General features: G+C 73.0%; 53 protein-coding genes and 1 tRNA gene (1 of these 54 running past the window's edge). 22 read left to right on the top strand and 32 right to left on the bottom strand.

Annotated elements, in window-relative coordinates; all coding sequences use genetic code 11:
* Positions 1-67 precede the first annotated feature (67 nt).
* Entirely contained in the window at positions 68-526 is a 459-nt protein-coding gene (locus AB0O01_RS09650) for a hypothetical protein (protein ID WP_365311937.1), read from the bottom strand.
* Between the two features lie 276 nt (positions 527-802).
* On the opposite strand from AB0O01_RS09650, the gene AB0O01_RS09645 reads away from it, so the two are divergent.
* Entirely contained in the window at positions 803-1,687 is an 885-nt protein-coding gene (locus tag AB0O01_RS09645) for a GNAT family N-acetyltransferase (RefSeq protein ID WP_365311936.1), read from the top strand.
* A gap of 27 nt (positions 1,688-1,714) precedes the next feature.
* On the opposite strand, the gene AB0O01_RS09640 is transcribed toward AB0O01_RS09645, so the two are convergent.
* Positions 1,715-2,521 carry a M15 family metallopeptidase gene (locus AB0O01_RS09640; protein WP_365311935.1) on the bottom strand — a complete coding sequence of 269 codons (807 nt, stop codon included), beginning with the start codon at positions 2,519-2,521 and terminating at the stop codon, positions 1,715-1,717.
* A gap of 219 nt (positions 2,522-2,740) precedes the next feature.
* Here AB0O01_RS09640 and AB0O01_RS09635 point away from each other — a divergent pair, with 219 nt between their 5' ends.
* Both AB0O01_RS09635 and AB0O01_RS09630 read left to right on the top strand, forming a co-directional pair.
* Positions 2,741-3,139: a BlaI/MecI/CopY family transcriptional regulator gene (locus AB0O01_RS09635; protein ID WP_365311934.1), complete on the top strand. Its 399-nt coding sequence runs from the start codon at positions 2,741-2,743 to the stop codon at positions 3,137-3,139.
* Positions 3,140-3,149: 10 nt separating this feature from the next.
* Entirely contained in the window at positions 3,150-4,154 is a 1,005-nt protein-coding gene (locus AB0O01_RS09630; RefSeq protein ID WP_365311933.1) for a M56 family metallopeptidase, read from the top strand.
* Positions 4,155-4,293: 139 nt separating this feature from the next.
* Here the strand turns inward: AB0O01_RS09630 and AB0O01_RS09625 are convergent, their stop codons facing one another.
* From AB0O01_RS09625 to AB0O01_RS09595, 7 genes are read right to left on the bottom strand one after another with little or no spacing between them, the layout of a single operon-like run.
* Positions 4,294-5,007, bottom strand: a complete 714-nt coding sequence (locus AB0O01_RS09625) for a 3-keto-5-aminohexanoate cleavage protein (RefSeq protein WP_365311932.1) — start codon at positions 5,005-5,007, stop codon at positions 4,294-4,296.
* Positions 5,008-5,039: 32 nt separating this feature from the next.
* The gene (locus AB0O01_RS09620) at positions 5,040-5,714 is read right to left on the bottom strand and encodes an RraA family protein (protein ID WP_365311931.1); all 675 of its coding nucleotides are present in this window, start codon (positions 5,712-5,714) and stop codon (positions 5,040-5,042) included.
* Positions 5,715-5,722: 8 nt separating this feature from the next.
* Positions 5,723-6,523: a carbon-nitrogen hydrolase family protein gene (locus tag AB0O01_RS09615; RefSeq protein WP_365311930.1), complete on the bottom strand. Its 801-nt coding sequence runs from the start codon at positions 6,521-6,523 to the stop codon at positions 5,723-5,725.
* Positions 6,524-6,575: 52 nt separating this feature from the next.
* The gene (locus tag AB0O01_RS09610) at positions 6,576-7,700 is read right to left on the bottom strand and encodes an ABC transporter ATP-binding protein (protein WP_365311929.1); all 1,125 of its coding nucleotides are present in this window, start codon (positions 7,698-7,700) and stop codon (positions 6,576-6,578) included.
* Positions 7,701-7,702: 2 nt separating this feature from the next.
* Entirely contained in the window at positions 7,703-8,782 is a 1,080-nt protein-coding gene (locus AB0O01_RS09605; RefSeq protein WP_365311928.1) for a spermidine/putrescine ABC transporter substrate-binding protein, read from the bottom strand.
* Between the two features lie 55 nt (positions 8,783-8,837).
* Entirely contained in the window at positions 8,838-9,635 is a 798-nt protein-coding gene (locus AB0O01_RS09600; protein ID WP_365311927.1) for an ABC transporter permease, read from the bottom strand.
* A complete protein-coding gene (locus AB0O01_RS09595; RefSeq protein ID WP_365311926.1) occupies positions 9,632-10,579 on the bottom strand; it encodes an ABC transporter permease in 948 nt (315 codons plus the stop codon). The genes AB0O01_RS09600 and AB0O01_RS09595 overlap by 4 nt, the downstream gene beginning before the upstream one ends.
* Positions 10,580-10,956: 377 nt before the next feature.
* Here AB0O01_RS09595 and AB0O01_RS09590 point away from each other — a divergent pair, with 377 nt between their 5' ends.
* Entirely contained in the window at positions 10,957-11,442 is a 486-nt protein-coding gene (locus AB0O01_RS09590; RefSeq protein ID WP_365311925.1) for an Lrp/AsnC family transcriptional regulator, read from the top strand.
* Between the two features lie 167 nt (positions 11,443-11,609).
* Here AB0O01_RS09590 and AB0O01_RS09585 read toward each other — a convergent pair whose 3' ends face one another.
* Positions 11,610-12,080 (bottom strand): Lrp/AsnC family transcriptional regulator, encoded by a 471-nt coding sequence (locus AB0O01_RS09585; protein ID WP_355741431.1) that lies wholly within the window; start codon positions 12,078-12,080, stop codon positions 11,610-11,612.
* A 298-nt stretch (positions 12,081-12,378) separates the two neighbouring features.
* Here AB0O01_RS09585 and AB0O01_RS09580 point away from each other — a divergent pair, with 298 nt between their 5' ends.
* The 5 genes from AB0O01_RS09580 to AB0O01_RS09560 all read left to right on the top strand — a co-directional run bounded on the left by AB0O01_RS09580 (position 12,379) and on the right by AB0O01_RS09560 (position 20,257).
* Positions 12,379-13,296: a lysylphosphatidylglycerol synthase transmembrane domain-containing protein gene (locus AB0O01_RS09580; protein WP_365312430.1), complete on the top strand. Its 918-nt coding sequence runs from the start codon at positions 12,379-12,381 to the stop codon at positions 13,294-13,296.
* A 614-nt stretch (positions 13,297-13,910) separates the two neighbouring features.
* On the top strand, positions 13,911-15,014 hold the full coding sequence (locus AB0O01_RS09575; RefSeq protein ID WP_365311924.1) for a mechanosensitive ion channel family protein: 1,104 nt from the start codon (positions 13,911-13,913) through the stop codon (positions 15,012-15,014).
* Positions 15,015-15,257: 243 nt separating this feature from the next.
* Complete coding sequence (locus tag AB0O01_RS09570; RefSeq protein ID WP_365311923.1) at positions 15,258-17,477, top strand: NADP-dependent isocitrate dehydrogenase; 2,220 nt, start codon at positions 15,258-15,260, stop codon at positions 17,475-17,477.
* Between the two features lie 225 nt (positions 17,478-17,702).
* The gene (locus AB0O01_RS09565; protein ID WP_365311922.1) at positions 17,703-19,070 is read left to right on the top strand and encodes a bifunctional o-acetylhomoserine/o-acetylserine sulfhydrylase; all 1,368 of its coding nucleotides are present in this window, start codon (positions 17,703-17,705) and stop codon (positions 19,068-19,070) included.
* Positions 19,071-19,075: 5 nt separating this feature from the next.
* Positions 19,076-20,257 carry a homoserine O-acetyltransferase gene (locus AB0O01_RS09560; protein ID WP_365311921.1) on the top strand — a complete coding sequence of 394 codons (1,182 nt, stop codon included), beginning with the start codon at positions 19,076-19,078 and terminating at the stop codon, positions 20,255-20,257.
* A 44-nt stretch (positions 20,258-20,301) separates the two neighbouring features.
* On the opposite strand, the gene AB0O01_RS09555 is transcribed toward AB0O01_RS09560, so the two are convergent.
* The gene (locus AB0O01_RS09555) at positions 20,302-20,643 is read right to left on the bottom strand and encodes a DUF5713 family protein (RefSeq protein WP_365311920.1); all 342 of its coding nucleotides are present in this window, start codon (positions 20,641-20,643) and stop codon (positions 20,302-20,304) included.
* Positions 20,644-20,790: 147 nt separating this feature from the next.
* On the opposite strand from AB0O01_RS09555, the gene AB0O01_RS09550 reads away from it, so the two are divergent.
* Complete coding sequence (locus AB0O01_RS09550) at positions 20,791-21,609, top strand: N-formylglutamate amidohydrolase (RefSeq protein WP_365311919.1); 819 nt, start codon at positions 20,791-20,793, stop codon at positions 21,607-21,609.
* A gap of 66 nt (positions 21,610-21,675) precedes the next feature.
* Entirely contained in the window at positions 21,676-22,899 is a 1,224-nt protein-coding gene (locus tag AB0O01_RS09545) for a cytochrome P450 (protein WP_365311918.1), read from the top strand.
* Between the two features lie 170 nt (positions 22,900-23,069).
* Here the strand turns inward: AB0O01_RS09545 and AB0O01_RS09540 are convergent, their stop codons facing one another.
* The 3 genes from AB0O01_RS09540 to AB0O01_RS09530 all read right to left on the bottom strand — a co-directional run bounded on the left by AB0O01_RS09540 (position 23,070) and on the right by AB0O01_RS09530 (position 25,722).
* Positions 23,070-23,492, bottom strand: coding sequence for a hypothetical protein (locus AB0O01_RS09540; protein WP_365312428.1), 423 nt, complete (start codon positions 23,490-23,492; stop codon positions 23,070-23,072).
* Between the two features lie 125 nt (positions 23,493-23,617).
* Positions 23,618-24,286 (bottom strand): sigma-70 family RNA polymerase sigma factor, encoded by a 669-nt coding sequence (locus AB0O01_RS09535; protein ID WP_365311917.1) that lies wholly within the window; start codon positions 24,284-24,286, stop codon positions 23,618-23,620.
* Positions 24,283-25,722, bottom strand: coding sequence for a S8/S53 family peptidase (locus AB0O01_RS09530; protein WP_365311916.1), 1,440 nt, complete (start codon positions 25,720-25,722; stop codon positions 24,283-24,285). The genes AB0O01_RS09535 and AB0O01_RS09530 overlap by 4 nt, the downstream gene beginning before the upstream one ends.
* 149 nt (positions 25,723-25,871) lie before the next feature.
* On the opposite strand from AB0O01_RS09530, the gene AB0O01_RS09525 reads away from it, so the two are divergent.
* A complete protein-coding gene (locus tag AB0O01_RS09525; RefSeq protein ID WP_365312426.1) occupies positions 25,872-28,436 on the top strand; it encodes a CHAT domain-containing protein in 2,565 nt (854 codons plus the stop codon).
* A 7-nt stretch (positions 28,437-28,443) separates the two neighbouring features.
* Here the strand turns inward: AB0O01_RS09525 and AB0O01_RS09520 are convergent, their stop codons facing one another.
* Complete coding sequence (locus AB0O01_RS09520; protein WP_365311915.1) at positions 28,444-30,222, bottom strand: LuxR C-terminal-related transcriptional regulator; 1,779 nt, start codon at positions 30,220-30,222, stop codon at positions 28,444-28,446.
* Positions 30,223-30,317: 95 nt separating this feature from the next.
* Between AB0O01_RS09520 and AB0O01_RS09515 the strand changes: the two genes are divergently transcribed.
* Positions 30,318-31,403: a M12 family metallopeptidase gene (locus AB0O01_RS09515; RefSeq protein WP_365311914.1), complete on the top strand. Its 1,086-nt coding sequence runs from the start codon at positions 30,318-30,320 to the stop codon at positions 31,401-31,403.
* A 567-nt stretch (positions 31,404-31,970) separates the two neighbouring features.
* On the opposite strand, the gene AB0O01_RS09510 is transcribed toward AB0O01_RS09515, so the two are convergent.
* The 12 genes from AB0O01_RS09510 to AB0O01_RS09455 all read right to left on the bottom strand — a co-directional run bounded on the left by AB0O01_RS09510 (position 31,971) and on the right by AB0O01_RS09455 (position 43,628).
* Positions 31,971-32,300: a hypothetical protein gene (locus AB0O01_RS09510; protein WP_365311913.1), complete on the bottom strand. Its 330-nt coding sequence runs from the start codon at positions 32,298-32,300 to the stop codon at positions 31,971-31,973.
* A 93-nt stretch (positions 32,301-32,393) separates the two neighbouring features.
* A complete protein-coding gene (locus AB0O01_RS09505) occupies positions 32,394-33,644 on the bottom strand; it encodes a helix-turn-helix transcriptional regulator (RefSeq protein ID WP_365312425.1) in 1,251 nt (416 codons plus the stop codon).
* Between the two features lie 155 nt (positions 33,645-33,799).
* Positions 33,800-33,961 (bottom strand): hypothetical protein, encoded by a 162-nt coding sequence (locus AB0O01_RS09500; protein WP_365311912.1) that lies wholly within the window; start codon positions 33,959-33,961, stop codon positions 33,800-33,802.
* A 190-nt stretch (positions 33,962-34,151) separates the two neighbouring features.
* Positions 34,152-35,561, bottom strand: a complete 1,410-nt coding sequence (locus AB0O01_RS09495) for an NtaA/DmoA family FMN-dependent monooxygenase (RefSeq protein ID WP_365311911.1) — start codon at positions 35,559-35,561, stop codon at positions 34,152-34,154.
* Between the two features lie 18 nt (positions 35,562-35,579).
* On the bottom strand, positions 35,580-36,836 hold the full coding sequence (locus AB0O01_RS09490; protein ID WP_365311910.1) for an LLM class flavin-dependent oxidoreductase: 1,257 nt from the start codon (positions 36,834-36,836) through the stop codon (positions 35,580-35,582).
* A gap of 105 nt (positions 36,837-36,941) precedes the next feature.
* Positions 36,942-37,964 carry a transporter substrate-binding domain-containing protein gene (locus AB0O01_RS09485; protein WP_365311909.1) on the bottom strand — a complete coding sequence of 341 codons (1,023 nt, stop codon included), beginning with the start codon at positions 37,962-37,964 and terminating at the stop codon, positions 36,942-36,944.
* Between the two features lie 188 nt (positions 37,965-38,152).
* Positions 38,153-38,971 carry an amino acid ABC transporter ATP-binding protein gene (locus AB0O01_RS09480; protein WP_365311908.1) on the bottom strand — a complete coding sequence of 273 codons (819 nt, stop codon included), beginning with the start codon at positions 38,969-38,971 and terminating at the stop codon, positions 38,153-38,155.
* On the bottom strand, positions 38,968-39,999 hold the full coding sequence (locus tag AB0O01_RS09475) for an amino acid ABC transporter permease (RefSeq protein WP_365311907.1): 1,032 nt from the start codon (positions 39,997-39,999) through the stop codon (positions 38,968-38,970). Before AB0O01_RS09475 ends, AB0O01_RS09480 begins: the two co-directional genes overlap by 4 nt.
* 202 nt (positions 40,000-40,201) lie before the next feature.
* Positions 40,202-40,351, bottom strand: coding sequence for a hypothetical protein (locus AB0O01_RS09470; RefSeq protein WP_365311906.1), 150 nt, complete (start codon positions 40,349-40,351; stop codon positions 40,202-40,204).
* Between the two features lie 237 nt (positions 40,352-40,588).
* Positions 40,589-41,488, bottom strand: a complete 900-nt coding sequence (locus tag AB0O01_RS09465; RefSeq protein WP_365311905.1) for a glutathione S-transferase C-terminal domain-containing protein — start codon at positions 41,486-41,488, stop codon at positions 40,589-40,591.
* A gap of 144 nt (positions 41,489-41,632) precedes the next feature.
* On the bottom strand, positions 41,633-41,758 hold the full coding sequence (locus tag AB0O01_RS09460) for a putative leader peptide (RefSeq protein WP_365311904.1): 126 nt from the start codon (positions 41,756-41,758) through the stop codon (positions 41,633-41,635).
* Between the two features lie 376 nt (positions 41,759-42,134).
* On the bottom strand, positions 42,135-43,628 hold the full coding sequence (locus AB0O01_RS09455) for a cellulase family glycosylhydrolase (protein WP_365311903.1): 1,494 nt from the start codon (positions 43,626-43,628) through the stop codon (positions 42,135-42,137).
* 284 nt (positions 43,629-43,912) lie between these two features.
* On the opposite strand from AB0O01_RS09455, the gene AB0O01_RS09450 reads away from it, so the two are divergent.
* Both AB0O01_RS09450 and AB0O01_RS09445 read left to right on the top strand, forming a co-directional pair.
* Positions 43,913-43,986, top strand: a tRNA-Pro gene (locus AB0O01_RS09450).
* A gap of 197 nt (positions 43,987-44,183) precedes the next feature.
* Complete coding sequence (locus tag AB0O01_RS09445) at positions 44,184-44,783, top strand: SMI1/KNR4 family protein (RefSeq protein ID WP_365312423.1); 600 nt, start codon at positions 44,184-44,186, stop codon at positions 44,781-44,783.
* Between the two features lie 94 nt (positions 44,784-44,877).
* Here the strand turns inward: AB0O01_RS09445 and AB0O01_RS09440 are convergent, their stop codons facing one another.
* The 3 genes from AB0O01_RS09440 to AB0O01_RS09430 form a co-directional block, all read right to left on the bottom strand.
* Complete coding sequence (locus tag AB0O01_RS09440) at positions 44,878-45,546, bottom strand: SRPBCC family protein (protein ID WP_365311902.1); 669 nt, start codon at positions 45,544-45,546, stop codon at positions 44,878-44,880.
* The gene (locus AB0O01_RS09435; RefSeq protein ID WP_355741388.1) at positions 45,543-45,902 is read right to left on the bottom strand and encodes a metalloregulator ArsR/SmtB family transcription factor; all 360 of its coding nucleotides are present in this window, start codon (positions 45,900-45,902) and stop codon (positions 45,543-45,545) included. Before AB0O01_RS09435 ends, AB0O01_RS09440 begins: the two co-directional genes overlap by 4 nt.
* 65 nt (positions 45,903-45,967) lie before the next feature.
* The gene (locus AB0O01_RS09430; RefSeq protein ID WP_365312422.1) at positions 45,968-46,831 is read right to left on the bottom strand and encodes a LysR family transcriptional regulator; all 864 of its coding nucleotides are present in this window, start codon (positions 46,829-46,831) and stop codon (positions 45,968-45,970) included.
* A 248-nt stretch (positions 46,832-47,079) separates the two neighbouring features.
* Here AB0O01_RS09430 and AB0O01_RS09425 point away from each other — a divergent pair, with 248 nt between their 5' ends.
* The 3 genes from AB0O01_RS09425 (at position 47,080) to AB0O01_RS09415 (ending at position 49,109) form a co-directional block, all read left to right on the top strand.
* Positions 47,080-48,009 (top strand): EamA family transporter, encoded by a 930-nt coding sequence (locus AB0O01_RS09425; RefSeq protein ID WP_365311901.1) that lies wholly within the window; start codon positions 47,080-47,082, stop codon positions 48,007-48,009.
* Between the two features lie 234 nt (positions 48,010-48,243).
* Positions 48,244-48,579, top strand: coding sequence for a hypothetical protein (locus AB0O01_RS09420; protein WP_365311900.1), 336 nt, complete (start codon positions 48,244-48,246; stop codon positions 48,577-48,579).
* Positions 48,580-48,764: 185 nt separating this feature from the next.
* Positions 48,765-49,109 (top strand): cupin domain-containing protein, encoded by a 345-nt coding sequence (locus AB0O01_RS09415; RefSeq protein WP_365311899.1) that lies wholly within the window; start codon positions 48,765-48,767, stop codon positions 49,107-49,109.
* Positions 49,110-49,159: 50 nt separating this feature from the next.
* Here the strand turns inward: AB0O01_RS09415 and AB0O01_RS09410 are convergent, their stop codons facing one another.
* Positions 49,160-50,242: a LacI family DNA-binding transcriptional regulator gene (locus AB0O01_RS09410; RefSeq protein ID WP_365311898.1), complete on the bottom strand. Its 1,083-nt coding sequence runs from the start codon at positions 50,240-50,242 to the stop codon at positions 49,160-49,162.
* A gap of 156 nt (positions 50,243-50,398) precedes the next feature.
* Here AB0O01_RS09410 and AB0O01_RS09405 point away from each other — a divergent pair, with 156 nt between their 5' ends.
* A complete protein-coding gene (locus AB0O01_RS09405) occupies positions 50,399-51,559 on the top strand; it encodes a Gfo/Idh/MocA family oxidoreductase (RefSeq protein ID WP_365311897.1) in 1,161 nt (386 codons plus the stop codon).
* Positions 51,560-52,192: 633 nt separating this feature from the next.
* On the opposite strand, the gene AB0O01_RS09400 is transcribed toward AB0O01_RS09405, so the two are convergent.
* Complete coding sequence (locus AB0O01_RS09400; RefSeq protein ID WP_365311896.1) at positions 52,193-53,224, bottom strand: LacI family DNA-binding transcriptional regulator; 1,032 nt, start codon at positions 53,222-53,224, stop codon at positions 52,193-52,195.
* A 118-nt stretch (positions 53,225-53,342) separates the two neighbouring features.
* On the opposite strand from AB0O01_RS09400, the gene AB0O01_RS09395 reads away from it, so the two are divergent.
* From AB0O01_RS09395 to AB0O01_RS09385, 3 genes are all read left to right on the top strand, one after another.
* Positions 53,343-54,524, top strand: a complete 1,182-nt coding sequence (locus tag AB0O01_RS09395) for a phytanoyl-CoA dioxygenase family protein (protein ID WP_365311895.1) — start codon at positions 53,343-53,345, stop codon at positions 54,522-54,524.
* Between the two features lie 198 nt (positions 54,525-54,722).
* A complete protein-coding gene (locus AB0O01_RS09390; RefSeq protein ID WP_365311894.1) occupies positions 54,723-55,499 on the top strand; it encodes an SDR family oxidoreductase in 777 nt (258 codons plus the stop codon).
* 72 nt (positions 55,500-55,571) lie between these two features.
* Positions 55,572-56,257 carry the 5' portion of a Gfo/Idh/MocA family oxidoreductase gene (locus AB0O01_RS09385; RefSeq protein WP_365311893.1) on the top strand. It continues 319 nt past the right edge of the window, so only the first 686 of its 1,005 coding nucleotides appear in the window; the start codon lies at positions 55,572-55,574; the stop codon falls past the right edge of the window.

The raw sequence follows: 56,257 nt of genomic DNA, 5'->3' as shown, positions 1-56,257 counted from the left end.
TCGTCGGGTGTGATCGGCCGGGAGCGGGGAGACCGATGGCCGGTGAGGGTGGCGGAAGCCGTGCTTTCTAGGTCCGGCGGACCACGGAGGCCGCTCTCAGCGCTGCGGGTGACGTCCCGTCAGCGGGCGCCCCTGCGGCGGATGCGGGGTCGGCCGAGGGGTCCCCGGCGCCGTGCGCGGCACGGACCGACGCCGCGAAGGAGGGGGCGGCGGAGGCGGAGTTCTGCTGGGGCTGGCCGGACGCGCAGTGGTCGCCGGGGTGGGTCGGTTCGTGACCGCCGTGGCGGTCGCCTGCGTCGGTGGCGTACGGCCGGGCCGGGTCGGCGACGGTGTCCCGGTGCTGCGCGGCCGGGGCCGCGACGGGGGCCGTGGCGCTGGCGGGGAGGTGCCTCTCGGCGCCCTCCATGGACGCGCCGTGCGTCACCAGAACGCCGAACAGGAGCAGCGCCAGCGCCATCACGCGCAGCAGCGGACCCGCACCGCAGCGGGGTCCGCCGACACACCAGGGCGACCGGGCCGTAACCATGCCGTGATCCTAACCGCCCGCCGACGGTGATCGACCGCCGTTCCGGGGGCATCCGGTCAACTCGTCCGGCAGATGGCCGGTTTGCTGCGGCGATGACACGGAAACGGACGCGGGCCGGGGCGTGTCGGGGCGAGGGCGGGCGCCCCGGACCGGCGACCGACATCCCCGCCCCCCAATACCGGAACCTCCCACCCCCGATCCCACTCCCGCCCCCACTCCGCAACTTTCTACCCCCCGTAGTAGATTTATTTCTACAGCCCGTAGTAATTTGAGGACGTGGACGCCGACCTTCGCGCCGCTGCGCTGCCGAGTACTGCCCCCACCCCCTCCGAGCAGGATCACCCCGCCCCCTCCGAGCCGGATCACCCCACCGCCGAACTGCGGGTCACCGCCCTCCGCGACGGCCCCTCGCCGGGTGCCGGGGAACCCGGCGGCGGGCTGGTCACCGTACGGTTCATGGACACCCAGCATCTGGCGTACGTCGTCGGCGAGCATCTGCGGCACTTTCCCGGCGGGTTCTTCGCCCGCCTCGGGCGCGGTTTCCTCACCGCGTACACCCGCACCCACCTCACCAGCCCGCACGCCACCGGGTTCGTCGCCGAGCTGGACGGCGAACCGGTCGGTTATCTGGTCGGCGTCATCGACCCGGCGCTGCACCGCCGTCATCTGCTGCGCGACCACGGGCTCGGGCTGGCCCTGCGCGGCCTGGCCGCGCTCGCCCTGCGCCCCGCCGTCGCCGCCCGCTTCCTCCGCACCCGCCTGCCCCGCTACCTCCGCACACTGCTGCCCGGCCGGCTCCGCGCACTGCTGCCGGCTCCGCCCGCGCCGGAACCGGTGCCGGAGCAGGACCCCGGCGCCGCGCGCACCCGCCCCGCCCGGAGCGGGGTCCTCTCCCATGTCGCCGTCTCCGAGCGGGCCCGCTCGCTCGGTATCGGGAGTGTGCTGATCGAGCGGTTCACCGACTTCGCCGTCCTGGCCGGCTGCGACCGGATCTCCCTGGTCACCGCGGCCGGTCCCGGCGGCGCCGGGCCCTACTACGAGCGGCGCGGCTGGCACCCCGACGGCGAGACCCGCACCCCGGACGGCGTCCGCTTCCTGCTGTACGCCAAGACCCTGCCCGGCCCCGCACTGCCCGCGCCCCGCCGCCCCCCGACGCCCTGACATCGGGGGGCGGGTGCCGGGTGCCGCTCACGGCGCCGGCGCGCCCCCTTCACCCTCGTCCTCCCCCTCCGTCGCCGTCGGCCGCGCGCCAGGGCCCTCGTACGGCTTCGACGGGTACCCGGTGTCGAAGTGCATGTAGTCGGGCACGTCGATGTTCTGCCAGATCCAGCCCTCGTCACGGAACGTCCGCCAGACCGGGCCGCCCTCGAGGATCTTGCCCCGGCCCTCGACGCGCTCGCGGTACTCGGCGGTCGGCTGCCAGCATGTGCAGCGCAGGTCCTTCCAGGGGTTTTCGAGGGGGTTGATGTCGATGGCGCGGCCGTTGGCGTGCGGGGACTCCTGGGCGGGGGCGTTGATCTGGTCCTCGCGGCGGCAGTTGAAGGCGGCGGTATTGTCCGCCGCCAGGCTGGCGGTGCTGTCCCCGCCGTACTCCTCCAGCGGTCGCATCCGCCGGATCGGGAACTCGGCGTCGAACAGCGCGGTGAACGCCCGGACCACGGTGTCGGCGGTGTCGGCGTTGACGACCAGCACCCCCCGCCGGACCTTCCCCTCGAAGTCGTAGTGGTTGATCTCCACGCGGCGCAGTTGGTCCGGGGAGGTGATCGGGCAGCCCGCGCGGATCATTCCGGTGTCCCGCATCCGCTGCCACTGCTCGTCGGGGACGGCCCGTACGGCGGCGTCGGCCGAGGGCGGGGACGGAGACGGGGGTGCGGGTAGGGAGACGGTGGTGGTCTCGTTCGGGGTGGCGGGGGTGTCCGGCGCGGCCGTGCAGGCCGTGGCGAACAGGAGCACCGCCGTCGTCAACGGCGGCCCTGTGCGGGCGAAACGGGTCACTGCGCTGATCCTCGGGATATGGGGCGGAATACGGGTCGGGATACGGGTCGGGATACGGGGGTGGTCGTCGCGCGAATGAAACTACTACACTCGATAGAACTTCTATAGCAGGTAGGAATTGCCGTGGGGGCGGTGGGCGACGGCGGGTAGAGTTCCCCGGCGGGCGTGGGACGGCCTCAGCGCCCGGCGGTGGCACCGAGAAGGGGCGGTACGAGGACGATGCGGCCATTCGGCGAGCTGGAAGCCGATGTCATGCGGGTGCTGTGGGCGGCGGCGGACGACGGGCCGGTCACCATCCACACCATCACCGACGCCCTCAACACCGAGGGCCGGAATCTGGCGTACACCACCGTCATGACGGTGACCGAACGGCTGCGCGCCAAGGGCTGGCTGACCCGGGAGAAGGTGAGCCGCTCGTTCCGCTACAGCGCGCTGCGCACCGCCGACGACTACTCCGCCCAGCTCATGACCGAGGCCCTGGACTCGTCCGCCGACCGCGCCGGGGCGCTGCTGCGGTTCGCCGGACGGCTCGACGCCGCCGAGGCCGCCGCGCTGCGCCAGGCGCTGGACGCGCTGCCCGGGGACGACGCGGCGGAGCGTCCCGGGGCGGGGAGCTGAGGGGCGCGCCGTGCTGGTCATCGCCGCCCTGCTCGGCCACACCCTGCTGATCGGCGGCCCCGCCGCCCGGCTCCTCGCCCGTGCCCGCTGGACGACCCGCTTCCCGCAGGCGGCGCTGCGCGTCTGGCACGCCTGCGCGGCCGGGCTGCTGGTGTCGCTGACCGCGGCCCTCGCCCTGACCGCGCACGATCTGTGGGAGCACATCATGGTGTGGGTCTTCCACGCCGATATGCACCGGGTGCACGCCGCCTACGGGGGTGCCTGGCAGGCCGCCGGGATCGCCGAGGCCGCCCTGCTCGCCCTGGCGCTCGGCACCGGCGTCCTGTCCGGCCTCACCGTGCGCCGCACCCTGCGGCTGCGGCAGGCCCGCGACCGGCACCGGCTGACCGCCGACGCCCGGTCGGACGGCGATCCGCGTGCCGTGCCCGCCGCGGCCGGTGAGCCACCGGTCCGGGTGCTGCGCCACCACTCCCCCGCCGTCTTCTGCATCCCCGGCTCGCGCCGGGCGGCGCGGATCGTCGTCACCAGCGCCGCCCTCGATCTGCTCACGGACGACGAACTCGCCGCCACCCTGGAACACGAGCGGGCCCATCTGCGGCTGCGCCACCACCGCTCGATCCTGGCCGCCGACATCCTCACGGCCGCGTTCCACCGCACCGGCCTGCTGCGCGGGTACGCCGGTCAGGTCCGCCAGCTCGCCGAGATGGCCGCCGACGACCAGGCGGCCCACCGCCACGGCCGCCGTACGGTCGCCAGGGCGCTGCTGGAGCTGTCCTCGGCGGCGCCGGACGCCTGTTCCGGCGCCGTCGGCCTGTCCGCGATGACGGGGCCCGACCCGGCCGCCCGCATCCGCCGGCTGATCGGGGCGGCGCCCCGCCGGGCGAGCCGTCCGGTGGCGGCGCTGATGCTGGCCGGGGCACTCACCGCGACCGCGCTGCCGCTGGCGCTGGCCATGGCGCCCGCAGCCCTGCTCGCGGACACCGCGCACCCCGTCTCCGTCTCCACCGGCCACTGACGCCCGCCACCGGCGGCCGAGGCGCCGACGACGAGGGCACCGACCGCGAAGGCGCCGACGACGAAGGCGGATTTCACTTCCGCAACCGAGTTGCCGAAGTGAAATCCGCCTAGGTCCGCCGCGGTCGGCCGACCGGGGGTCAGCCCAGTGCCCGCACCGCCCGGACCAGCGCCGCGTTGTCGGGGGCCGTTGTGCCGTCGGGGAGTTCGGTGCCGTCCTCGAAGCCAATCCGGGCCTGGTGGCCGTCCTCGGCGGCGGCGCGGACCAGCGGCCAGACGGTGGCGCCCTCGCCGTGGTAGAGGATCGGGCAGGTGACCCCGGCCGCGAGGATCCGCGCGGCCATCGCGCGGGCCGCCGCGACCGCCTCGTCCGGGTCCTCCTCCACCGGCTCGATCAGGATGCGGACGTTGACGTGCAGGGTGGGCGAGGCCAGCAGCGCGGGGACGTCGTCCATCGTCCACACGGCGCTCTCCAGCACCATCCCGCGCTCCACGACCAGTTCGGCGGTCTCGGCCGCGCCCTCCTCGCAGAAGGCGACGGACGCGAAGTCGGGCAGCACCTCCCACGCCTTGACCAGCGCGTAGCGCTCCTCGGGTCCGGAGCAGGTCCACAGGCCCGTGGTGGTGCCGACCACCGCGTCGGGGGCGGTGGCCCGGATCGCGGCCAGCACCTCGGCGAGCGCGTCGGGGCGGATGGTCTGCCCGCCGTCCTCGGTGCGGACATGGAAGTGGACGACGTCCGCTCCGGCGGCGAGCACCGCCGCGGTGTCGGCGGCGATCTGCTCCGCGGTGACCGGGACGGTGGGGTGCTCGGTCCGGGAGCGCCCGCCGTTGACGGCGGCTTTCAGAAACACGGTGGTCCTTACGGGGTAGAGGGATGGGTGGATCAGATGAGGGCGCCCAGGGCGCGGAGGGTCTCCGTGGCGCCGGTGAGCGAGCCGAGCGGCTTGCCCTCGTTGACCTCGGCGATCAGCGCGGGTTCCTCGGCGTCGTCCGCGAGGGCCTCGTCCAGGACGGCGGCCAGCCGGGCGGCGGGGGCGACGAGCAGGCCGTTGGCGTCGCCGAGCACCAGGTCACCGGCGTGCACGGGGACCCCGCCGCAGGTGATCGGCGCGCACATCGAGCCGTCGGCGATGCCGTGCAGCTTGGTGGTGAGCGGGGTGCGGCCGTACGCGTACACGGGCAGGCCCACCTCGCGCAGCGCGTCGATGTCGGTGCACAGGCCGTCGACGACGGCTCCGGCCGCGCCGCGCGCGGCGAGGGCGTTGGCGACGACCTCGCCGAGCGGGGCGTGGCGGCGGTCGCCGCCGGTGTTGATGACGACCACGTCGCCGGGGCCGACGAGTCCGACGGCGTGGTGCAGGACGGTGGAGTCGGTCGCGGTGATCCGGACCGTCACCGCCCGGCCGACGAGCTTGCCGGTGCCGGCCTGGCGCTGGAGGGCGGGGTCGCAGAAGCCCTCCTCCAGATAGTGGCCGAGGGTGGGGAAGTCGACGGTGTGCAGGCGGCCGACGAGGGCGGGGTCCGCCGGGGCGGGGAGGTCGCGGATGTCCAGGGGCATGGGGTGGGTCACCTCGGTCCGATGATGATGCGGCGGTTGCGGAGCACGGGCAGGACCGTGCGGGCCCGGTCGATGCGGTCCTTGTCGGCGTCGGTGACGAGCAGGGAGCGCTCCTCCTCGCCGAGCGCGGCGCGCACCACGCCGAGCGGGTCGACGGCCATCGACATACCGATGCAGTCGGGGGTGGTGAGCGAGGACGCGACGACCCAGCAGGTGTTCTCGATGGCGCGGGTGCGCAGCAGGGTCTGCCAGTGGTCCTCCTTGAGGGGGCCCTTGACCCAGGCCGCCGACACCGCGAGCAGATCGGCGCCCATCTCGACCAGGGAGCGGGTGAACTCGGGGAAGCGGATGTCGTAGCAGTTGACGAGGCCGACGTTGAAGTCGCCGATGCGGACCACGACCGGGCCGGTGTCACCGCGCTGGATGCGGCGTGACTCCTTGTAGGAGAAGGCGTCGTAGAGATGCATCTTGCGGTAGAGGCCGAGGACCTCGCCGTCGGCGTCGACGGCGGCCATGGTGTTGTAGGGGAGGGCGGTGCCGCTGTCCTCGTAGCCTGCGGCGATGAGGGCGGCGCCATGGGTGCGGGCGATCCGGGCGAGACCCTCCAGGAAGGGGTCCCAGTGGGCGATGGCGAGGTCCCTGAGCTGGATGTCGGTCTCGTCGCTGAAGTCGGACGGGAGCATCGACTCCTCGGGGAAGACGACCAGTTCGGCGCCGGCGGCGACGGCCTCGGCGGTCATCTCCTCGATGACGGCGAGGTTGGCCGCCGCGTCGGCGGTCGGGGCGAATTGGGCTGCGGCGACCTTCACGGTCGTATCTCCTTGATGGGGGGTGCGGGGCGGGGGGCGAGGGGTGCGGGGCTCATTCGGCGAGCAGCCGGGAGCGTTCCGGGGCCCACCCCGCGCGGACCGGCGCGCCCGCGGTGAGTCCGCTGCGGTCGGCGCCGCGGGACTCGGCGATCAGTTCGGTGCCGTCGGCGAGGGTGAGGTGGTGGCGGGTGGCGTTGCCCAGGTAGACGATCTGCTGGAGGGTGCCGTCGAGGACGGTCCCGCAGTCCGGGAGGTCGGTGCCGGGGGCGGCCAGGCGGATGTTCTCGGGGCGGACCGCGAGATGGGCGGCGGTGCGGTCGGTGAGTCCGTGGCCGTCGGGGAGGGCGAGGCGGCCGAGGCCGGGGACGTCGAGGAAGCCGCCGTCCAGGGTGCCGGTGAGGAAGTTCGACGTACCGATGAAGTCGGCGACGAACCGGGTGGCGGGGCGTTCGTAGATGGCCTCGGGGGTGTCGACCTGGAGGACCCGGCCGCCGTCCATGACCGCGATGCGGTCGGACATGGTGAGTGCCTCCTCCTGGTCGTGGGTGACGGTCACGAAGGTCACCCCGACCTCGCGCTGGATCTTCTTCAGCTCCAGTTGCATCTCGGCGCGCAGCTTCTGGTCGAGGGCGCCGAGGGGTTCGTCGAGCAGCAGCAGGGAGGGGCGGCCGATCAGGGCGCGGGCGATGGCGACGCGCTGGCGCTGGCCGCCGGAGAGCTGGGCGATGGAGCGCTCGCCGTAGCCCTCCAGGCGGACCAGGGCCAGGGCCTCGCGGACGGCGTCGGCGATCTCCGCCTTGGGGCGGGACCTGCGGACCTTCAGTTCGAAGGCCACGTTGTCGGCGACCGACAGATGCGGGAAGAGGGCGTAGCTCTGGAAGAGCATGTTGAGGTCGCGCTTGTGCGGGGGGACGGAGTTGGCGGGGGCGCCGCCGAGTGCGACGGTGCCCTCGGTGGGGGTCTCGAAGCCGGTGATCATCCGCATGAGGGTGGTCTTGCCGCAGCCGGACGGGCCGAGGATGGAGAAGAACTCGTTGCGCCGGATGTCGAGGGTGACACCCGTGACGGCGACGGTGGTGCCGAAGCTCTTGCCGACGCCGGTGAGGCGGACGGCAGGGGCGTCGGGATCGTGGCGGGCCGGGTTCGGCGCCCGGTGCGCGGTCTTCGTGATGCTCATGGTCAGGACGCCTTCACCTTGGTCCAGCCCTGCTGGAAGTGGGTCATCGCCTTGCCCGGGTCGAGCAGGAAGTCCGCCTTGGCGATGGCCTCGTCGGAGGCGTAGACGGCCGGGTTCTCCAGGGCCTTCTTGTCCTTGACGAAGTCGCGGGCCTTGGCGTTGGTGCTGGCGCTGCCGCCGTCGTCGGTGGCCATGGCGGCGATCTCGGGCTGGAGCAGGTAGTTGATGAACTGATAGGCGGCGTCGGTGTTCTTGGCGCCCTTGGGGATGGAGAGGCCGTCGGTCCAGATCGAGCCGCCCTCCTCGGGCAGGACATAGTGGACGTTCGGGTTGGCGGCGACCACCTTGGCCATCGCGGTGCCGCTCCACGCCTGGGCGGCGCAGGCCTGGCCGGTCGACAGGAGCTGCGGGTAGTTGGTGGAGTTGTAGCCGGCCAGGATCTTCTTCTGGTCGGTGAGGGCGTCGGTGGCGGCCTTGATCTCGCCCTCGTCGGTGCTGGTGGCGCGGGAGCCGGTCACCTGGAGCCCGGCGATGTACGCGGCGAGCATGTTGTCCAGCATGTACACCTTGCCCTTGTACTGGGCGTCGAAGAGGGTCTTCCAACTGGTCGCCGACGGGATGCACGTGTCGTTGTAGGCGAAGCCGGTGGTGCCCCAGATCCAGGGGATGGAGTACTTGTTGCCGGGGTCGTAGGACGGGTCGCGGAACTTGTCGGCGAGGTTGTCCAGGCCCTTGATGCGGGAGTGGTCGAGCGGCTCGATCAACTGCTGCCCGATGAGCTGCTGCACGCTGTACTGGCTGGGCTCCACCAGGTCGTAACCGGCCGAGCCGGAGCTGAGCTTGGCGGTCATCGTCTCGTTGCTGTCGAAGGTGTCGAGGGTGACCTTGATGCCGGTCTCCTGCTCGAACTTCTTCACCACGGTGTCCGGGATCTCCCCGGCCCAGGCGTAGATGTTGAGTTCCTTGCCGCCGCCGGAGGACGCGGAGCCGGAGTCCGAGCCGCCGCAGCCGGTGGCGAGCAGCCCGGTGACGGTGGTGACGGCGATGGCGAGGGTGGCCCGGGAGACACTTCTTGCGCGCATGGGAGTGGTGCCTTTCATGAAATGAAGTACCGGAGAGGAGAGGGGCAGCGGGGGATCAGGCGCGGTCGGCGCCGAGCAGGACCCGGCGCATCTGCCGCAGGCCCACGCCGACGATGATCAGCAGGGTGAAGAGCACGAGCAGCGTGCCCAGCGCGTTGATCTCGGGGGTCAGTCCGCCCTTGAGCATCGAGTACACGCGCAGCGGGAGGGTGGTGCTGCCGACGCCGTTGGTGAAGGTCGACATCACGATGTTGCCGAACGAGATGGTGAAGCTGAGCAGCCAGGCGGCCAGCAGGGGCTGGCGCAGCAGCGGCAGCGTGATCCGCCGGAACGACTGCCACGGGTTGCACCCGAGGTCGGTGGCGGCCTCGCCGAGGGAGGGGTCGAGGGCGGCGTGCGCGCCGAGCACGATGAGGCTGGCGTAGGGCAGGGTCACCACGACATGGCCGAGGACGAGGGTGGTCAGGCCCAGGTCGGCGTGCAGGGCGCCGAACACGGACAGCAGGGCCACGCCGAGCACGATCTCGGGGATGATCAGCGGCAGGAACAGCCCGCCGGAGAAGAGGGCCTTGCCACGGGAGCGCAGCCGGGCCATGCCCATGGCGGCGAGGAGTCCGCACAGGGTGGCGAGGGTGGCCGAGATCAGCGCGGTCTCGGCGCTGATGCGCAGCGCGGCGAGGAGTTCGGTGTTCTCCGCGAGGGTGCCGTACCAGCGGGTGGAGAAACCGGCCCACTTGTAGGTGACCTCGGAGTCGTTGAAGGAGAGCACGACCACGACGACGATCGGGACGTAGAGGAAGGCGATGACGCCGCGGGCCAGCCAGGCGGTGACGGTGTCGAGGGCGTGCTTCATGCCGACTTCCTCCTCAGCCGCCGGGCGGCCAGTCCGAACACCGCCATCGACGCGACCATCAGCAGCAGCAGGACGACCGAGGCGGCGGCGCCCATGGGCTGGTTACGGAACTCGGTGTAGAGGGTGACGATGAGATTGCCGACCAGTTGGTCGCGTCCGCCGCCGAGCAGGACGGGGATGACGAAGACACCGAGGGTCGGGATGAAGGTGAGCAGGGCGGCGGCGAGCATGCCGGGCCGGGCGATGGGCAGCAGGACCCGGGTGTGGACCCGCCACCAGCCGCAGCCGAGGTCACGGGCGGCCTCGCCGAGGGAGCCGTCGACGCCGCGCAGGGAGGCGTAGATCGGGAAGATCGCGGTGGGCAGGAAGGCGTAGACCAGGCCGATGAAGGAGGCGCCCTGGCTGGGGATCCACTGGGTGCTGCCGTCGGTGAGGCCGAGGGCGTTGGTGAGGCTGTTGACGGGGCCGCCGGGGCTGAGGAGGTTGATCCAGGCGAACGTCCGGACCAGGAAGTCGGTCCAGAACGGCACGATGATCAGCAGGAGCAGCAGCATCTGCCGCTGCGGCGAGCGGCTGGCGAGGTAGTACGAGACGACATAGCCGAGCACCAGACAGACCGCGGTGTTCAGGGCGGCCATGCCGAGGCTGTAGCCGAAGACCTTGAGATAGACGGGGTCCATCAGGTCCTGGTAGTTGGACAGGGTCCAGCCGCCCTCGATGCCGCCGTAGGCGTCGGAGGAGGCGAAGCTGTTGCGCACCACCAGCAGCAGCGGCACCAGGACCAGTCCGAGGACGGTGATCCCGGCGGGCGCGAGGAGCAGTGTGGTGACCGCGGCGCGGCGGGCGCGCGGCGGTGCGGCGGGGGCGGCGGGGCCGCCGGACGGGGACTGCGCACCGGACCGGCCCGCGCCCGCCCGCCCGGTGCCGGCCGTGGTGACCGTCACCGCCGGACCCGCCGGGGAGTCGGGGCGCGGGGAGGGGTCTTGTGCATGTGCGGAACTCCTTGTCCGGTGCGGTACGAGGCGGATGCGGGCGCTACCGCGATGCCGAGGCGGGGGCGGTACGGGCCCGGGGCGCGCGCCTCGCCGTGGGGGCGGAGGTGGCGAATGGGAAAAGAGTGCGGGAACGGACGAGGAGCCGAAAGACGGGTCGGCAACGAATCCCGTGGAAAACGGTCCCGGTTTCCACGCGTATCGCAGGAGGCCGGGGATGTGACCGGCGACCTTGACACCCGAAGGGTCGGCCGCATATAGGTGCATACAGCAAGCACTGCCCCTTCGGCCCACAGCGCTGTGGGCCCGCCACCCTTCTGGAGACCCCGGTGATCGATGACCTCGACCGGCAGATCATCGACCAGCTCCGGGTGGACGGACGCCGCTCCTTCGCCGAGATCGGCCGCACGGTCGGCCTGTCGGAAGCCTCGGTCCGGGCCCGCTACCAGCGCCTCCAGCGCAAGGGCGTGGTCCAGGTCGTGGGGATGACGGACGCGGTGCGGATGGGCGAGATGGAGGTCCATCTCGCGGTCCGGGTGCACCACATCCCGGTGGCGCTGGTGGCCCGCGAGATGTCCCGGATGCCGGAGATCCGGTACGTGGCGTCCTGTGTGGGGCCCTACGACCTGATCGCGGACGTCCGCTGCCGGGATCTGGAGCACCTCGCCGAGCTGCTCACCGAGCGGGTCCGCCGGGTGAACGGCGTCGCGCACGCGGAGGCGCTGACGGTGCTGGAGGTCATGAAGGACTCGTATCTGTGGGAGGGGTTCCGGGAGGTCCCGGCCCGCCCGGACCGACGGATCCTGCCCGGCTGACCCGGCCGGGTGCGGCGCGGGACCGGCGGGGCGGGGGGACCGGCGTTGCGGGCGGCTCGGCGGGGCGGGTGGACCGGCGCGGCGCGCGGCCCGGCGCGGCAGGCGGACCAGCGGGGCGGGTGGACCGGCGGGGCTGCGCCCCTACTCCCCTGCTCCTCGGCGAGGCCCTACTCCTCGGCGACGCCCTGCCCCACCGCGCTGGCCAGCCCCTGCCAGGAGTAGTCCTTGAACAGCTCCAGGAGCAGCAGCACCTGCACCCGGGAGACGCCGGGCAGCATCCGGATGTCGTCGAGGAGCTGGACGAGCTGGGCCTGGTCGCGGCAGGTGCCCTCCAGGAAGATGTCCTGGCTCCCGGCGCAGAGCGCCACATGGTTGATCATCGGCATGCCGGACAGGGTCTTGGCGACCGCGCGCGGGGTGAGGTCGCGGACCCGGATCATCAGCCGCACCGACTGGTGCCCGAGCCGCAGCGGGTCGCACAGGGCGACGATCCGCAGCACCCCGCTCTCCTGGAGCCGCGCCACCCGCTGCCGTACGGTCCCCTCGGACACCCCCAGCTCACGGGCGAGCGTGGTGTAGGGCGTCCGCCCGTCGCGGGTGAGGGTACGCATGATCCGGCGGTCGGTGTCGTCGAGCACGCCCCCACCCTGTCACCCAGAACCAGCCAAAATGGCCGAATGTGTCACCCCTCACACACACCACCCGGAACGCCGCTTTCCGCCCGCCCGCGATCACCGGTTTCCGGCACCACCGCGCGACTCGCCCGAGAGCGGCTGTCCGCGCGGCCGTCCGTAAGCCGCCGTCCAGCGGCCGTCCGCGCGTCCGCAACCCGGCGTTGACGCGCCGCGGCGACCCTCTGCGAGTGTGACCGCCGCACAGGAACCGCCGGACGACACTCCCCGTCCCACCCGCTCCCGCCTGCTCCGGCGCCTGCCCGTGCGCCGGATCCTGACGCTGCTGCCGCTGCCGCTGGTGGCGGCCGTGGCCGTGCAGCACCGGGCGGTACTGGTCGCGGGGTTCGGGCATCTGGCGTCGGCGCAGTGGCCGTGGCTGCTGGTGGCGGCCGGGGCGACCTGTCTGACCTGGGTCGCGGCGGCGGTGACCCGGCAGGGCGCGGTGGTGGACCGACTGCCCGCGCTGCGGCTGCTGGTGACCCAGTTCGCGGCCGGTTCGGCCAACCACCTGCTGCCCAGCGGGCTCGGTGCAGGCGCGGTCAATCTGCGGTTCATGACGGTGTGCGGGCTGCCGCCGGCCCGGTCCTCGGCGGCGGTCGCGCTGTATCTGCTGGCCGAGTCGGTGGCCCGGGTCGGGCTGCTGGCGGCGCTGCTCGTCGCGTTCCCGCACGCCCTGCGCGTCGACTCGCTGCTCCCGAACGGCACCGCGCTCCCCCTGCTGGCCGCGCTGAGCGGCGCGGCGGTCCTGGCCCTGACGCTCCTCGCCCTGGTCCGGCGGCTGCGCACCCCCGTGCTCACCTTCGTCCGCACCGCCCTCGGCGAGGCCCGCACCGTGCACACCCGGCCCGCGCGGGCGTTCGCGCTGTGGGGCGGGTCGCTGGCCTTCCCGGCGCTCCAGGCAGCCGGTCTGGCGGCGGTCGGGACGGCCCTGGGGCTGCCGGTGCCGCCCTGGCACATGGCGCTCGCCTATCTGGCGGCGACGGTCGCGGTGGCCCTGATCCCGACCCCGGGCGGTCTCGGCTCGGTCGAGGCGGCGCTGATCGTCGCCCTGGTGGCGGCGGGCGCCCCGGCCGCCCTCGCCACGGCGGTGGTGCTGGCCTACCGGATCATCACGGTGTGGGTCCCGCTGCTGCCGGGGGCGCTGACGCTGGGGGCGCTGGTACGGCTGAAGGTGATCTGAGCCGACCCGTGCGCGCCGCTCCGCCCTGCCCCGGCCTGCGCCGACCGCGGCCGACCTGACCCGGCTGACTCCGGTGACCCCGGCGCCCCCGGCAGACCCCGGCGCCCCGGTGACCCCGGGCTGACCCGACCTGGGCCGGTCCGAGGCGACCCGACCTGGGCCGGTCCGAGGCGACCTGACCCGACCTGGGCCGGTCCGAAGCGACCTGGGCCGGTCCGAAGCCGACCCGATGCCGATCCGGGACGACCTCTCGGACGGCCCGAGAGCACCCGAGCGGCCCCCGGCCGACCCGAGCCGTTCCAACCCGTGACCCGAGACGGTCCAACGTGGCCAACGTGACCCGAGGCACCCCGAAGCGCCCCGAAGCACCCCGAGTCGACCCAAGGCGCCCCGACTCGATCCGAGGTCCCCCCGAGACAGGCGGGCCGCCCCTCCCTCGTACGAACTGGTGTGCCCCGTACGGCAGTATGAGCGCGCACCCGGTCCGCGTCGCGGCGGGCGGGGTGCCTGCGCTTCGCACATTCCGGAACCGAACAGGTGACCAACGTGACGACACTGCCCCTCCGCCCGTCGGCGCCCCCGCGCGTCGCCCCGCGTCCGACCGGAGGTGGCCGATGGACCGCGCGCTGACCCTGGACGATCTGATCCTCGCCGGGATCGCGCTCGCCGCGGGCGTGCTGGCGTCGTTCCTGCTGCGGGTGCTGCTGCGCTGGCTGGGCAAGCAGGCGGGCCGGACCCGCTGGAACGGCGACGACGTGCTGGTGGCCGCGCTGCGGATCGTGGTGCCGTGGTCGGCCGTGGTCGGGGGCGCGGCGGCGGGGGCGGCGGTGCTGCCGCTGACCCCGACCGTGCAGCACCACACCAATCAGACCCTGACCGTCCTGCTGATCTTCGTGGTGACGGCGGCGGCGGCCCGGCTGATCGCCGGGACGGTGCAGTCGGTGACGCTGTCCCGGTCCGGCGTCGCCGGGTCCGCCACCATCTTCGTCAACATCACCCGGGTCCTGGTGCTGGCCATCGGCTTCCTGGTGGTGCTCCAGACGCTGGGCGTGTCGATCGCGCCGATGATCACGGCCCTCGGGGTCGGCGGCCTCGCGGTGGCGCTGGCCCTCCAGGACACCCTCGCGAACCTCTTCGCGGGCATCCACATCCTCGCCTCCAACACCGTGCAGCGCGGCGACTACATCCGGCTCAGCAGCGGCGAGGAGGGCTATGTCGAGGACATCAACTGGCGCCAGACGACCGTGCGCAACCTCTCCAACAACCTGGTCGTGATCCCCAACGGCCAGCTCGCCAAGACGAACATGACCAACTTCATGCGCCCCGAACAGGAGTTGACGATCCTGCTCCAGGTCGGGGTGGCGTACGACAGCGATCTGGAGCAGGTGGAGCGGGTGACCAACGAGGTCATCGGGCAGGTGATGAAGGACGTCGAGGGCGCGCTGCCGGAGCACGATCCGATCGTGCGGTTCCACACCTTCGGGGACTCGCGGATCGGGTTCACGGTGATCCTGGGCGTGGGTGAGTTCAGCGACCAGTACCGGATCAAGCACGAGTTCATCAAGCGGCTGCACCGGCGGTACCGCGAGGAGGGCATCCGGATCCCGGCGCCGACCCGGACGGTGGCGCTCCAGCAGGGCGCGGTGGTGATCCCGCAGCAGCGGGGCGCGGAGGCCGGCAACGAACCGGGCGACACCCCCTCCGCCCGGCTCGGCTGAGTCACAGGGCGGCGGAGTCACCGCACACGGGCACTCCGCCGCCCGAAGGCCGCCCGGCGTCCCCGACCTCCCCGACCTCCCCGACCTCCCGTCGCCAGGATCCGACCTACCCGGGCCGGATCCGATCACCCCGGGCCGGATCCCATCCCCCCGCCGCATTCCCCCCGCACCCCTGTCGAGCCACCCCGGGGCACGAGATATCTTGATGTCGAGCAATGTTGCAGACGTGGAGCGGAGCACCCGGTGACTGACTCGACCATCATCTATACGCACACTGACGAGGCCCCGGCCCTGGCGACGTATTCCTTCCTGCCGGTGGTCAAGACGTACGCCGCGCAGGCCGGTGTCGCCGTCGAGACGCGGGACATCTCGCTGGCCGGACGGATCATCGCCGTGTTCCCGGAGTACCTCACCGAGGACCAGCGCATCCCGGACGCCCTCGCCGAGCTGGGCGAACTGGCCAAGACGCCCGAGGCCAACATCATCAAGCTGCCGAACATCTCGGCGTCGATCCCCCAGCTCAAGGCCGCCGTCGCCGAGCTGAAGAGCCAGGGCTACGCGCTGCCGGAGTACCCGGACGACCCCAAGACCGACGAGGAGCGCGACATTCGCGCCCGCTACGACAAGGTCAAGGGCTCCGCCGTCAACCCGGTGCTGCGCGAGGGCAACTCCGACCGCCGCGCGCCCGCCTCCGTCAAGAACTACGCCAAGACCCACCCCCACCGCATGGGCGCCTGGAGCGGCGACTCCAAGACCAATGTGGCCACCATGGGCGTGGACGACTTCCGCTCCACCGAGAAGTCCGTGGTGATCTCCGAGGCCGGTGCGCTCCGGATCGAGCTGGTCGGCGACGACGGCTCCACCACCGTGCTCCGTGACTCCGTACCCGTCCTCGCGGGCGAGGTCGTCGACGCGTCCGTGATGCGGGTCGGCGCGCTGCGCGAGTTCCTCACCGCGCAGGTCGCCCGCGCCAAGGCGGAGGGCGTGCTGTTCTCCGTGCACCTCAAGGCGACGATGATGAAGGTCTCCGACCCGATCGTCTTCGGCCATGTCGTCCGCGCGTTCTTCCCGGACACCTTCGCCCGCCACGGTGCCGTGCTCGCCGCCGCCGGTCTCACCCCGAACGACGGTCTGGGCGGGATCTACAAGGGCCTGGAGGCGCTGCCCGAGGGCGCCGGGATCAAGGCGTCCTTCGACGCCGAGCTGGCCCAGGGCCCGGCGCTGGCGATGGTCGACTCCGACAAGGGCATCACCAACCTGCACGTGCCGTCCGATGTCATCGTGGACGCCTCCATGCCGGCCATGATCCGCACCTCCGGCCACATGTGGGGCCCCGACGGCCAGGAGGCCGACACCCTCGCCGTCCTCCCCGACTCCTCCTACGCCGGGGTCTACCAGGCCGTCATCGAGGACTGCCGCGCCAACGGCGCCTACGACCCGTCCACCATGGGCTCGGTGCCGAACGTCGGTCTGATGGCGCAGAAGGCCGAGGAGTACGGCAGCCACGACAAGACCTTCGAGATCGCGGTCACCGGCACGGTCCGCCTCGTCGACGCCGCCGGGAACGCGCTGATCGAGCAGGCCGTGTCCGCCGGGGACATCTTCCGTGCCTGCCAGACCAAGGACGCCCCGATCAAGGACTGGGTGAAGCTGGCCGTCACCCGCGCCCGCGCCACCGGCGACCCGGCCGTGTTCTGGCTGGACGAGACCCGCGCCCACGACGCCAACCTGATCACCAAGGTCACCGCCTACCTCGCCGAGCACGACACCGAGGGCCTGGACATCCGGATCCTCGCCCCCGTCGACGCCACCAAGCTGTCCGTCGAGCGCATCCGGCGCGGCGAGAACACCATCTCCGTCACCGGCAATGTGCTGCGCGACTACCTCACCGACCTGTTCCCGATCCTGGAGCTGGGCACCAGCGCCAAGATGCTGTCGGTGGTCCCGCTGATGGCGGGCGGCGGCCTCTTCGAGACCGGCGCCGGCGGCTCCGCGCCCAAGCACGTCCAGCAGCTCGTCAAGGAGAACTACCTGCGCTGGGACTCCCTCGGCGAGTTCTTCGCCCTGGTCCCGTCCCTGGAGCAGTACGCCAAGACCACCGGCAACGCCCGCGCCCAGGTGCTGGCCGACACCCTGGACCGGGCCACGGCGACCTTCCTCAACGAGGACAAGTCCCCGACCCGCCGCGTCGGCGGCATCGACAACCGGGGCAGCCACTTCTACCTCTCCCTCTACTGGGCCCAGGAACTGGTCCGGCAGACCGACGACGCCGAGCTGGCGAAGGCGTTCGCGCCGCTCGCCGAGACGCTCGCCGCGCAGGAGGAGACGATCGTGGCCGAGCTGAACGCGGTGCAGGGGGCCCCGGCCGAGATCGGCGGCTACTACCAGCCCGACCCGGCGAAGGCGGCGGAGATCATGCGGCCGTCGGCGACGTGGAACTCGGCGTTGGCGTCGCTTGCGTGATGTGTGATGACCGGGCCCCGGCCGGCGTTGTCCGGCCGGGGCCCGGTGGTGTGCGGTTGCCCGGACGGGGCCCGGTGGTGTGCGGCCGAAACATTGCCCGTTCGTGTCGTTTATGACGGCGTGTGACGTGTTCGTTGCGCACCGCGCGCGGGGTCTGTCGGGGTGTTCCGGCCCGTGCTTGGCTCGTCGCAGGTCCCCGCTCGCCCCCGCACGAGGAGCACCACCATGACGACGAGCCAGCCCATCGACTCCGTCACCGCAGGTCACACCCCCGAGGAGACCCCCGCCGGGCCCGACACCGCGGCCTGGTCGTTCGAGACCCGGCAGATCCACGCCGGGGCCGCGCCCGATCCGACGACGGGCGCCCGCGCGACCCCGATCTACCAGACCACGTCGTACGTGTTCCGGGACACCCAGCACGCGGCGGATCTGTTCTCGCTCGCCGAGCCCGGCAACATCTACACCCGGATCCACAACCCCACCCACGATGTCTTCGAGCAGCGGATCGCCGCGCTGGAGGGCGGGGTGGCGGCGGTCGCGCTGGCCTCGGGCCAGGCGGCGGAGACCCTGGCGATCCTGACCGTGGCGGGCGCGGGCGACCACATCGTCTCCAGCACCTCCCTCTACGGCGGCACCTACAACCTGCTGCGGCACACCCTCCCCCGCTTCGGCATCGAGGTGTCCTTCGTGGACGACCCCGACGACCCCGAGGCATGGCGGGCCGCGATCCGGCCGCACACCAAGGCACTGTTCGCGGAGACGCTGGGCAATCCGCGCGGCAATGTCCTGGACATCCGGGCGGTCGCCGACGTCGCCCACGCGGCCGGGGTCCCCCTGATCGTCGACAACACCGTCCCCACCCCCTACCTGCTGCGGCCGATCGAGCACGGCGCGGATGTCGTGGTGCACTCGGCGACCAAGTTCCTCGGCGGGCACGGCACCGCCATCGCCGGGGTCGTGGTGGACGGCGGCACCTTCGACTTCGGGGCGCACCCGGACCGCTTCCCCGGCTTCACCGAGCCCGACCCCAGCTACCACGGCCTGCGGTACTGGCCCGCCCTCGGCCCCGGCGCGTTCGCGGTCAAGCTGCGGGTGCAGTTGCTGCGCGACCTGGGCCCGGCCCTGTCCCCGCACTCGGCGTTCCTGCTGCTCCAGGGCGTGGAGACGCTGAGCCTGCGGCTGGAGCGGCACTCCGCCAACGCGCTGGCGCTGGCCGAGTGGCTGGAGCAGCGCGACGAGGTCGCCGCCGTCCACTATCCGGGACTCCCGTCCAGCCGCTGGTACGAGGCCGGGCAGCGGTATCTGCCGCGCGGCGCGGGCGCGGTCGTCTCCTTCGAGCTGCGGGACGGCATCGAGGCGGGCAAGCGGTTCGTGGACGCGGTCGAGCTGTTCAGCCATCTCGCCAACATCGGCGATGTCCGCAGCCTGATCATCCACCCGGCGTCCACCACCCACAGCCAGCTCGACGAGGAGCAGCTCGCGGCGACCGGCACCAGCCCCGGTCTGGTGCGGCTGTCGGTCGGCATCGAGAACGTCGCCGATCTCCGGGCGGACCTGGAGGCCGGTTTCCGGGCCGCCAAGGGCGCGTCCTGAACCCGGTGGCCACCGAGAGGCTCCCCCTCCCGCCGGTTCTGGGGGGCTGGCGGGAGGGGGACCCGCCCGGCGGGCGCCGCTGGTGGCACGCGCCGGGGCCGCTGCCGCTGGAGGCGGGCGGTGAACTGCCCGGCGTACGGCTGGCGTTCGAGACCTGGGGCACCCTGGCGCCGGACGCCGGAAACGCCGTCCTGGTGCTGCACGCCCTGACCGGCGACAGCCATGCCACCGGCGACGCCGGTCCCGGTCACCCCACGCCCGGCTGGTGGCGGGGGCTGATCGGCCCCGGGCTGGCCCTGGACACCGACCGCTGGTTCGTGGTCGCCCCGAACGTCCTGGGCGGCTGCCAGGGCAGCACGGGCCCGTCGTCCCGGCGCCCGGCGGGCCCGAGAGTGTGCCACACCGACCCGGCCGCCCTCTCCCCCACCACCTCCCTCCCCTGGGGCGGAGCCTTCCCCTTCCTCACCCAGCGCGACCAGGTCGCCGCCGAGGCCGGGCTCACCAGGGCGCTCGGTATCGGGCGGTGGGCGCTGGTGGTCGGCGGGTCGATGGGCGGGATGCGGGCCGTGGAGTGGGCGGTGACCCACCCCTCCCGGGTGGGCGCGCTGCTGCTGCTCGCGACGACGGCCGCGGCGAGCGCCGAGCAGATCGCCTGGGCCCGCGCCCAGCTCACCGCGGTGCGCGCCGACCCCGACTGGCAGGGCGGCGACTACCACGGCACCGGACGCGCCCCCCAAGCCGGTCTCGGTGTCGCCCGCCGGATCGCCCATGTCACCTACCGCAGCGAACCGGAGCTGGCGGCGCGCTTCGGCCGGGGCGCGCAGGGCGCCGAGGATCCCTGGCACGGTGGCCGCTACCGGGTCGAGTCGTATCTCGACCATCACGCCGGGAAGCTCGCCCGCCGCTTCGACGCGGGCAGCTATGTCACCCTCACCGAGGCGATGAACGCGCACGACGTGGGCCGCGGCCGGGGCGGGACACGCGCCGCGCTCGGCCGGGTCACCGCCCGCACCCTGGTCGCCGGGGTGGACTCGGACCGGCTGTACCCCCTGGCCCAGCAGTCCGAGCTGGCCGCGCTGATCCCGTCCGCCGACCGGCCCCGGGTGATCGAGTCGCCATACGGGCACGACGGGTTCCTGATCGAGACGGACCAGGTCGGAGAGTTGCTCAAGGAACTGCTGGCCTGAGGAACTGGTGAGCTGAGGAACTGCTGGGCTGAGGCAGGCGAAGATCACCAGTCCCGGGGCGCGACCACCTCCTCCAGATCGGCACCCTCGAAGCCATAGGTCTCCGCGATGAACCAGAAGTCCTTCGCTATCTCGTCCCGCGCCATGGTCTCGATGTCGCTGTCCGCCTCCCAGAACTCCTCCTGGAGCGCGTTGAACTCCTCGGTCGCGGCGTGGGTGAGCGCGTAGAACGCGGTGAGGTCGGCGGGCCGCTCGGTCTCGATGCGCTCGCAAAGCCGGACCAGGATGTCCCGGCCCTTGTCCACCAGCCGGTCCGGGAAGTAGCCGTCGGGATAGAGCAGCTTCAGGAACTCGCGGGCGGCGGCCCGTTCATCGGTGATCGGCATGGAGGTTCCCCCCTCGTTCGGGCACGTCCGGGCCTGTGGCACGGTGGGCGTCAGGCACCATCACCCCGATCTTGCCCTACGCCACTGACAACGCCCCCGGCAACGCCCCCGCCCTCTCTCCGCCCTCCCCTCCGCCCGGAGCCGCCCATGCCGTCCCCGCCCGTACCTCCCGCCCCCGGCCCCGCCCCCTTCGCGCTGCTGCCCGGCGCGCCCGGCTCCCCGGTGCTGCTGCACGTCCCGCACGCCGCGCGCCGCGTCCCGCCCGGGGTGCGGGAGGGGATCGTGCTGGACGACGGGGCGCTGGCGCGCGAGCTGGACCACCTCACGGACGCCCACACCGACCGCATCGCCGCCGAGGCCGCCGCGCTGGCCGGGCGCACGCCCTGGCGGTTCGTCAACGGGCTGTCGCGGCTGGTCGTGGACCCGGAGCGGTTCCCGGACGAGCGGGAGGAGATGCTCGCCGCCGGGATGGGCGCGGTCTACACCCGCACCTCGCACCGGGAGGCGTTGCGGGCGGCGGACACCGATCCCGGGCCGCTGATCGAGGCGTACTTCCGGCCCTACGCGCGCGCGGTGGCGGACGCCGTGGCCGAGCGGCTGGCGGCCACCGGCCGGGCCGTGATCATCGACGTGCACTCCTACCCCACCGCCGCGCTCCCCTACGAGCTGCACGGGGACGGGCCCCGCCCGCCGGTGTGCCTGGGCACGGACCCGTTCCACACCCCGCCCGCGCTGCTGGCGGCGGCCCGGGAGGCGTTCGCGGGGTGCGGGGGGACGGGGCTGGACAGCCCGTTCGCGGGGACGTACGTACCGCTGGCGTACTACGGGTCCGATCCCCGGGTGAGCGCGCTGATGGTGGAGATCCGCCGGGACACGTACATGGACGAGCCGGGCGGCGCGGCGACGGAGGGGCTGGCGCGGCTCGCGGGGGCGCTGGCGGCGCTGGTGGACGCCGTACCGGAGTGAGGGCGGGTGACTCCGGCTGGAGCACTTGAGCGCGACAGTCCGGCCGGGCCGGGTCAGGGTGAGGGCATGACCGAGGACACCACCACGCTGACCGGCCGGTCCCTGCCGCCGGTACGGGACTGGCCCACGCCCGATCTGGACGGCACCGCGTTCGACCCGGTTCTCGCGGATCTGATGCGCGAGGGGCCGCTGCACCGCATCCGGCTGCCGTTCGGCGAGGGCTGGGCGTGGCTCGCGACCCGCTACGAGGACGTCCGGGCGATCACCAACGACCCGCGTTTCGGCCGTGCCGAGGTGACCCGGCGTCAGGTGACCCGGATCGCGCCGCACTTCAAGCCCCGGCCCGGTTCACTCGCCTTCGCCGACCAGCCGGACCACAACCGGCTGCGCAAGGCGGTGGCCGGGGCGTTCACCGTCGGCGCGATGAAACGGCTGCGCCCGCGCGCCCAGGAACTGCTGGACGGCCTGGTGGACGGTGTCGTCCGCGACGGGCCGCCGGCCGATCTGATCGCGCGGGTCCTGGAGCCGTTCCCGATCACGCTGGTCAGTGAGGTGATGGGGGTACCGGAGGAGGACCGGGAGCGGGTGCACTCCTGGACCCGGGAGATCATCTCCACCTCGGGCGGGGTGGAGGGCGCCGACCGCGCCAAGCAGGGCCTGTACGGCTGGATCACCGAGACCATCCGGGCTCGCGCCGAGGGCGGCGCGGAGGATGTGTACGGGCTGCTGGGCGCGGCGGTGGCGGGCGGCGAGGTGGCCGAGGAGGAGGCGATCGGGCTGGCCGGTCCGCTCCAGATCGGCGGCGAGGCGGTCACCCACAACTGCGGGCAGATGCTGTTCCTGCTGCTGACCCGGCCGGAGCTGATGTCCCGGTGGCGGCAGGACGTGCCGGGGCGGGGGCAGCTCATCGAGGAACTGCTGCGTTTCGTGCCGCACCGCAGTTCGGTGGGACTGGCCCGGATCGCGCTGGAGGATGTCGAGCTGCACGGGACGACGATCCGCGCGGGCGACCCGGTGTATGTCTCGTATCTGGCCGCGAACCGGGATCCCGGGGTGTTCCCCGACCCGGACCTGATCGACCCGGACCGGACCGTCAATCCGCATCTCGCGTTCGGCAACGGACCCCACTTCTGCACGGGCGCGGTCCTCGCCAAGCTCCAGACGGAGCTGCTCCTCACCACCCTGCTCGACCGCCTGCCCGGCCTCCGTCTCGCGGTCCCCTCGGACCGGGTGGAGTGGCGGAAGAAGACGATGATCAGGGGGCCCCGGACACTGCCGTGCGCCTGGTGAGGGGCCGGGTGCGGGAGGGCTGAGCACCGCGCACGACGGCAGGGACATCGCCGTCCGGCAACGGCGCCCGGCCCCCTCACCCGGTCAGGCCCGGAGCCGCCCCGCCGCATCCAGCCCTCTCACCCGGTCAGGCCCGGAGCCACTCCGTCGCGCCCGGCCCCCTCACCCGGTCAGGCCCGGAGCCACTCCGTCACGACGACCTCGGCGCCGGTGCGCAGCCGGAGCGCGAACGGGCCGATGGGGGGTGCCTCGCTGGTGAAGCGGCCCATGGCGTCGGCGGTGAGCACATCCGGCGCCGGGAGTTGCGGTCCGCCCAGGACCTCGATGCGGGCGGGCTGCGGGGGCAGGACCTGGCCCATCAGTCCGTGCGAGGTCACCTCCACGTCCACGGTCAGCTCGCCGGTGCGGAAGGTCAGCATCCGCGGCGGATCGGTCACCCCCCGGACGGGAATGGCATGGACCAGGGAGTCGAAGGTCAGCTCGGCGATCCGGGCGTCCAGGTCGTGCAGGGTGAACGCCTCGACCGCTATCCGCCGCAGCTCCGGCGGGACCGGGTCCAGGACGGCCACGGCACGCCGCAGTTCCGCCTCCAGCGGGCTGGTGTCGAACTCCCCGGGTTCCTCCCTCGCTTCCCCCCGTTCCCCGGGCTGCGCGCTCCCCTCACTCCCCTCACTCCGCTCGATGTGCTCGTCGTCGCGGTCTTCGTTGCCGTTGCGGTTCACGATGCTCCCCGTGCGTCGAGTCGGGCCCGCAGGCGGCGCAGACAGCGCTGGCGCAGCGGGCCGATGCTGCCGACGGCGATGCCGAGCGCGGCCGACACCTCCTGATAGCTGGGCGGCGGCGAGGCCATGAGCACGCGCAGCAACTGCCGGCAGCGCTCGCCGAGTTCCTCGAACTCCTGCCACACCCGGCGGACCCGCTCGCTCTGGGCGGCGGCCTCCTCGGCGTCGAGCAGCGACTCCTCGGGGGTGGGTTCCTCGCTGACCCGGTCCAGCAGGACCGGGTCGTCGGTCGGCATCAGCCGCCGCGTGCTCTTGATGACCTTCAGGCTCTCGTGCCGCGCGGTGCTCGCCAGCCACGATCCGGTCTTCTGCGGCTCCCGGATCCGCCCCAGGTTCTGGGCGAAGCGGAACCAGACCGTCTGGTAGACCTCATGGGCGTCGGCGTCGGACAGCCGGTGGGCGCGCACCACCGACCACACCAGCGGGCTGAGCCCCTCCACCAGCGCTTTCCAGGCCGCCGCGTCACCGTCGACGGCGGATTCTACGAGCGCGCCGACATCTGCACGATCCACGGACCCACCCCTCGTGTACGGCCTGTCATGGTACGCCGTGGAGGGGTGGGTTCCGGCACTCGCCCGGAAGACTGCGTTCAGGGTGACGCTCATGCCGGCGGGGACGGATTCGCGACCGGTACGGGCTGCCAGGTGGGCGGCAGCAGCGCGTCCACATGACCGCCCTTCACCTCGGCCAACTCCGTGTTCAGTTCCAGGAGTTGCCGGGCCGCCGCGCGCGGGTCGGACTCCCCGGTGGCGGTCATGTGGGCGGCGACGAGACCGGCGACGACCGGGGTGGCGAAGGAGGTGCCGCTCCACTGGGCGAGGCCCTCGAACATCACCTGGTCCGCCTTGCCGACCGTGGCCCCGCCGTCCTCGCTGAGCACCCCGGTGTGGCCGGGGTGGGTGCAGGTGCACCCGTACCCGTAGCCGTACCGGCAGGCGTCGTACGTCGAGTGGTGGTAGATGTACGGCCGCGGTGAGCCGAAGCCGGTCAGGGGGCCCGTGACCCGCTCGCCGGGGGCGAAGACGCGCACCCAGGGGCCGTGGTTGCTGAAGCAGGCGCCGAACTCGCCGTCGCTGCGCAGCGCGCCCACCGAGAGCACGGCCTCCTCGAAGCCGGGGCGGGTGGCGTAGGCGGCGGGCCAGAAGGGGGTGGCGCTGCCGTTGTTCCCGGCGGCGGCGACCAGCAGGGTGGGCTGCTCGCGCAGCTCCCGCATGAAGTTCTCCAGGCCGAGCAGTCCGTCGAGCCGCCCGTTGGAGGTGCCGGCGGACAGGCTGAGGATGTCGGGCCAGCCGCTGTCGTCGATCGCCTCGAAGAGCTTGTTGCCGAACTCCGACTCCAGGATGGCCCCGACATCGCTGAGCGTGTTGCGCACGGTGATGGCGGTGTTGGGGGCGACGGCGGCGACCAGGCCCGCGATGAACGTGCCGTGGCCGATGTACAGCTTCAGCAGGCCGTCGGCGTCGGTCTCCACGTCGTGCTCGTCGCCGTCGGTGCGGGCGAGCGCGGGGTAGGAGCGGTAGTCGTGGGTCAGCCCGTTGTCGATCACCAGGACGCGGACGGCCGTCCCGGCGTCGTACGGGGTGACGGCCAGGTCCGGGTTGGGCTGCGGGTTCTCCTGGGCGGGGATCGGCTCGTCGCCGGGGCAGCAGTTGACCGGGGAGATGTGCACGACATGGTTGCGGGAGACCAGGCGGCGCCCGGCGCGGCCCTCGGCGGTCCGCATCGCGCGCAGCGCCCCCGCCACGTTCTGGTCGGCGAGGCGGCCCCCCTCGCCGGGGTCGCCGACGCGGATGCGGGTGATGCCGGAGCGGTTGGTCTGCGGGCTCGCCCGGCGCACGTCGTCCGGGAGCAGGCCCTCGGTCGCGGTGAAGTGGGCGCGGACGGCGTCCTCGACCGCGAGGGCCTCCTCGCCGTCCCGCGCGAGGACGACGCCCTTCTCGTAGATGAACTCGGCGGAGTCGTCCGGGCCCATCGCCAGGGGTGTGTCGGGAAGCGCCCGCTGGATCTGCTCGAACTGCTCGCGGAATCGCTGTGGTGCCATGGCTGTCCTCCCACTGGGGCGGCGGTACGTCAATTCAGAGTCGGGGGGTGGGCGATTGATACAGACCCAAACTGATGTGACGTGGTTCCGCTCGCACTACCATCCCTGGGGTGACAGCGGGAAGCGACACGGTCCTCGAACTGCTGCCGATGGTGTTCGCCGCGCCGAACGACGCCCTGGCGCGGGCGCGGCGGGTGCTGGACGGCGCGGCGCCGCCGCTGCACGCCTCCGTGGCGCATCAGGTGATCGGTATCTGGCAGCGGGACTTCGGCGACACGAAGCTGGCCCTGCACCATCTGCGCAGGGCCCGGGACTACGCGGTGCGGGCGGACTCCCCCGAGCGGGAGGCGGACGTCCTCGGCACGCTCGGGGTGGCGCTGATCCACGCGGGCCAGACCCGGCAGGGCCAGGCGGCGCTGGAGCGGGGGGTGGCGCGGGGCAGCGGGCACACCCGCGCGCGGGTGCTGTTCCGGCGGGCGTACGCGGGGTGGGTGCTGGGTCATCACCGGTCGGCGCTGGAGGACGTACGGCGGGCCATCCCGGTGCTGCGGCAGGCGGACGACGTGATCTGGACGGCGCGGGCGCTGACCCTGCGCGCGACGGTGCATCTGGCGCTGGGCGCGGTGGACCGGGCGGAGCAGGACTTCACGGCGGCGGAGTCGCTGTGGGAGATCACTGGCCAGGAGCACGACAAGGCGGACGCGGTGGAGAGCCGGGGGCTGGCCGCGTTCCGGTCGGGGGACGTCCCGGCGGCGCTGCGGCTGCTGGCGGAGGCGGAGGACCGGTACGCGAAGCTGGGGACGCCGATCTTCCAGTTGATCGTGCGGCGCTGCGAGGTGCTGATGGCGGCCGGTCTGGCGCCGGAGGCGCTGGGCGAGGCGGACGCGGCCATCGCGCAGTTGGACGGGATCGGCGGCCAGTCCACGCGAAAGGCGGAGCTGCTGCTGACGGCCGCCCGCGCGGCCCGGCTCGCCGGTGACCCGCACACGTCCATCGCGCGGGCGGCGCTCGCGGTGCGGCTGTTCGCGGCGCAGCGGCGCAGTTGGTGGGAGACACACGCGCGGCTGGTGCTGATCGAGTCGCGGGTGGCGACCGGGCGGGGTTCGGGGCGGATGGTCGCGGACGCGGCGGCGGTGGCGGAGCGGCTGTCGTCGTTCGGGGCGCCGGCCGCGCCGGAGGCGTCGCTGCTGGCGGGCCGGATCGCGCTCCGGCTGGGCTGGCGCACGGACGCGGAGCGGCATCTCGCGCAGGCCGCGCGCAGCCGCCACAGCGGGCCGCCGCTGGCCCGGCTGACGGGCTGGGCGGCGCAGGCGCTGCGGGCGGAGGCGGCGGGGTCGCGGCGGGGCGTCCTGGAGGCGTGCCGGCGGGGGCTGGACGTGCTGGACGACCATCGGATGACGCTGGGCGCCTCGGAGCTGCGGGCGCGGGCGACCGAGCAGGGGGCGGAGCTGGCGGCGCTGGCGCAGGGGGCGTCGCTCGCGCAGGGCGGGCCCCGGCGGATGCTGGAGTGGAGCGAGCGGTGGCGGGCGACCGCGCTGAGCGCCCCGCCGACCCGGCCGCCCGCCGACCCCGAACTCCTCGGCGACCTCACCGCGTTCCGGGAGATAGCGGCCCGCGCGGAGGAGGCCCGCCGGGACCGCCGCCCGGTACCGGCCCTGGAGCGGGAGCAGCGGCGCCTGGAGAAGGCGATCCGCTCGCGCACCCTGCATCTGCGGGGGGAGACCCCGGGTGGCGGGCACCGGGTGGACGTGGGCAGGCTCCTGGAGCGGCTGGGGTCGACGCGGCTGGTGGAGCTGGCGGTCGTCGACGGGCGGGTGCAGGTGCTGCTGTGCGGGGACGGGCGGGTGCGGCGGTTCGCGGCCGGGCTGCTCGCGGAGGCGGAGTCGGAGGCGGAGCACATACAGGCGGGGCTGAGACGGCTGGCGCATCCCGGCGCGGAGGCCCGGCTGCCGCTGGTGGAGGCCATGGGGCGGCGGCTGGAGGAACTCCTGCTCGGTCCGGCGGCGGCGCATCTGGGCGGGGGCCCGGTGGTGGTCGTGCCGCCCGGCCGGCTGCACCGGGTGCCGTGGGCGCTGCTGCCGTCGCTGCGGGAGCGGGTGGTGAATGTGTCGCCGTCGGCGGGCGCCTGGCTGCGGGCCCACGAGACGGCGCCGCCGCCGGGCGGCCGGAACGTCCTGGTGCGCGGCCCGGGGCTGGCCACGGAGGGCGCCGAGGTCCCCGAACTCGCCGCCCGCTACACCGCCCCCGTCGTCCTGGAGGGCGACCACGCGCGCGTGCCCCGGGTTCTTGAGGAGCTGAACGGCGCGGCCCTCGCGCACATCGCCGCGCACGGCACGTTCCGCGCCGACAGCCCGCTCTTCTCGTCCCTGGGGATGTCCGACGGCCCGCTGATCGTGCACGACCTGGAGCGCCTGGACCGCAGCCCGTACCGGATCATCCTGTCCTGCTGCGACACGGCCCGGTTCGCGTCCGTGGGCGCCGATGAACTCCTCGGTCTGGTCACCGCGCTCCTCCCGCACGGCACGGCCGGGGTTGTCGCGTGCAGCGCCCCGGTCAACGACGCGGCGGTGGTGCCCCTGATGCTGGCCCTGCACAAGGGCATCGGCGCGGGCCTGCCCCTGGCGGAGGCCCTCAGGGACGCCCGCGCGGCCCTGCCGGGCGACGCGACCCACCAGGCGACGGGGTGGGCCTTCTCGGCGTTCGGGGCGGCGTAGGGGGCCGTCAGGCCGACACCGGCTGGGTGTCCGGGAGGTCCGTCAGCCAGGGCAGGGCGGCGCGGTCGCTGGCGCCGAGGCGGGTGTAGGCGCCGTAGAGGTGGTTGCCGACCGTGCGGATGGACAGGGTGAGGCGGTCGGCGATCTGGCGGTTGCTCAGGCCCGCCGCCGCCAGGGTGACGATCTGGCGCTGGCGGGCGGTGAGTTCGCCGAGGGCGAGCCCGGCGAGGGCGGGGGTGCGGGCGCCCTGGCAGCGGCGGGCCAGGGTGATGGCCCGGGTACGGGAGAGCCGGGCGGCGCTGGGGTCGCGGTGGACGGCGGCGGCCTGGGCGTGCGCCTCGGCGGCGAACAGCAGGAAGCCGCGCCCTTCCAGGGCCCGCGCCGCGCGGTCCAGGGCGGGCCCGTCCCCGCGGGCGAGCGCCTGGGCGTGCCGCGCGAACGGGCTCCCGGGGGGCAGCGCCCCGGCCGCCCCCTCGGCGGCACCGAGCCGTACGGCCTCGTACGCCTCGGTCCAGGCCGTGTGCGGGTCCTGGGGAGGGGTGTCCGGGGCGGGTGCCGGGGCCGGGGCCTCGCCGAGCTGGGCGGCGCCCAGGGCGAGTTCCCGGCGGCACAGGGGGTCGGCGGGGTCGCTGCGCAGTCCCTGGCGGGCCCAGGCGACCGCCTCGCGCAGGGCGCCGCGCAGCCGGTCGTACCGCGCGCGCAGGGCCGCGTAGTCGGCGGGGACAGTGCCGGTCTCGGCGAGCAGCCACTCCCCCACGGGCAGCGGCAGCGGGCGTACGTCGGCGGCTTCGACGCGGTCCTCCAGGGCGGCGGCCTCGGACTTGAGGGCGGCGGCGCACTCGTCGGGCGTCCGGGCCAGGCGGCGGGTGCGCAGGGTGCCGGCGGCGGCACGCAGCACCGGGCCGTAGAGGGGGCGGGCGAGGGCGAGGGTGCCGGACGGGTCGACGGTGACCAGGCCGTCGGATTCGAGGCGTTCGAGGACCGGGAGGTCGTAGCCGTCGTCCAGGTGGGGGGTCAGGGGTTCGGCGAAGGCGAGGCGGTCGAGGGTCTCGCGCTCGGCGGGGTCGGCGCGGCCGAGGACCGCGGCGGCGCGCAGTTGGACCGTCTCGGTGAGCGGCACGGGGCCGTGCCAGGCGGCGGTGGGGGTGCCGGGCACCGGGGTGAGCAGGCCCTGTTCGGTGAGGGCTGCGGACAGGTCGCGCAGCAGCCGCAGATCGCCGCCGCTCAGTCGGCGCAGCCGGTTCATGGTGAGCGGTTCGAGCCAGCCGCCGGTACCGGCCGCCAGGAGGCGGGCGGTGTCGTCGTCGGGGAGCGGCTCCAGGGCGAGCCGGGGCAGCACCTCGCCGGTCCACAGCCGGGAGACGGCCCCGGGCAGGGGCGCGGTGTCGCGGGCGACGACGACCAGCCGGGTCCTGCCGTGCAGGGCCAGATGGTGGACGAGGGCGGCGGAGGCGTCGTCCAGGAGGTGGGCGTCGTCGACCAGGAGCAGGCGGACGCCGGTCAGGAGCTGGACCGCGCGGTGCAGGGAGACCGATTCGGGCAGGAGGTGGGCGAAGGCGGCGAAGGGGATGCGGTGGGTGCCGGGCGTGCCGGTGACCCGGGCGCAGCCGGTGCCGCGCAGCGCCTCGGTGGCGAGCCGGGTCTTGCCGCTGCCGGACGGGCCGGTTATCACGATGCCGTTGCGCCCGGCCGTCAAGGAGCGGCGGACCAGCTCCAGTTCACCGGCCCGGCCGGTGAACGGCCAGGGGAGTTCCGCCAGGTGCGCGTCCCGTTCGAAAGTCGTCACGCAGTCATGAGCGCCGGTACTCAGTTCTGATACAGGGCGACTTGAGTAGACCCCGACTCAGGCGGCCCGGTCCCCGGAGGCGGCACGCTGGTCGCATGACCGGTCGCTACTGCTCGCTCGCGCAGCAGCCGGCCCCCGCCTTCGCGCCGGGGCTGGCCGCGGAGCGGCTCAGTGCGCTCGTCGACGGGCGGGCGAAGTGGGTCAACGGCACGGTTCTGCACTACTACTTCTTCGACCGTGACACCGATGCGTCCGTGATCCCCGTGCCGGGGACCGGGGAGACGCGGCGGGTCGGCTGGGTGGGGGCCGAGGAGCAGCGGGCCGTGGTGCGTGAGTGCTTCGCGGAATGGCAGGGGCTCGGTATCGGACTGTCGTTCACCGAGGTCGACGACCGGTCGGAGGCGGAGCTGCGGATCGGCTTCCAGCGCGGCGACGGCTCCTGGTCCACGGTGGGCCGGGACGCGCTGCGGCTCGGGCAGAACGAGCGGACGGCGAACTTCGGCTGGGATCTGACGACGGGCGGGGAGCGCGCCACCGCGCTGCACGAGATCGGTCACGCGCTGGGCATGCTCCACGAGCACCAGAGCCCGTTCGCCGGGATCCACTGGGACGACGAGGCGGTCTACGCCGAGCTGGCGGGCCCGCCGAACTTCTGGGACCGGGACACCACGTTCCACAACATCCTGCGCAAGCTGGACCGTGACGAGGTCAACGGCTCGGTGTGGGACCCGCAGTCGATCATGGAGTATCCGTTCCCGTCGGGGCTGATCCTGGAGCCGGAGCAGTTCCGGGCGGGGGTGAACCCGCCGGGCACGCTCTCGGTGCTGGACAAGGAGTTCGTCCTGCGCTGGTACCCCTCGGTCGGTACCGGGCTGCCGGAGGAACTGGTGCCGTTCCGCTCGGCGCCGGTGCGGCTCGGGCCGGGCGAGCAGGCCGATTTCCGGATCGAGCCCACCCAGACCCGCGAGTACACGGTCGGGATCTTCGGCGACGGGGACGCCGTGGCCGTGCTGTTCGAGGAGCGGGACGGCGTGCCCCGCTTCGTCGCCGGGGACGACGACGGTGGCGCTCCGCACAACGCCACGGTCAGGGCCCGGCTCGTCAAGGGCCGCCGCTACTTCGTCCGCGTGCGCCTGTACTCCGGCTGGGGTTCGGGTGAAACGGCGGTCATGTGCTGGTGAGAGCACAGGGCCGCCCCACGCGGACGGCTGGACCACTGTCCGGCGCCGGGGGAAGCGGGTGGAATGTTCCCTTCGGGCGCGACGTCACTTGACGACGCCCGATCGGGGGAAGGGCGTTCCGTCCCGCGGGGGGCCGGGTCCGCTGCCACGGGGGTAGCAGCGGACCCGGCAAGCGTCTTGTTCCGGGGGATTCCATCAAGGTCGGTCCACCATGTCTCCGGGCGACCGCGTGGCCGCTGGACCCCGAAGGGTCGAAACGGCCGCTTCGTACGGGGCGAGGTCTGCGGCGCGGGCGAAAATCGACATCGCGGCGGACGGATTCCATGCGGGCCGCCTGCGAGTCGTTCCGCGAGGCGCATGATCCGGCAGTGCGTTGGTCACCTCCCGCCCCCGCCGACCAGGGGGCGGGAGGTGGTCATCGGCGGACTTCGGGATACGTCCGCGTGTACGTGCCCTGGCACTGGGCTCTGTGGAGGTAGACCGTGCAACAGCCCCGGGAATCGCCCGGGTTGTCGAGCCGGTCGTGGGGCTCGCCGTCCCTGATGGGCTCGCCGCACCGCCGGCAGATCATCGGCGCCCCTCACGCCTGAGCCGACGCAGGCCGGACCCGACCTCGCAGCCACCCGCGTCGTCGGTGCACTGCTCACAGAGCCCGGCGTGGCCCATCAGGGCGCGGTACGCCTGCTCACCCATGTGGGGGCGGCAGGCGCGGGGGAACCAGCGAGCCGCGCCGTCCTCGCGCTCACCGAGGTCGACAACGGTCTCGGCGGTGAGCGGCGCCTCCTCGGCGTCCCACACACAGACGGCGCCGCGCCGCTGGTCGGCGGTGAGCGCGTCGAGCGGCGGAAGGTCGAGGAGGCTGAGCGCCTCGGATGGGGTCGCGGTGTCCGCCGACATGGCTATGCCTCCACGATCGTGGTGATTCGTCTCACGCACACAACCGTAGAGGCGCCCGGAATCCACCGAGGACCGGAATCCGGTCCCCTCGTCCTACGCCGCGAGGAGCCCCACATCCGCCGCCAACGCCGAGGCGCGCTGCCGCCTGGGAGCCTGCTTCGACTCCACCTCCTCCAGGATGATCCGCCGGGCATAGCCGTTGTAGCGGATCGTCTCCGGGGCCGCCTTGAACGCCTTCTCCAGCGCCGCGATCGCCACATCCGGCTGCGCGTCCAGGTGGTAGCCGCGCGCCTCCTCGATTCGGTGCCGCGCCCGGCGCGGCCTCGACGGGATGGTCATCTCGTCGGCGCGCGCGGCCTGACGGACGGACTCCCCGCCTTGGCGCAGTTCAACGGCCACGGTGACGGCGTGGGCGCCCATGATGGCCCGGGAGAACGACGTCACCGGGTGGTAGTAGTCCCCGGGGAGCCGCGCGGCCATGCTGTTCGCCCTGTCCCAGTGCCGCCACGCCGTGCCCGTCGCCCGTCGTCGGGCCGCCGTGTACCCGAGTTCGAACTCCAGGGCGCCCGCGATGGCGAGAACCTCGGTCTCGGCGTCGGGCAGCAGGGGCTTCAGGAAGCGCACCGCCTCTGTGTTGATGGCCTCCGCCGCGTCGAAGTGACGAGGGCCGCTGTCCCGGTGCGCCTGGGCGAGGAGCCACGCGGCGACGCCGATGGCGTGCGGATCGCCGGAGTCCTGGGCGGCGACCATGCCGCGCTCGGCCACGCGCCAGAGGAGCGCGCTGTCGGGCTGGTAGGCGATGAAGAACTGCGACAGCGAGTACGTCTGCGAGAGCAGTGCCTGCGCCCGGCGGCGATCGGCTGCGCTGTCGGCGGCGCGCGCCAGCGCCTGGGCGTCGCGGATCAGGTCCGGCAGGAGCCTGCCGATCGCCTCGCGATGGTTCTCCGCCTCGTGGCGGGCCTTCCACGCGGCGTGAAGGCGCGCTTCCAGGTGAGCGATCGGCGGAGGCTCGGCTTCCGTGGCGAGAGCGAAGTTGTCGATCGCGGCCCTGACGGCGGCGAGACGAGGATGGCCGGGGCCGATGAACAGATCAACGTGCGTGTCGGCGTGCCCTGTCAGCTCCGAGAGGTCTCGCACCCGCAGCGCCTCGGCGATCCGCAGCACCGTGTCGAGTCCCGGCGCCTGCTGCTGTCCGTTCTCGATCTTCTTCAGGGTGTGCGGTGAAGCCCCGATGAGGTCGGCTAGCTGTGCGCGGGTCATCCCCTTGCGCTGGCGCAGAACTTGGACCCGCTGGCCAAACTTCAACGGGTCGGCGTACGGGCCCGGGGTGGCATCAGAAGACACGGTCACGCCCCAATCTCTGAACAGCCAGTCGCTCTCAGAGTATGGGGCGGGACCATTTCGGTGTGAGGGATCTGTGCGCTGCACTCGTAGGGGGACCTACCGGACACGGCGGCGTGCCCCTCCCGCGCGAGGCGAGGAGCGCCGGTTCCGACGAGTCAGGGCCGGGCGAGACGGGCCCGGAAAATGGGGGACAGAACGGCGGTCAAGGTCATGACGCCCCAGCCGAACCACCAACCGGGATGCGGCTGCGCGACGATGAGGACGATCGCTCCGCCGATGACCATCAGCGCATCGCCATACTTGATGACCCGGTCCACAGTGCTCCCTTCCCGCGGTGGCCGCCATCCTAGGGGCCGCCCTCGAACAGGATCCGGAAAACAGCCGTGCCCGCCAGACGCCGCCGCGCACCCTCCACCTGCCCGACCGGCGTACGGGCACGCCGGACAGCAGCACGGGGCGTGGGTGGTTCCGTGGCGGAGCGGGATGCTCCGCCTGTGCCATCGCGGCTCAGACCGCTGTCGCCTCGCCCGGGACGTCGGAGGCGGGCTCGTCCGGGTGGTCCAGGCCGAGATGGTGGCGCAGGGTCGTGCCCTCGTAGTCGGCGCGGAAGGAGCCCCGTTCCTGGAGCAGCGGTACCACCTGGTCGGCGAAGGCGTCGAGGCCGCCGGGTGTGATGTGCGGGACGAGGATGAAACCGTCGGCGGCGTCGGTCTGGACGTACTCGTCGATGGTGCGGGCGACGGTGGCCGGGGAGCCGATGAAGCTCTGCCGGTTGCCGGTCTCGATGACCAGGTCGCGGATCGACCACTTGTTGGCCTCGGCCAGCTCCCGCCACTCCCGGGCCGTCTCCTGCGGGTCGCGGTACATCCGCACCTGGGCGCGGCCCCGGGAGACGGTGTGCTCACCGGGCAGCGGGTCCACCTCGGGCAGCGGCCCCTCGGGGTCGTACGAGGAGAGGTCCCCGTTCCATACCCACTCCAGGTGCTTGAGGGCGGTGGCGCCGCTGACCTGCTGGCGGCGGATGTCCTTGGCGAGTTCCTCCGCCTCGGCGTCGGTGTCGCCGAGGACGAAGCTGGCGGCGGGCAGGATCAGGAGCTGGTCGGCGCGGCGGCCGTACCGGGGCAGGCGGGACTTCACGTCGGTGTAGAAGGCGCGGCCCGCGTCCAGGGTGGCGTGGCGGCTGAAGATGGCGTCCGCGTCGGCGGCGGCGAACTCGCGGCCCTCCTCGGAGTCCCCGGCCTGGAAGATCACCGGGCGGCCCTGCGGCGAGCGGGGCACATTGAACCGGCCGTGGATGTCGAAGTGCTGTCCGCTGTGGACGAAGGCGCCCGCCTTGGCGTCCCGGAGGAAGGCGCCGGTGTCCCGGTCGGCGAGGATCTCGTCGCCGCGCCAGGAGTCGAAGAGTTCCTGGGCGGTGGCGAGGAACTCACGAGCGCGGGAGTACCGCTCCTCCTGGGGGAGGAACCCGCCGCGGCGGAAGTTCTCCCCGGTGAAGGCGTCCCAGGAGGTGACGACGTTCCAGGCGGCCCGGCCCGCGGAGAGATGGTCGAGGCTGGCGAACTGGCGGGCCACCTCGTAGGGCTCGTTGAAGGTGGAGTTGATGGTGCCGGTCAGGCCGAGGCGGTCGGTGACGGCGGCGAGCGCGGCGAGCACGGTGAAGGTGTCGGGGCGGCCGACGACGTCCAGGTCGTAGATCTGCCCGCCCTGTTCGCGCAGGCGCAGGCCCTCGGCGAGGAACAGGAAGTCGAACTTGGCGCGTTCGGCGGTGCGCGCGAAGTGCGCGAAGGAGCTGAACTCGATATGGCTCCCGGCCCGGGGATCGCTCCATACGGTGGTGTTGTTGACGCCGGGGAAGTGCGCGGCCAGGTGGATCTGCTTCTGCGGCTTGCCCGGCGTACGGTTCTGCGGCTTGCTCATGGGTCGGGTTCCTCCGGCTCAGGCGGTCGCGGTCGCGGCGGCAGTGGTGGTGGCGGCGTAGCGGTTGGTGGGGCGGGGCAGGCCCAGCAGGCCGCGCAGGGTGTCGGCCTCGTAGGCGGTACGGAAGGCGCCCCGGCGCTGGAGTTCGGGCACCAGGGCGCGGGTGATGGCCGGGAGGTCGTGCCCGGTGACGGCGGGGCGCAGCCGGAAGCCGGTCAGTCCGGCGGCCCCCCACTCCTGGAGCAGATCGGCGAGCCCGGCGGCGGTGCCGGTGAAGATCCGGGCGTCGCTGGTGTACTCGCCGCCCGCGAGGGTGTCGAGCCGCTCCTTGCGGGCGCGAGCGCCCGCCTCGTCGTCGTCCAGCAGCACCACCAGGTCGGCGAAGACGTGCACGGTGTCGTCCGCGCGTCCGGCGGCGGCCTGTTCGGCGCGGACGACGGCGAGGGTGGCGCGGGCCTCGTCGGTGTCGTGCGGGGTGATGTAGCCGATGTCGGCGGCGCGGCCGATGAACCGGTAGGGGATCGTGTCGTGGCCGAGGGCGGTGACGACGGGCTGGCCCTGGGGCGGCCGGGGGGTGATGGAGGGGCCCTTGACGCTGAAGTGAGGGCCCTCGAAGTCGATGTAGTGGAGCTTGTCGCGGTCGATGAAGCGGCCGGTGGCGGCATCCCGGATCTCGGCGTCGTCCTCCCAACTGTCCCAGAGCCGGCGCAGCACCTCCACATAGTCCGCCGCCTCGTCGAAGAGTTCGGCGGCGATCTCCTGGGAGGCGGGGCTGCGGTAGTCGTCGATCCGGCGGATCGTCCGGCGGCCGAAGTGGGCGGCCTCGCCCGGGCGCGCGGTGAGCTGGGCGCGCAGTCCGGCGCGGCCGTTGCTGACGTAGTCGAGGGTGGCGATGGCCTTGGAGAGGTGGAACGGCTCGGTGTGGGTGGTGACCAGGGTCGGCACCAGCCCTATGTGACGGGTGAGCGGGGCCACCCGGGAGGCGATCAGGACCGCGTCGAGGCGTCCGCGGACCTGGTCGGTGCGCTCGTCGGGGTCGAGGAAGTGGGAGGACTGGGGGCCGAGGCCGTCCTCGATGGTGACGAAGTCGAGCAGTCCGCGCTCGGCCTCCGTCACCTGGTCCGCCCAGTAGGCGGCGGTGAACAGGTCCCGGGGGCGGGCCACCGGCTCGCGCCAGGACGCGGGGTGCCAGCCGGTGCCGTCCAGGGCGACGGCGAGATGGAGGGGGCGAGGGAGAGCGGGTGAGGAGGAGGGTGAGGAGGAGGATGAGGACATGGTGGTGCCTTCCTGGAGAGGTGGCGGCGGCGGGGCCGCCCGGTGGGGGGCGGGCGGCCCGGTGCGCGGCGGGGAAAGGGGGCCCGGGGAGGGGTCAGGAGTTGGTCAGGAGTTGGTCAGGGGCAGGCCGGGCGGGTCGACCTCCGACTTCTCGACCGCCTCGGAGGAGAGGTTCCACGCCGTGAGCCACTGCTCGTACTGGCCGTTGTCGATGAGGTGGTTGATGGCGGCGGCGAGGGGTTCGGCGAGTCCGCTGTCCTTCTTGGCGGTCGCGGCGATCAGGCCCTGGAGGGTCTCACCGGCGCCGGAGAAGGTGCCCGCCACCCGGGTCGCCTGGGGGGTGTCGGCGGTCTGGGTGGTGTGGTAGGCGATGCTGGGGTTGGGGCCGAGATAGGCGTCGATCTTGCCGCTGGACAGGGCGAGATAGAGGCTGTTGGACTCCTGGTAGTACTTGACCGTGAGGTCCTCGCCGTCCTCGGCCAGCTTGTCCTTCCACTCCAGCAGGATCTTCTCCTGGTTGGTCCCGGCGCCGACGCTGACCGTCTTCCCGGCGAGGGCGCGGTAGTCGCCGTCGAAGCTCCAGTCGCTGTCCTCGGGGGTCTCGAAGGCGAGGTCGTCCCTGCGGTAGCTGGCGAACTCGTACTTCTGCTTGCGCTCCTCGGTGACGGTGACGTTCGATATCGCCACATCGACCTTGCCGCCGTCCAGGCCGATGAACATGTTCTCCCAGGTGGAGGGCGAGATCTCGGGTTCCAGTCCGAGGACGGCGGCGATCAGCCGGGCCAGGTCGGGCTCGGAGCCGGTGAGGGTCTTCTGGTCGTCGCCGATGTAGCCGAGCGGCGCGGAACCGGAGGGCAGGACGCCGGAGCCGACGACCAGGGTGCCCTTCTTCTTCACGGCGTCGGGCAGCAGGGCGCTGATCGAGGGGACCTCGGCGACCTTGATGCTGGTCTCCTTGGCGGCGCCGTTGGACAGCCGGCCCACGGCGACCGTACCGGCGGCCGAGGAGGTGGTGGCGGCGGCGTCGCTCTCCCCGCCGCAGGCGGCGAGGGTGGTGCCGAGTGCGGCGAAGGCGGTGGCGGCGGTGATACCGCGCAGGAGCTGGCGTCGCGAGACGGTCGTGGGCATGGCTGGTCCTTGTCTGGGTCTTCGGAAGACGGGAGTAAGGAGGGAGACGGGGGAGGTGAGGGGTGCGGGAGAGGTGGGAGAGGTGGGCGAGGTGGGGGATGCGGGACTGTCGGGAGAGGTGGGGGATGCGGTGGATGCCGGGGACGCGGGACTGCCGGGTTCACCGGGAAGTCGCCGGTTGACTCCGTTCACAGCACCTTGCTGAGGAAATCCCGGGTGCGTTCATGGCGCGGGTTGTCGAGGACATCCGCGGGCGGGCCCTGTTCGACGATCCGGCCGGCGTCCAGGAAGACGACCCGGTCGGCGACCTCGCGGGCGAAGCCGATCTCATGGGTGACGACCACGAGGGTGGTGCCGCTGGTCGCCAGGTCCTTGATGACGGCGAGCACCTCGCCGACGAGTTCGGGGTCGAGCGCCGAGGTCGGTTCGTCGAAGAGGATCACCCCGGGCCGCAGGGCGAGCGCGCGGGCGATGGCGACGCGCTGCTGCTGGCCGCCGGACAACTGCCGCGGATAGGCGTCCGCCTTGTCCCCGAGGCCGACCCTCGCCAGCAGGGACAGCGCCAGTTCCCCGGCGGCGGAGCGGTCCAGAAGCCCGGTGGCGACGGGGGCGGCGGCCACGTTCTCCAGCGCGGTCAGATGCGGGAAGAGGTTGAAGTTCTGGAAGACGAAGCCGATCCGGCGCCGCTGGACGAGGATGGCCCGCTCGCTCAGCTCCTTGAGCCGCTCGCCGTGCCGCCGTACGCCGATGGGCTCGCCGTTGAGGGTGACGTACCCGATGTCGGGCTTCTCCAGGTGGTTGATGGCCCGCAGCAGGGTGGACTTGCCGGAGCCGGAGGGGCCGAGGATCGCGGTGACCTCCCCGGGCCGCACGGTCAGATCGACCCCGTCGAGGACGCGATGGGCGCCGTACCACTTGTGCACGCCGTGCACCTGGACGGCGGCGGGCGCGACGGCGCCCGCACCGGCGCCGGTCTCTTCGACGGCGGTGACGGTGGCGGTGCTCATACGGCGGTCTCCCTGCGGGCGCGGTCGCGTACCTCGCGCAGGCTCGCGCGCAGGCGTTGCAGCGGGGTCGGCGGCAGGGTGCGGGTGGCGCCCCGGGCGTAGTGCCGCTCGACGTAGTACTGGACGACGGAGACGGCGCTGGTCAGGATCAGGTACCAGACGGTGACGACCATGAGCAGCGGGACGATGTCACCGGGGTAGGTGGAGCCCATGGTCTGGGCGGCGCCGAAGAGGTCGAGCAGGGAGACGTAGAAGACCAGCGAGGTGGCCTTGACGAGGCCGATGAGCTGGTTGACGTAGTTCGGGGTGATGGAGCGCAGGGCCTGCGGGAAGACGATCCGCCGGAACTGGTAGCGCCGGGGCAGACCGAGGGCGGCGGCGGCCTCGTGCTGGCCCTGGTCGACGGAGAGGATGCCGCCGCGGACCACTTCGGCGGCGTAGGCGGCCTCGGCGAGGCTGAGTCCGACGATGGCGACGGCCATGTCGCTGCCGAGGCCGGACTCGCCGAAGGTGAGGAGGGCCGGGCCGAAGGGGACGCCCAGGCTGAGACTCTCGTAGAGGGCGCTGAAGTTGTAGAGGAAGAGGAGTACGACGATCAGCGGGATGGAGCGGAAGGCCCAGATGTAGGTCCAGCTCACCGCGCGCAGCACCGGGCTCCTCGACAGCCGGGCCAGGGCGAGGACGATACCGCCGAGGAGCCCGAACACCGCGCTGTAGGCGGTGACTTCGAGGGTGATCAGCAGACCGTCGACGATGGTGGGGCGCAGGAACCAGTAGCCGAAGCGGTCCCACTGGTAGAAGGGGTTGGTGGCCAGGCCGTTGATGAACTGGGCGGCCAGGACCAGCACGATCGCGGTGGCGATCCAGCGTCCCGGGTGGCGCAGCGGCTGAACGCGCTGGGCGGTGAGGGGTGGTGACGGGGGGTCGGCGGGGGGTTCGGCGGACTTCTGCGGCCCCTCGTTCGTCTCGGGTATGGCAGCGGGTGTTTTCGCGGCGAGGGACACGCCTGTGCCTGGGGGTTCGCTCATCGTGGGCTCCGGCGGGGAGGGAACACCCGGGGAGCCGTGGCCTGCCGCGCGGCGCCGCGCCGGATCGCCGGGCCGGGGCGGCACGGTGGTACGGGCGGGGCACGCGCTGAGCGCAAGGGACCGGGGGTTCGGGCGGCGGGACGGCACACCGGGAGGCGGTGTGCGTCGGGTGCGGTGGCCGGGCGGGGTCGTGGAGAGGAGGTCAGACCCCGCGACGGGCTCGGCCCGGTGCGGTACACAGTGCGCTGCTGACGCGGAGCAGATCGACGGCGCGGTCGGCGACGAGACGGTCGGCGCGCGGGCGGACGCGGCCCGCGGAACGGCGTACGGCCGTCCTGGTCGCTGCGCGCATGTCGGTCGTCCTTCGTCGTTCCGGCCCCGGGAGGGGGCCCGGCGTGGTTCGGTGGCGCGGCGCGGCCTCGGAGGCGGGGCCGCACGGCCGACGCGGAGGGGGCTCGGCTCGGGGCCACGCGTTTCCGCACCGCCCCGATCCCGGATACACACAGGTGTCCGAAAGTGAGGCAGGTGCCCGAAAGTTAAGGCCGCGATCCGAGCCCGTGTCAATGCCGGTCCACCGACTGGGACGGCATCAGGGCCGGTCGGCCCGTACGGGAACGCCGTTGGCGTCCGCCGCGTGGGCGGCCCAGTCCAGGATCTGGACAGCGGCTCCGGCGGCCTCCAGGCCACGGCAGTGGGCCTGATGGCGGCGGGCGATGCCGTCGAGGTCGAGGTGCGCGGCGAAGGCCGGTCCGGCGGTGAGTCGGCGTGCGAAATCCCACACCGCAGGATGCTCGGCGACCCGGTGCACCGCACCGGCGTCGAGGTGGTGCCGGTGGACGGTGTCGAGCTGGAGGAGGGTGACCCAGAGGGTCACATCGGCGGCGGTGAGCTGATCACCCGTCACATAGGGGTGGGCGGTGAGGCGTCGCTCCAGCTCCCCCAGGGCGTCCAGCAGTTCGGCGACGGCGTCCGCCCGCTCCCCGGGGTCGGCGCCGGCCCGGCCCGCCCGCTGGGCGGCGTCGTCGATGCGCTCGGCGCAGAGCCGCTCCACGGCCTCGATGGAGGAACCGAGGGCGTGCGGGAAGAGCGCCGGGCGCCCGGCGCCGAAGTGCTGGGCGAGGTCGCGGACGATGTCGGGGGCGTGGCCGCTGACGATCCGGCCGGACCAGTCGTCGGCGAGGACGGGGGCGAGGGCGGGGCCGGTGTAGCGGTGCGCGCTGGCCTCGTACAGCGGGCGCAGAGCGGCGTGACCGCCGCCGGGACAGTCGGGGACGGGGGGCAGCAGGGTGACGGGACAACTGTCGCCGAGGCCGAGGAGGGAGTGGACGACGGCGATCCGCAGCCCGTCGGGGTCGGCGGTGGACAGGTGCAGCCGGTAGCGGCGGGGGACGGCGTAGTGCCCACTGCGGGCGTCCCGCCCGATACGGCCCCGGAACACGGGGGTCTCGGGGGTCGAGATACGGAGGGGGGCGGGCGGTGTGACGGTCATGGGTCTCCCCGGAATCGGGCGCGCGGACGGCCGCGCGGCGGGCGGAACACGCGGATGGGCCAGGCACGGTCGGGAGGCGGGGCGGCGGCTGTGGCGGCGGGGCGGCCTGTGACGGCTGGGTGGGGGCGTCGGCACGCGGGGGCGTCAGCGCCGTCTGCGGCCGATCGCGCCGCAGACCCGCAGCAGATCGATGTGACGGCGGGAGGTGAGCAGGGGCGATCGGCGGGGCCCGTGGCTGGCCCTGCTGACCACCGGCTCCAGGCGCCCCATATTTCCCTACCTATTCACTAGGATTCCCTACGGGAGTGTCGATCGCGCCCCGCCCGGCGTCAAGACCACGTCCACGGAGCGGTCATATTTCCTGGACGGCACAGCCCCCTCCGACCGGGCGCACAGCGGCACCGGCCCCCCTGTGACCGGGCGGCACACAGCAGACCACCCCGGGTCCGGCGCGGGGTGCGCGGGTCCCGGGGCGGTACGGCCGTCCGGCGGTGCGGGGTGAGTGGCGGCGGGGTGAGTGGGGGCGGCCGTGGGACTGTTGCCGTTCCTTCCTATTTGGCGGCGCTCGACCCCTCTCGGCGCTACTCGGCCCTCTCGGCGCTGCTCGGCTCCGCGCAGCGCCGACCCGGGGCCCCCTCCCCGTGCGTCAGGACGTCGGGAAGGCGTCCGGTGTCCGGATCCGGTCGCGGATCCACACCCCCGCCTGCTTCAGCCGCGAGGTGCCGGCCCATGGCCCGCCGGCGTTGCAGGTGCCCTCGGTGAAGACGGCGCCGGTGCGGCCGTCGTCGGAGTAGTTCCAGTTGACCCAAGAGATCTTCTTCGCGGCCATCAGATCGATGTACCGCTGCGACATGGCGAAGTCGTTGCTCCCCTCACCGGCGTAGTTCTGGGTGCCGAACTCGGTGACGAACATCGGGATGCGGTCGGCGGCGCGGGACAGGGTGTTCAGGTACTCGTCGCGGTGCGAGTAGGCGTAGAAGTGGAAGGTGTACATGATGTTTCCGGCGTTCACCGGGTTGTTGACGACCTCGGTCTCGGTGGCGCCCTCGGAGACCCCGAGCGAGGACCAGGCGCGGGTGCCGACGAGGACGGGGGCGTTGGAGTCGATGTTCCGGATCACCGGGATGATCTGCTCGGCGTAGGACTTGATGGTGCTCCAGGAGACACCGGAAGGTTCGTTGGCGATCTCGTAGAAGACGTTGGGCTTGTCCTTGTGGCGGTTGGCGATCTCGGTGAAGAAGGTGCGGGCGCGGGAGAGGTTGTAGTGGGGGTCGCCGGGGGTGAGCATGTGCCAGTCGACGATCACGTACATGCCCCGGCTGGTGGCGTCCTCGATGAGCCGGTGGGCGAGGTCGGTGTACTTGCGCGGGTCGGTCTCGTAGCCGCCCTCCTGGACGTAGGTGGAGACGCGCAGCACATCGGCGTTCCAGTCCTTGGCGAGGGCGTCCAGTGAGCCCGAGGTCAGACACTGGGGGTACCACTGGGTGCCGTGGCTGGACATGCCGCGCAGTTGGATGGGGTTGCCGTACTGGTTGCAGAGCCGGGTGCCGCAGACCGTGAGCTGGCCGTTGATGCCGACGGGGGTCGTGCCGGGGGTGGGGCCGCCCTGGGTGTCGACGGTGAGGTGGTCCACGTTGGGGCCGCCGTTGGCGGTGGTGGCGGTGGCGCGGACGGTGTTGGCGCCGGCCCTGAGGGCGGCGGTGAGTGTGGTGGTGGTCCAGTTGGTCCAGGTGCCGGTGGAGTCGAAGGCCCTGGCGGAGGCGACGAGGGTGCCGTTGACCCGGATGTCCATGGGGCGGTTGACGGTGGTGCCGTTGGCGTAGCGCAGGGCGAGGGTGGCGTTTCCGGCGGTGGCGGCGTTGACCGTCCACTCGACGTAGCCGCCGGTGGTGTTGTCGTAGTTGACGAATCCGCTGCCGGTGAAGCCGGTGTGGTTGGACTCGACGACGCCCTGGGAGACGGCCGCGCTCTCGGCCTCGTAGGTCTGCGCGGCGAGGGGGGTGGCGCCGGTGACGGGGGCGGGGCGCGCCTCCGGGGCGGCGGTGGCCTGGGGGGTGAGGAGCGCGCCGGTCAGGGCGGTGGCGAGGAGAACGGAACGCGCCCACAGGCGCGACCGGGTGGTGCGTGGGGGAATCACCATGGTCTCCGTGTCGGTCGGATTGGTAAGGAAACTTTCCTAACAGTGAGATAGCAGTGGCGACCGGGTGGGGCAAGAGGTGTGACAGCGGGAGACGGACGGGGGTCATGGTGACCGGACTCCCCCGGCAAGGGTCCACTGGCCCCGCGCGGCACGGCTGATCAGCGGCGGAGCACGCCTGTGGCATGGGGTAGTCTTCACTCGCACGTTCAAGCGATCTTCGCGATGCACAGGGATGCATGGAGATACGCGCGGACGTGCCTCGCGAGTGAGATACGCGGGGACAGCGGGACGTGGCGCAGCTTGGTAGCGCACTTGACTGGGGGTCAAGGGGTCGCAGGTTCAAATCCTGTCGTCCCGACTGGAGACAGTCGCAGATCAAGGGCCGGTTTCGGGGAAATCCGAAACCGGCCCTTGACCGTTCCTGGGGACCGATTGGGGACCGATTGGGGACCGGTCGGGGGCCGGTGCCCTTGACCGGTGTCAGCGGGTCATACGGATATGTGCGGCCGTGCCCCGCGGCAAAGAGACAACCACGCCAATCCTTCGAAGGTGACCATGCCGCTCGACTACACCGATGCCGTTCTGGAGATGCTCGGAGAACCCACAAGTCCCGCACCGGTCACCGGTTCATGGGATGACCTGGAACGGGAGTTGGGTGTGCGGCTTCCCGAGGACTACAAGAGGATCCTGGACGCATACGCCCCGGTTCAGTTGAACGGACATGTCTATCTGGATCATCCGCACACCAGCAGGTGGAACCTCGGTCGATGGATGCGCGAGACGGTAGAGGCGTTCTCGCGCACCGGACTCTCGGAGGCCGACTGTCCGGCGATGCCAGGGGGGCCGGTCTTCGGTGGGCCCACCGGCCTCATCCCGTTGCTCAGCACCGATCGCGGAGAATATCTCTTCGGGCTGCCCGGATCGGCCGCAGGTGCTTCCGGGAAATGGTTGCTGCTCTCCTGTGACGGCGATGAGCAAGGATTCCATGAGTACCGAATGCCTTTCTCGGAATGGCTCTATCGGCATGTGATCGGAGAGGACATGTTCGGTCCGGGGAGTGCGGTGTTCTATCCGGGTCCGATTGTGTTCGAAAGCATGCCCATGACTGAGGAGGATCCTTGCGTCAGTTGGCAGGGTCCGGAGCGAGGCATGTGAACTTCGCGACGGCCCCTCGGCGGCGGGCCGCCCCCGATCCGATGTCCACGGCCCACGGCCCACGACGGAGCCTGCCGCGCACCTGGTCCGCCCTTCAGCCCTGCCCCTCGCCGGAGTCGGGCTCCATGCCCGGACCCTCGCCCCGGTAGAACGCGGACGTGCGGTCGGCCGCGTCGCGCGCCCGGTCCGGGGACTCGCCCCCGGCCACGTTCGCCGCGTACCAGCCCTCACTGGCGGCCGTGACGAACGACTTGCCCTCGTCGGAGGCGCCCCACGCCTCGAACTCGGCCGGGTTGACGGCCGGAGCGCCGCCGAGGTGCCGGAACAGGCCCATGAGTGAGAGGTCCCAGCCGACCCCGACCGCGCCGGGGCCGAACTGCGCCCACCGCTCCTCGCCGACATGGGCGATGTGCTCCAGCTCGAAGCGGGTGCGCTCGTCGCCCTCCGGGGTCAGGCGCAGTTCGATCCAGCTCACCTCGCCGCCGAACTCCCAGGTGGCGAAGAAGCCCTTGGGCGGGTCGCAGCGCTCCACCGTGCCGGAGGCGTTGCCCTCGACCTGGTACCGGCCGCCGAGCCTGAGGTCGCCGGTGACCGGGGCGAACCAGCGGGGCAGCCGCTCCGGGTTGGTGCAGGCGTCCCAGAGGTCGTCCAGCGGCGTGTCGTAGGTCTGGCCGATGGTGACGATCCGGGCCTCGCCGGCCTTGAAGTCGCGGGTGCCGACCTGTCGCCGGACGGCGTTGATCTGGTGGTTCACATCGATCACGGGGTACTCCTCGGTGGTTCCTCGCCGCGCAGGCGGCGTTCGCGTCGGCCCCGGGCCAGTTCGGTGGCCAGGGCGTCCAGTCGGGGGGTCCAGAAACGGCGGAAGCGGTCGAGCCAGACATCGACATCGCGCAGCGGCTCGGAGTTCACGGCGTACAGCCGCCGGGCGCCCTCGGGGCGCACCGTCGCGAAGCCGTTCTCCCGCAGCACCTTCAGATGCTGCGAGACCCCGGGCTGCGATATCCCGAACTCCGCGCGGATGACCTCACTGACCGCCCCGGAGGTCATCTCGCCGTCGGCGAGCAACTCCAGGATCCGGCGACGCACGGGGTCGCCGAGCACATCGAAGGCGTGCATGCCCATGAATATATCACCCTTCACTTATATAAGCGACTGCTGATGGGGTGGGGGTGGGGTCCGGCTCAGCCTGTGCGGTACAGGGCACTGAGGAGTTCGATCACGGCCGGGGTCGCCGGGTGCGGTTCGTCGCGCCACCAGGCCAGCCGCACGGCGACCGGCTCCGCGTCCCGCACCGGGCGGTACACGACCCCGGGGCGCCGGTACTGGTGGGCGGTGGACTCGGCGGTGACCCCCACACCCCGGCCCGTCGCGATCACCGTCAGCCAGTCGTCCACGTCCTGGGTCTCCTCGGTGCGCGGCCGGGCGTCCGGCGGCCACAGCTCCGGTGTGGTGGTGCCGGTACGGCGGTCGATGAGCAGCCTGCGCCCGGCCAGGTCCGCCAGCCGGACCGAGCGGCGCCGGGCGAGGGGGTCGTCGGCGGGCAGCGCGCACATCCGCCGCTCCAGTCCGACGAGCGCGGTCTCGAAGCGGCGCCCGGTGACCTCCCGGCGTATCACCGCGAGATCGCAGGCGCCCTCCAGCAGCCCGGCGGTGGGCGAGTTGACCCGTACCAGGTGCAGTTCGGTGTCCGGGCGGGCGGCGCTCCACCGCCGCTGGAAGGGCACGGTGTGCCGGCCGAGCGCCGCCCAGGCGTACCCGATCCGCAGCCGGACCTGCCCCGAGGTCGCCTCGCCGACCAGGTCCTCCACCTCCGCGAGCACCCGGCGGGCGTGCGCCACCACCCGCAGTCCGGTCGGCGTCGGGGTCACCTCGCGCGAGGTGCGCCGCAGCAGCCGTACACCCAGGGCGCGTTCCAGTCCGGCCAGGGCGCGGGAGACGGCGGCCTGGGAGACGCCGAGGGCATGGGCGGCGTCGGTGAAGCCGCCCTGCTCGACGATCGCCACGAGGACCCGGAGGTGGCGTAGGTCGAGGTCTTGGGGGCGGATTTGGGGGCGGAGGCGGGGGCGGTCTGGGGCGAGGTCTGGGGCACGGTCTCGTACCCGGTCCCCTTCCCGGTCCCGGTCCTGCTCCCGCTCCCGTTCCCGGTCCCGTTCGCGGTCCCGTTCGCGGTCCCGTTCGCGGGCTCGGGCTTCGTCTCGGGCCGTAGGTGGTGGGGGATCATGCATGCGTTCAGCGTATAGATCCGTTGGGTGATGCATTTTGCGCAACCCGGGGGCGGGCGCACGATCGGGGGATGCGTCTTCGTCTCCTTGACGGTTATCCCGGCACGGGTCCCGCCCTGCGCGCCCCGTCCGCGGGTCGGGTGCCGGGGCGGCTCGCCGGGGTGGTCACGATGACCGGGAGCGGGCTGTCCAACCAGTTCGGCGCCGCCGTCGGCGCCCTCGCCTTCCCAGTGCTCGGGCCGCTCGGGGTGGTGGCGGTGCGGCAGTACGTGGCCGCCGCCGTGCTGCTGGCCGTAGGGCGGCCCAGGGTGCGGGAGTTCACCTGGGGGCAGTGGTGGCCGGTGCTGCTGCTGGCGCTGGTCTTCGGGACGATGAACCTCAGCCTCTACACCGCCGTGGACCGGATCGGGCTCGGGCTGGCCGTCACCCTGGAGTTCCTCGGCCCGCTGGCCATCGCACTGGCCGCCGCCCGCCGCCGGCTGGACGCCTGCTGCGCGCTGATCGCGGCGGCGGGTGTGGCGGTGCTGATGCGGCCCCGCCCCTCCGCCGACTACCTGGGCATGGGACTCGGGCTGCTCGCGGCCTGCTGCTGGGCGGCGTACATCCTGCTCAACCGGACCGTCGGGCGGCGGCTGCCCGGGGCGCAGGGGGCGGGCGCGGCGGCGACCGTGTCGGCGCTGATGTTTCTGCCCGTCGTGGTGCTGCTGGTGGCGCACCGGCCGCCTACCGCCGAGGCGCTGGGGTACGCGGTGGTGGCGGGGGTGCTGTCGTCGGCGGTGCCGTATCTCGCGGATCTGTTCACTCTGCGCCGGGTGCCCGCGCAGACCTTCGGTCTGTTCATGAGCGTCAATCCCGTGCTGGCCGCGGTGGTGGGGCTGCTGGTGCTGGGGGAGGGGCTCGGCGCGGCCGAGTGGGCGGGCGTCGGGGCGGTGGTCGTCGCCAACGCGGTGAGCGTGGCCGTGCCACGCGGGGGACGCGGTGAGCGTGGGCGTGGCGCGTAGGGGACGCGGTGCGCATGGCCGTGGCGCGTAGGGGACGCGGTGAGCATGGCCGTGCCGTGCCGGGGAATGCTTGAGGTGTGCGGAGGGGGTTCGTCGGGACGGGCGGCGCTGGAGGGGTGTGAGCAGTCGGGCTGATGACCTGAGTACGGCTACTCAGGCCGGGATGCCGTGCCGGGCGCACGATGGAGACCTGACCAGGGGCCGGGCCTCGGCCGACCATCGGGGAGACTCATCATGGACCGTCGTACGCTGTTCCGCTTCGCCGTCGGCAACCCCGCTTCGGCGGTGTATCTGACCGCCGTGGGCGGGTCGATCGCGGTCACGGCCGCGGTGGTCGCGTTCAGCGACGACCCCGGGTTCATCGGGGTGTGGCCGGTCTTCCTCACCTCGCCGCTCTCGCTGCTGGCCGCGGCGCCGCTGGCTGCGGCGGAGGCGGACCCGCCGACGGCGGTACTGGCCGCGGGGGTCGTCGCCGCGGGGCTGGTGCAGTCGCTGGTCATCGGCACCTGCTTCGAACTGCTCCGGGGACGCGGCCCGGGGTGGCGTTCGCGGCGGACCCGCACGCAGTGAGCGGGCAGCCGCCGGTCAGCGGGCAGCCGGTGAGCGGTCACGCGGTGAGCGGGGGGCCAGTGAGTAGTGTCGCGGTGAACGGGGCCGCAGTGGGCGGGGCCGCCCGACGAAGTGTCCTGCCGGGTGGGTCGATCGCGGACACTGTGTCGGCGTTCCGGCCCGGCGGCGCTGGCTAGGGTCGCCGTATGGACCACAGCTTCGCCGTGCACGTGCCGGACGCCGTACTCGAACCCGACCCGCTGGACCCCGGCCAGATCGTCTCCGGCAGCCCCGAGGTGACCGGCAAGGTCGTCTGGGAGTCGGCGGACGGCAAGCAGATCCGGGGTATCTGGCAGATCACCCCGGGGGTCGTCACCGACACCGAGGCGGACGAACTCTTCGTCGTGCTCAGCGGTTCGGCCACGATCGAGTTCGAGGACGGCCCCACCCTGACCGTCGGCCCCGGGGACATGGCGGTGCTGCGGCAGGGCGACCGGACGACCTGGACCGTGCACGAGACGCTGCGCAAGGTGTACTCGATCAATCTCTGACCGCGAGCCGAGCCGAGCCGGGCCAGGCTGGGCCAGGCTGGGCTGGGCGATCAGACGACGACCGGCCCCGTCGTGGCGCGGGCCTCCAGGCGCGGCACGGTGAGGTACAGCCGGCCCGCCCGCCGGTCCGCTCCCCCGGCGCCCTCCCCCGTGCCCTCCAGCCGGTCGAGGAGGCAGCGCGCGGCCCGGTGGCCCATCTCGTGGCCCGCGTGGTCGACCGTGGTGAGCCGGACGTGCCGGAGCCGGGCGATGCTGGTGTTGTCGTAGCCCGCCACCGAGACGTCGCCCGGTACGTCCAGGCCCAGGTCCTGGGCGGCGGAGAGGGCGCCGACGGCGGCGATGTCATTGGCGGCGAGGACGGCGGTGGGCCGGTCCGGGCGGGCCAGCAACCGGACGGCGGCACGGTGACCGCCCTCCTCGGTGAGGTCGCAGGGCTCGGCCAGCGCCTCCCGGCCCAGCCCGTGTGCCAGCATCGTCGCCTGGAAGGCTCGCAGCCGTACTTCGCCGACCACGCCGTACCCCGCGAGATGCGCGATGCGGCGGTGGCCGAGCGTGATCAGGTGCTCGATGACCAGCCGGACGCCCCGCTCGTCGTCCCCGGCGATCAGGTCCACCCCGTCCGGTACGGCTTCCCGGGCGCCCGCGACGACGACCGGCATCCGGGCGGCCACCGCGGCGAGGGCGTCCCGGTCGAGCGCGACCGGGTCGGGCAGGGTGCCGACGACCACCAGGGCGTCGACCGCCAGATCCAGGAACGGGCCGGTGAGGTCGTGCCCGGCGCGGCGGCTGAGGCGGGCGTCGGCGAGCAGCATGTGCAGGCCGGCGGTGCGCAGAGGGCCGTTGAGGCCGTCGAGGAGGTCCACGAACCAGGGGTTGCGGAGGTCGTTGAGGAGGACGCCCACCGTTCGGGTGCGGCGCTCGCTGAGGCTGCGGGCGGCTGCGTTCGGGCGGTAGCCGAGATCCTGGGCGGCGGTCAGGACGGCGTCCCGGCGTTCGGGGCTCACCTGGCCGGAGCCGCGCAGCACCAGGGAGACCAGCGACTTGGAGACACCGGCGCGCTCGGCGACATCGCGGATGGTGGGCGGTCGGAGTGGTCGGGGAGGTCGAGGTGGTCGGGGCGTGGGGCTGGACACGGGATGGACCGTTCCATGCGTCCCATCGTGTTGTCAAAGAGTTACTGAGGGGCTGTTGAAGGCTTGACATGGGCCAGGGCGGCGCTGATCGTGGCCGAAACAGTCATTGGACCGGTCCATGTCCGGGTCGGTCGGTCGTGAACCCGTAGGAGTGTCGTGGTGGAAGCGCTGGGTGTCGCCGTCGTCGGTTTCGGCTGGATGGGGCGGGTGCACACCCAGGCGTACGCGCGGGTGCGGCACCACTTCCCGGGGCTGGCGCTGCGGCCGGAACTGGTGACGGTCGCGGAGGAGGTGCCGGGGCGGGCCGAGGAGGCGGCGGAGCGGTTCGGGTTCGCGTCGGCCACCCGGGACTGGCGGGAGGTGCTGGCCGATCCCCGGGTGGGGGCGGTCAGTGTCACCGCGCCGAACTTCCTGCACCGGGAGATCGGGGTCGCCGTGGCGGAGGCGGGCAAGCATCTGTGGATCGAGAAGCCGGTCGGGCTGAACGCGGAGGACGCGGGCGCCGTCGCGGACGCGGTGGCGGAGGCGGGGGTGCAGGGCGCGGTGGGCTTCAACTACCGCAACGCGCCCGCCGTGGAAGCGGCCCGCGCGCTGATCACGAACGGCGAGATCGGTACCGTCACCCATGTCCGGATCCGGCTGTTCAGCGACTACGCGGCGCATCCCGAGGGGGCGCTGACCTGGCGGTACGAGCGGGCGCGCGGGGGCAGCGGGGTGCTGGGCGATCTGGCCTCGCACGGCGTGGACCTGGCCCGTTTCCTGCTGGGCGAGATCGCCTCGCTCACCGCAGACACCGCCGTGTTCGTCCCGGAGCGGGCGCGCCCGGCGGGTGCCACGGAGGGCCACTCCCGGGCGGCGGGCGGGGAACTGGGGCCGGTCGAGAACGACGACTACGCGAGCTGCCTGCTGCGCTTCGCCTCCGGCGCGCGCGGGGTGCTGGAGGCGAGCCGGGTCTCGGTCGGCGAGCAGAACGCGTACGGCTTCGAGGTGCACGGCACCCGGGGCGCGGTGTTCTGGGACTTCCGCCGGATGAACGAACTGGGCGTCAGCCGCGGCACCGGCTACCAGGACCAGCCGGTGAGCACGGTGTACGTCGGTCCGGGCGCGGGCGAGTTCGCCGCGTTCCAGCCGGGCGCGGCGAACGCCATGGGCTACGACGACCTCAAGGTGATCGAGGCGTACCGGTTCCTGCGCTCGATCGCCGAGGGGACACCGCACGGGGCGACACTCCCGGACGCGGTACGCAGCGCCCTGGTGCTGGACGCGATGGAACGGTCCAGTCGGCGCGGGGAATGGGTGGACGTGCCGTCAGCCTGAGGTGTGAGGCGTCGGTGCCGGGGGGCGGCGGCGACGGTGCTGCGGGGCGACGGTGCCTGGGGCTTTCGCGGGGGGGCTCTCGCGGGGCGGGGGACGCTGTCGCGGAGGGGACACCCCTGGGCTGGGAGCGGATGGGCTCCCCAGGGGGGCACCCTGGGGCCGGGAGCGGCCACCCAGGGGCCTGACAGGCGCCACCCGAGGCCGGACCCGGGGCCCTGAGAGGAGGCCCCGCCCGAGGCCCCACACCCGGGGCTTGGCCCAGAGCTGCGCTCTGGGCCAGGCAGGGGCCATCCGCGGGCCGAACCCGGGATCACACCCGGAGGGCCGGGCAGAGGCCGGGCAGGGGCCGCACAAGGCCCCACCCAGGGCCGGACCGGGACTGACCAGAGGCCGGACAGAAGCCGGGCAGGTGTCAGCGGGGCGGGGCGGACAGGGGCCAGCCCGGGGCCTGACCGGCGTCAACAGGGCAGCCCCGGGCAGAAGCCCGACCTGCGCCTCACCGGCGCCAACGGGGCGGGCCGGGCAGGAGCCCCGGCCGGGGCCTGGCAGGCATCACCGGGCGGGAGGGGCAGGAGCCCGCCCGGGGCCGGCCGGGCGCCGCCCCGCTGACGCCCGCCCGGGGCCGGCCGGGCGTCAGCGGGGCGGTGTCGGCGGCATGTTGTACGGAGTGACCACCTGTATCGCGGACGGCGGGGTCGGGCCGGCCGGTGGGAGGGCGCCGTGGGCCCGCATCACCTGGTGGCAGGCTTCCCGCAGGTCCTGCCGGAGATCGTGGTGGAGGACGGCGGAGAGGCGGTGCTCGCGCAGCAGCCGGGTGTTGTCCTGGTCGAGGTCGTGGGCGATGAACACCGCGCAGGGGCGGCCGAGGTCGGCGAAGGCGCGCAGGGTGGCGATGTTGCCGCCGCCGATGGAGTACACGGCACGGAGGGCGGGGTCCCGGTCCAGGGCGGCGCGGACCAGGTCGTACTGGGTGGCGTCCAGGCCCTGGCCCTCGGTGATCTCCACGAGGACCCGCTCGGGGTGCCGGGCGCGCATGGCGGCCCGGAAGCCCATCTCGCGCTCCTCCTCGTTGCGGAAGAAGCCGCTGCTGAGGCTGGTGAGGATGTTGCCGGGCCGGTCGCCGAGCCACTGGCCCATCAGATAGGCGGCGGTCGCCCCGGCCGCGCGGTCGTCGATGCCGACATAGCCGAGGCGGCTGCTGGTGGGCAGATCGGTGACCAGGGTGACGACCGGGACCCCGGCCGCCGTCAGCCGGGCGACCGCCTCCACCACGTCGGGCACGTCGGGCGCCTTGAGGATCACGCCCTGGGAGCCGCGCCGGGCGATCCGGTCCAGGGTGCGCACCAGCTCCTGGACCGGTCCAGTCTCCCGGAAGTGGAACCGCGAGCGCAGTACGGCCGGGTGCAGGGCGGGCAGTTCGGCCTCCAGGGCGGCCCGTACGGCGGTGGAGAACCGTTCGGGGGCCTGCATCACGATGTCGACCATGAAGGTACGGCCGACCAGCCGGACCTGGGTGCGCTGCCGGTCGAGATCGGCGATGGCCCGGCGCACCTCGTACGCGGTGCTGTCCCGGACTCCGCCGCGGCCGTTGAGGACCCGGTCCACGGTGGCCTCGCTGAGCCCTGCCTGACGTGCGATCTCCCGGATCGGGAAGGGGTGGCCCACAGGTGCCGGCCTCCTTGGGCGCTTGAGGGGTTTTTGATGGCTCGCTGCTGGTTGTTCGAGGGGTTTGTACTGACAACAATGACAGGGCGGCGCCGCTGCTGTCACCGAAAGGACGACGATGTCCCCGACCGCCCACGCACCTCTCGTCCCGCCCCCCGCCTCTCCCCCCGCCTGGCTGACGGAACGGGACTGCTCCCTCGACGCCTTCCGCGCGCTGGTCGAGCGCACCACCGACCCCGCCGCCCACCCCCACGCGGCAGCCGTGGAGCGGAACATCCCCCTCTACGACACCTCCGCCCTGCCCGCCGACCGGCAGGGTCTGCGGACGGAGCTGGTGCGGGCCCTCACCGACGGCCCCGGCATCGTGGTCTTCCGGGGGGCGTTCGCCGAGCCGGTGGTGGACGCGCTGACCGGGGTCTTCGAGGCCCTGATCACCGCCCAGCGGGAGTCGGGCGGCGGAGCCGGGGACCACTTCGCCCGGCCCGGCGACAACGACCGGGTGTGGAACGCGCTGGAGAAGGCGGCGCGGCACGACCCGGAGGCGTTCGCCGACTACTACGCCAACGAGGTCCTGGCGCTGGTCGCCGAAGCCTGGCTCGGCCCCGGCTACCAGGTCACCTCGCAGGTGAACGTGGTCAACCCGGGCGGCGCGGCACAGAGCGTCCACCGCGACTACCACCTCGGCTTCCTGCCCGCCGGGACCGCCGCCCGCTACCCGGCGCACGTCCACCGCCTCTCCCCCGTCCTCACCCTCCAGGGCGCGGTCGCGCACTGCGACATGCCGGTGGAGACGGGACCGACCATGTATCTGCCGTACTCGCAGCGCTACGAGCCCGGCTATCTGGCCTGGCGGCTGCCCGCGTTCCGGGCGTACTTCGAGGAGCGGTATGTGCAATTGCCGCTGGCCAAGGGGGACGCGGTGTTCTTCAATCCGGCGCTGTTCCACGCGGCGGGCACCAACCGCTCGGCGACGGTGCGGCGCACGGCCAATCTGCTCCAGATCTCGTCGGCGTTCGGGCGGGCGATGGAGACGGTGGACCGGGAGGCGGTGGTGAACGCCGTCTATCCGGTGCTGCTCGGACGCCGTGCCGAGGGCGCGGACCCGGCGGGAGCGGAGCGGGTGATCGCGGCGAGCGCCGAGGGCTATCCGTTCCCCACCGACCTGGACCGTGATCCGCCGGTCGACGGTCTCGCCCCGGCGTCGCAGGCGGATCTGGTACGGCGGGCCCTCGCCGAACAGTGGCCGCCGCACACCCTGCGGGACGCCCTGCGCACGGCGGCGGAACGCCGTGGGGGCTGAGGGAGCCGGGACGCCCGTGGGAGCCCCGGGGGAAGCGGGAGGGCCGTGGGAGCCCCGGGGCCGACGGGAACGTAAGAACCATGAGGGCCGTGAGGGCCGTGAAAGCCCCGGGGGCCGGACAGGACCGCGAGAACCCCAAGGTCCCCAAGAGCCGCGAGAAACCCAAGAACCGTGAGAGCCGTGAGGATGGACAGGACCGTGGGACTTCTGGACGACAAGGTCGTGCTGGTCGGTGGCGGGAGTCAGGGCGTCGGCGCGGCCGTCGCGCGGGCGGCCGTGCGGGCGGGTGCGGTGGTCGCCGTGTCGGGGCGGCGGACCGGGCCCGGCGAGGCGCTGGTGGCCGAGCTGACCGAGGCGGGCGGCAAGGCCCTCTTCGTCCGGGCCGATCTCGCCGATCCCGAGCAGGCGAAGGGGTCGGTGGCGCGGACCGTGGAGGAGTTCGGCCGGATCGACTGCCTGGTCAACTCGGCGGGGCTGACCTCGCGCGGCACGCTCCTCGACACCACGCCGGAGCTGTTCGACGCGCATGTGGCGATCAATCTGAAGGCGCCCTTCTTCACCATGCAGGCCGCGGTGGCGGACATGGTGGCGCGGGAGGCGCCCGGCACGATCGTCAACATCATCACGTCCTCCGCGCACGGCGGGCAGCCGTTCCTGGCCCCCTATGTCGCCGCCAAGGCCGGGCTGATCGGGCTGACCCGCAACGCCGCCCACGCCCACCGCTGGGACCGGATCCGGATCAACGGCCTGAACATCGGCTGGACGGCGACCGAGGGCGAGGACGCCACCCAGCGCGCCTTCCACGCGGCGGGCGACGACTGGCGCGACCGGGCCGCCGCCCGGCTGCCGATGGGCACGCTCGGGCAGCCCGACGAGATCGCGGACTGCGTGGTGTTCCTGCTCTCCGACCGGTCCGGGGTGGTGACCGGGTCGGTCATCGACTGGGACCAGAACGTCCTCGGCGCCCTGGACTGACACCACCCACCCGACCCCCGGGCCCACCCACCCCCGTACAACCAACCCCCACCAGCAAGGAGCGGCACCCCCATGCGTATCGGAATCCTCGGCCTCGGCCGGATCGGCGCCTTCCACGCCGAGACCCTGTCCGGGCTGGACGCGGTCACCTCGCTCGTCGTCGCCGACCCGGTCGCGGACGCGGCGAACGCCGCCGCCGAACGGTTCGGCGCGGCGGTCGCGGACTCCCCGGAGGCGATGCTCGCCGCCGGGGTGGACGGTGTGGTGATCGCCGCCGCGACCGACGCCCACCCCGGGCTGATCCGCGCGGCGGTGCACGCCGGTGTGCCGGTGTTCTGCGAGAAGCCGGTGGCCCGCACGATGGCCGAGGGCGTCACCGTCCTCAAGGACATCGACGGTTCGGGCGTCCCCGTGCAGATTGGGTACAACCGGCGTTTCGACGCCGGGTTCACGGCCGCGCGGGACGCGGTGCGCGCCGGTGAGCTGGGCATCCTGCACACCGTGCGGTCCACGACGCTGGATCCGGCGCCGCCGCCCGCCGGGTATGTGGCGGCCTCGGGCGGGATCTTCCGGGACTGCTCGGTGCACGACTTCGACATCATCCGCTGGGTGACCGGCCGCGAGGTGACCGAGGTGTACGCGGTCGGCGGCAACCGGGGCGCGGACTACATCCGGGCGGCCGGGGACGCCGACACCACGGGCGCGGTGCTCACCCTGGACGACGGCACGATCGCGGTGGTGTCCAACAGCCGGCACAA

It is taken from the genome of Streptomyces sp. NPDC093252, assembly GCF_040683675.1.
Classification (GTDB): Bacteria; Actinomycetota; Actinomycetes; order Streptomycetales; family Streptomycetaceae; genus Streptomyces.
Note: the sequence above shows the minus strand (reverse complement) of the source record. Positions and strands in the feature narration are given on the sequence as shown.

Coding starts and splice junctions, on each gene's coding strand:
- AB0O01_RS09445 (WP_365312423.1), top strand. CDS start 44,184: ATGCCGCTCGACTACACCGATGCCGTTCTGGAGATGCTCGGAGAACCC.
- AB0O01_RS09480 (WP_365311908.1), bottom strand. CDS start 38,971: ATGAGCACCGCCACCGTCACCGCCGTCGAAGAGACCGGCGCCGGTGCG.
- AB0O01_RS09515 (WP_365311914.1), top strand. CDS start 30,318: ATGACCGGTCGCTACTGCTCGCTCGCGCAGCAGCCGGCCCCCGCCTTC.
- AB0O01_RS09605 (WP_365311928.1), bottom strand. CDS start 8,782: ATGCGCGCAAGAAGTGTCTCCCGGGCCACCCTCGCCATCGCCGTCACC.
- AB0O01_RS09395 (WP_365311895.1), top strand. CDS start 53,343: ATGTCCCCGACCGCCCACGCACCTCTCGTCCCGCCCCCCGCCTCTCCC.
- AB0O01_RS09435 (WP_355741388.1), bottom strand. CDS start 45,902: ATGCACGCCTTCGATGTGCTCGGCGACCCCGTGCGTCGCCGGATCCTG.
- AB0O01_RS09455 (WP_365311903.1), bottom strand. CDS start 43,628: ATGGTGATTCCCCCACGCACCACCCGGTCGCGCCTGTGGGCGCGTTCC.
- AB0O01_RS09545 (WP_365311918.1), top strand. CDS start 21,676: ATGACCGAGGACACCACCACGCTGACCGGCCGGTCCCTGCCGCCGGTA.
- AB0O01_RS09565 (WP_365311922.1), top strand. CDS start 17,703: ATGACGACGAGCCAGCCCATCGACTCCGTCACCGCAGGTCACACCCCC.
- AB0O01_RS09415 (WP_365311899.1), top strand. CDS start 48,765: ATGGACCACAGCTTCGCCGTGCACGTGCCGGACGCCGTACTCGAACCC.
- AB0O01_RS09550 (WP_365311919.1), top strand. CDS start 20,791: ATGCCGTCCCCGCCCGTACCTCCCGCCCCCGGCCCCGCCCCCTTCGCG.
- AB0O01_RS09555 (WP_365311920.1), bottom strand. CDS start 20,643: ATGCCGATCACCGATGAACGGGCCGCCGCCCGCGAGTTCCTGAAGCTG.
- AB0O01_RS09490 (WP_365311910.1), bottom strand. CDS start 36,836: ATGTCCTCATCCTCCTCCTCACCCTCCTCCTCACCCGCTCTCCCTCGC.
- AB0O01_RS09650 (WP_365311937.1), bottom strand. CDS start 526: ATGGTTACGGCCCGGTCGCCCTGGTGTGTCGGCGGACCCCGCTGCGGT.
- AB0O01_RS09635 (WP_365311934.1), top strand. CDS start 2,741: ATGCGGCCATTCGGCGAGCTGGAAGCCGATGTCATGCGGGTGCTGTGG.
- AB0O01_RS09535 (WP_365311917.1), bottom strand. CDS start 24,286: ATGAGCGTCACCCTGAACGCAGTCTTCCGGGCGAGTGCCGGAACCCAC.
- AB0O01_RS09460 (WP_365311904.1), bottom strand. CDS start 41,758: ATGGGGCGCCTGGAGCCGGTGGTCAGCAGGGCCAGCCACGGGCCCCGC.
- AB0O01_RS09525 (WP_365312426.1), top strand. CDS start 25,872: ATGGTGTTCGCCGCGCCGAACGACGCCCTGGCGCGGGCGCGGCGGGTG.
- AB0O01_RS09485 (WP_365311909.1), bottom strand. CDS start 37,964: ATGCCCACGACCGTCTCGCGACGCCAGCTCCTGCGCGGTATCACCGCC.
- AB0O01_RS09420 (WP_365311900.1), top strand. CDS start 48,244: ATGGACCGTCGTACGCTGTTCCGCTTCGCCGTCGGCAACCCCGCTTCG.
- AB0O01_RS09495 (WP_365311911.1), bottom strand. CDS start 35,561: ATGAGCAAGCCGCAGAACCGTACGCCGGGCAAGCCGCAGAAGCAGATC.
- AB0O01_RS09575 (WP_365311924.1), top strand. CDS start 13,911: ATGGACCGCGCGCTGACCCTGGACGATCTGATCCTCGCCGGGATCGCG.
- AB0O01_RS09620 (WP_365311931.1), bottom strand. CDS start 5,714: ATGCCCCTGGACATCCGCGACCTCCCCGCCCCGGCGGACCCCGCCCTC.
- AB0O01_RS09510 (WP_365311913.1), bottom strand. CDS start 32,300: ATGTCGGCGGACACCGCGACCCCATCCGAGGCGCTCAGCCTCCTCGAC.
- AB0O01_RS09465 (WP_365311905.1), bottom strand. CDS start 41,488: ATGACCGTCACACCGCCCGCCCCCCTCCGTATCTCGACCCCCGAGACC.
- AB0O01_RS09530 (WP_365311916.1), bottom strand. CDS start 25,722: ATGGCACCACAGCGATTCCGCGAGCAGTTCGAGCAGATCCAGCGGGCG.
- AB0O01_RS09425 (WP_365311901.1), top strand. CDS start 47,080: ATGCGTCTTCGTCTCCTTGACGGTTATCCCGGCACGGGTCCCGCCCTG.
- AB0O01_RS09470 (WP_365311906.1), bottom strand. CDS start 40,351: ATGCGCGCAGCGACCAGGACGGCCGTACGCCGTTCCGCGGGCCGCGTC.
- AB0O01_RS09600 (WP_365311927.1), bottom strand. CDS start 9,635: ATGAAGCACGCCCTCGACACCGTCACCGCCTGGCTGGCCCGCGGCGTC.
- AB0O01_RS09475 (WP_365311907.1), bottom strand. CDS start 39,999: ATGAGCGAACCCCCAGGCACAGGCGTGTCCCTCGCCGCGAAAACACCC.
- AB0O01_RS09610 (WP_365311929.1), bottom strand. CDS start 7,700: ATGAGCATCACGAAGACCGCGCACCGGGCGCCGAACCCGGCCCGCCAC.